Origin of the sequence: Mesobacillus subterraneus, assembly GCF_000934845.1 — a bacterium.
Lineage (GTDB): Bacteria > Bacillota > Bacilli > Bacillales > Cytobacillaceae > Mesobacillus > Mesobacillus stamsii.
On sequence record NZ_JXIQ01000014.1, the window covers coordinates 1 to 48,334 of the forward strand.

The following is a 48,334-nucleotide window of genomic DNA, read 5'->3' on the forward strand; positions in this document are numbered from 1 at the left end:
AATCAGGCGGAAATACATGAAGAAACTCCACAAGAGAAGTCAAATCAAGCGGAAATACTGGAAGAACCTCTGCTCGAGAAGCCAAATCAAGCGGAAATACTGGAAGAAGCTCTGTTCGAGAAGCCGATTCAAGCAGAAATGCAAACAGAACTTCCACTCGAGAAACCAAATCAAGCGGAAATGCAGGAAGAAACTCCGCACGAGAAGCCAAATCAGGTGGAAAAACAGGAAAATCTCTATGATGAGTCAACAAACCAATACATAGAGGAGGAGCTTGCACAAAATACAGCGCCGCCTCTCCAACAGAAAGCGGAAGAACCGAAAAGGCAGCTTCCTTTCAATGTTCTCATGCTTAAGCAGGATAAAAGGAAATGGGAAGAGCGCAAAGCGTCAAACTATCCTTCGTTCATGACGGATGACAGAAAAGCTGATGTACAACAGCAGGCGACTGAGGAAAGAAAGGAAGTCCATGAAAAAGCAGAACGAATCGCGGATGATGGTTCTGAAGCCGAACTCGGAGTGGTTTATGATTTCCCGCCGCTAAATCTGTTGAATCCGCCTGTTTTCAAGGCTCCTGACCCGGAATGGATCGCAGAACAGGAAAATTTGCTAAATGAGACTTTAAAGAATTTCAATGTCGGCGCAAAAGTGGTCAACGTGACGCAAGGACCAGCTGTTACTCGATTTGAGGTACAGCCGGAACCTGGGGTGAAAGTCAATAAAATTACCAATCTGTCTGATGATATCAAACTTAGTCTTGCAGCTAAGGATATCCGGATAGAAGCGCCGATTCCTGGTAAGCACACAATCGGGATTGAAGTACCGAACCATTCGAGCCGGCCGGTATTGGTAAGCGAAATTTTACAATCCTCAGCGTTTATGGATCTCGAATCTCCGCTATCGGTGGCTTTAGGTCTTGATATCGCAGGAAATCCTATTGTCACGGACCTGAAAAAAATGCCGCACGGGTTGATTGCCGGTGCAACCGGTTCAGGTAAGAGTGTCTGCATCAATACCATGCTGGTAAGCTTGCTTTATAAAGCGCATCCTGAGGAAGTGAAGCTGCTGCTGATAGATCCAAAAATGGTGGAATTGGCACCATATAACCGGATTCCCCACCTGGTCAGCCCAGTCATCACTGATGTAAAAGCAGCGACAGCCGCGCTCAAGTGGGCAGTGGAGGAGATGGAACGCCGTTATGAGTTGTTTGCACATACAGGTGTCCGTGATATTAGCAGATTCAATGAACTTGCTGAGAAGCATCGCAAGTTTGCTGATAAGCTTCCGTATATCGTCATTGTCATCGATGAGCTGGCCGATTTGATGATGATGGCACCAGGGGATGTCGAAGAGGCGATTTGCCGGATTGCCCAAAAAGCTCGCGCTTGCGGGATTCACTTAATCATTGCGACACAGCGCCCATCCGTTGATGTCATTACAGGCTTAATTAAAGCGAATGTTCCTACAAGAATCGCGTTTTCTGTCTCTTCACAAGTGGACTCCAGAACGATCATTGATATTAGCGGAGCCGAAAAGCTTCTAGGCCGAGGAGATATGCTGTTTCTGGAAAACGGATCATCCAAACCATTCCGTTTGCAGGGCACATATGTAACGGATCAGGAAATTGATGATATCATTGCCTTTGTCAGGGAGCAAAGGGATCCGGATTACTTGTTTGAACAGGATGAACTGCTAATTAAGGCTCAAGTGACGGAAGATGAAGATGAACTTTTTTATGAGGCCTGTGAATTTGTGATCGATCAAGGAGGAGCTTCTACTTCAAGTGTCCAGCGCCGTTTCAAAATCGGTTATAATCGCGCAGCGAGATTGATCGAGATGATGGAGCAGCAAGGGTTCATTTCTGAAGGCAAGGGAAGCAAGCCAAGGGATGTCCTGATTACGGCAACAGACCTTGATTCCCGTCAGGAATCTAGTACATCGAAATAATAAATGGTATGCTTTCATAGCATGTTCTTCATAATAAGAAAATAACTATCCCGAAGTTTCATACACACTCACAAAGGGAAAAAGTACATTTACCGATGATAAATCATCATTTTTTCATTAAAATTGGAACTGTGTTCAGCTAAAGAATGATGGTATAATGATGCAATACATGAGATCGGGTAGATTTGCTTCCGTAAGCTCACGTGGCAATTCTTAAGAAACAGGCCAAATGAGCAAAACAGGATATCTATCATATACTATGTTACATACAGACGTTGTTGGAGGTTCTTTATATGACTATTTACCATTTTGTAGGTATAAAGGGGTCTGGAATGAGTGCGTTAGCTCAAGTTCTCCATGATATGGATTATCAGGTGCAGGGCTCCGATTATGACAAGCACTTTTTTACCCAGGTAGCCCTAGAAAAATCCGGAATAAAGATCCTTCCGTTTCATAAGGAAAATATAAAGCCTGGGATGACCATTATTGCTGGCAATGCTTTTCCAGATACTCACGAAGAAATCCAGGAGGCAATGAAACTGGGACTTCCAATCATCCGATACCACCGGTTTCTTGGTGATTTCTTGCAAAATTTTACGAGCGTGGCAGTTACAGGGGCTCATGGCAAAACATCCACTACCGGCTTGCTTGCGCACGTGATGAAGGGTGCGAAACCAACGTCCTTCCTGATTGGTGATGGAACCGGAAAAGGTGACAAAGATGCTCAATACTTCGTTTTCGAAGCATGCGAGTATCGCCGCCATTTTCTTTCTTATTTTCCAGATTACGCGATCATGACGAATATTGATTTTGACCATCCGGATTACTTCGCCAATATCGAGGATGTTTTCTTGGCTTTCCAGGAGATGGCATGGCAAGTTAAAAAGGGTATTTTTGCATGTGGCGATGATGAACAGCTGCAAAAAATCCAGGCGAAGGTACCGGTTGTATTTTATGGTTTTGGAGACGAAAATGATTTCCAGGCCCGGAATATCATAAAATCGACAAGTGGGACTACCTTTGATGTTTTTGTGCGGAATACATTCTATGATACATTTTCGATTCCGACGTTTGGAGACCATAATGTGCTAAACTCACTTGGAGTAATTTCCTTGTGTCATTATGAAAATATTGATTCAAAGGTGATTCAGGAGCAGCTCGAAACATTTGAAGGAGTAAAAAGGAGATTCTCTGAAAAGAAAGTAGACGACCAAATCATCATTGATGATTATGCTCATCACCCAACCGAAATCACAGCGACAATCGATGCTGCAAAACAGAAGTATCCGGATCGGGAAATTGTTGCTGTTTTTCAGCCACATACGTTTACAAGGACACAGGCATTCCTGAATGAGTTTGCCGAAAGCCTGAACCAGGCAGATAAAGTGTATCTTTGCGAAATTTTTGGCTCAGCTCGTGAGATTCATGGGAAACTGTCCATTACAGATCTGAAACAAAAAATCGGCGGCGCTGAAATCATTACAGAAGATGATACAACCTTGCTGAAACAACATGCCAGCTCAGTCCTCCTGTTCATGGGTGCAGGCGATATTCAAAAATTTCAGGAAGCCTATGAAAAACAATTGCAAGCATAACGAGATACTTATTCTACTAAAAAGGATGCGGCCAATTTGGTCCGCATCCTTTTTAAATGATCGGATAGAGGGTAGGGGATTCACGAGTTTTCCTCTTGTATAGGTGATGATCTTCTCTGTCCAACTATGAAGGGCAACTTCCTGTTCTTAAAAGTAAATCACCCCACTGGAATTTTATCGTGCAGAAAGATATGCTTAGGAGGAAGGAAAAGGGGCTGTCACTATGGAAATGTTAATGGACTAAGTGGTTTATGCCTACATTTGCTGGGTAAAATGTAAATATGCTAACGGAGGTGTTCAACAGTGGTAATTATTTTGTATTTAAGCGTTGCTGTAATTGCAATTGCTTTCTTAGTTTTGGTAGTTTCCTTATCAAAAACTCTAAAATCCTTGCAAACAACTTTAGACAGTGTGTCAGGAACGCTTGAAGGCCTGGAGAAGCAGTTGGATGGTGTGACTCGTGAAACAGCTGAGCTTTTGCACAAAACAAACAATTTGGCCGATGATCTTTCCAGAAAATCGGAGAGCTTAAACGGCGTTATTGATGCGGTGAGGGATGTAGGAAATTCAGTTCAGCGATTTAACCAATCGATCCATAATGTTCAAACAATGGTTGACGTTCAAATTGACAAGAATAAGGATAAGATTTCACAAATTGTGCAGTGGAGCAACGTATTCCTTGAATTGAAGGAGAAGTGGCAGTCCAAAAAAAACTCAAAACTTGAACATCAACTAGAAGGCGAAGAGATCATTGCAAGGAAAAGAGAACGAGTACGGGTATGAAGGAAAGGTGGAGATAGCATGAATAGGGAACAAAGTCAATATGATGGAAATGATTCGATGAGGGAGAATAACAGCAATAACAGCAGCTCCAGAGATTTTATCACCGGTGCAATTGTAGGCGGCCTTGCCGGGGCACTTACTGCATTATTGCTCGCTCCGAAGTCGGGACAAGAGTTAAGAGGAGCACTTAATGAGCAATCGTCTACACTTAAAACCAAGAGTATTGACATTGCTTCTGTCGCAAAGGAAAAGGCAAGCGATCTGAAAGAGACTGTGACACAGCAATCATCTAGTTTGATAAACAAAATAAAGGATAGGAAAGACCAGAGCGGTCAGGCTTCACCCGATTCCAACGAGGAACAGCTGGAGGATGTGCCAACCTCGATGGCAGAGTCAAGTTCGATGGAAATGACGCATACTGCCACCGGTGAGGAACTACAGAAGAAACTGGAAGAAACCCAAAAGGCTTTTGATGAAACGGAAAGCAAATTGAATCAGTAAGTTTGTTTTGTAAACGGTGAAGTGGTAAGATTACTTCACCGTTTATTTTTATTTAGGATATCAAAATGCGATCAGAGTTAAGAAAAAGGAGAGAGTAGGATGCAAAAAATCAGTTCCATTGAAGAATTCGAAAAACTTATCGATTCCGATGAAGCATTTTTCTTGCTGAAGCACAGCAATACTTGTCCCATCAGCGCAGCGGGCTACGAGGAGTTTGCTAAGTACGAGCAAAACAGCAATGATTCATTATATTATTTAATTGTTCAGGATTCCCGCGAGCTATCAAAACATATTGCCGAGAAATTCCATGTTAAGCATGAATCTCCTCAGGCCATTTTATTCAAAAATTCAAATGTCGCTTGGCACGCTTCTCACTATAAAATAACGGCAAAAGCACTTTCTGAGGCAAAAAACGAGAATGTAAAATAAAAAAACATCCGCTACGGATGTTTTTTTTCCTGATTAAAAAACCGGATTTTCAAAAACAATGGTTAGCTTGTCACCAGGTGCAAGGAGATCGTCAAATGCTGATTTTTCGCCGTTTTTCAACAAGGTGAATCTGCGGGTATCTTTCGGAATGTCAATCTTGGCATAATTAAAAACATCCTGGAATAGGAATGACTGCATTTCTTTTGGTTTTGATGTAATCTTGTCTTCATGATAGATTTGTTCGTCCATTTTGATCTTGATACTCTCCCTGAAAAAGTCGATTACTTCGTGCTCAAGCCGGATTTGCTTTCCGTTGAAGAATATCGGCATCGTTTCTGTCGCCTGGATACCAAGTAGTTCCACAAGCCTTTTGAGTGTAGGTTCTGCTCCCTGTTCAAAACGAATCATATCAAGATGGTTAAATTGGTAATCGAGGCTGGCTGGCATATTATTTACGTATATTTTCCCTGAAAACTCTGTTACCTGTTGTTCCTTCCCATCCATTTTAATAGAAAACGGTCTTATATTCATAAGAATTTCTGCTTGATTGAGCTCCTTCAGTACTTCCTCCAGCGTAGTAGCTATTTCAAATTTGATATCGTCTCTATCTGCTACTTGTTGTGTAATTGGGACACGAAGGCCATTGCAGGTCCATTTCGAACGAATTTCATACTTCTGTTCATCGATGATAATGGTTTTGGCAGGAGGCTCTCCAATCAAATCCTCGAGTGTCCATTCTGTTCTGACTCCGTCCGCACCCTTAACGACCGTCAGCTGATCGCCTCCGTTCACTCGATCATCGAAGCCACAAGGTGCACCATTTTTTAGCAGTACAGGGGGCTGTCCATGCTTTCCTGGTATTGTGACATTCTTGCCATTCAGGCTGACAATCATCGCCAGCCCAGGTTTGCCGTAGAGTTTATTCATTTTAATCCCAGCGGCCAGCAGGCAGTCGCCAACCGTCAATTTATTCACCTCAAAAAGCCTTACAGGTTGTTCATTTACGTATACGGTATGATACTGAACTGGGGATTGTTTTGCGGCAATTGCAATTCCAATTGGCGTAACAAGTTCCGGTCCCTTCGTTATATGGCTCGCAAAGGAAACCGATGTGATTGCATCAAGGCCGCGGATCGCAACTCGGTTATCTGGCAGATTCAGCTTGGTGGCCAGCCTTCTATTTAAATCAGGCGTAAGACTGCCGCCACCGACAAGCATGACTGCTTTTGGCGATTTCCCGTTGTTCAAACGTAATATTTCATCTCCGATCGTGTCTGCCAAGGTGTTTATCGCCGGGGTGATCCTTGCGATTGCCTCCTCCTTGCTGACAACTGTCTCAAAGCCTAGTATGTCGGTAATCGCAATGGTTTCTTTTTCAATCAGCTCCCGCTTTGCTTTTTCAGCAAGAGGGAAGTCGAGTAGGAATTCATCGCTGACAGCTTCCGTAATTTCGTCGCCGGCAACTGGCACCATACCATATGCAATCACCGTTCCTGATTCCGTGAGTGCGATATCGGATGTTCCAGCACCGATATCAACAAGGGCAACGTTCAATCTTCTCATGGAAGTTGGAATCAATACATTGATTGCCGCAATCGGTTCGAGTGTCAAAGCGTCCATTTCCAGACCAGCCCGGTCCAAGGCGGCAAGCAGTGATTCCACGACCACTTTTGGAAGAAAGGTTGCAATGATTTCAGCGGATGCCTCGGAGCCTCGTTGATCAATTAGGCTACCAATGACTTCCCCATCAAGCTGGTAATAAAGTACAGAATATCCGACACAATAATAATGAGGATTCATCGCCTTGCTTTTTTCCCCAGCAACGACAGCTTGTGCAAGCTGGACAGCACTTAGTTCAAGATGAAGGATATCTTGACTGGATAACATCGGATTGCCGGAAATATCTACGGCTGCTTTGGACCGTTCTGTTTTAAGGGCACGTCCAGCTGCAGCTACACAAACCTTTGTTAACGGACCATGTACAGCTTCCAATTCTTCTTTTATTTCAGAAATGATTTCTGATACGGAGAGCACGTCGTGGATCTGGCCATCCAGCATCGCACGATCCTTATGTTCACGAATGATGATTTCGATTGCTTCAAAATGTCCATCGGTTTCTTCGAGGATAATTCCAACAACGGAACGCGTCCCAATATCTAAAGCAAACAGCTTATTTTTACCACTCAAATTTTTGCACCCTCTACCTTAAAGTTTCATATGATGCTTTATCACTTAAAAGCGTTTAATTATTAAAGAAAAACACGTGACAACCATTTCTTTTTCGGATATAATTACCTTTATTAAATTGTACAGCTTAAACGTCAGATAATCGAGGCCTTAAATGTATATGCCTCTTACTATTATCGGATTTTTGATGCCTTTGCTTTAGGGCGTTGAGTAGTAGAAGTCTGGTTTTCTTTGCTTGATGATTCTTATCGTAAGGGCTAAAATGAATTTCGAAAGGACGGGACAGAAAATGACAAAAAATCTTGACCAGCTTAGAAATCGAGTAGATGAATTAAATTTACAGCTTCTCTCATTAATTAATGAAAGAGCCCTGCTCGTCCAAGAAATTGGCCGTGCAAAAGAAACCCAAGGTGTCTACCGCTATGATCCTGTTCGCGAACGAGAAATGCTTGATTTGATGAAGGAAAGCAATAATGGTCCTTTTGAAAATTCAACGATCGAACACATTTTCAAAGAAATTTTCAAAGCGGGCCTAGAACTTCAGGCTGATGATCACCGCAAGGCTCTTCTTGTTTCCAGGAAGAAAAAGCCTGAGGATACAATCATTGATGTGAAAGGTTTGAAAATTGGCGATGGCATCCCGGACTTTGTTTTCGGTCCATGTTCAGTTGAGTCCTACGAACAAGTAGCGATAGTGGCGGAAGCGGTAAAAGCGAAAGGCTTCAAATTGCTGCGCGGCGGCGCTTTTAAACCAAGGACATCTCCTTATGATTTCCAAGGATTAGGTGTCGAAGGGCTGAAGATTTTAAAAAGGGTTGCAGATGAATACGATCTTGCTGTTATCAGTGAAATCGTATCTCCTGCTGATATCGAAATGGCCGTAGACTATCTGGATGTCATTCAGATCGGAGCCCGCAATATGCAAAACTTTGAACTTCTCAAAGCAGCAGGGGCAGTCAATAAGCCTATTTTGTTAAAGCGTGGGCTTTCGGCTACGATTGAGGAATTTATCAATGCGGCGGAATACATCATGGCACAAGGGAACGGCCAGATCATCCTGTGTGAGCGCGGAATCCGGACATATGAAAAAGCTACCCGGAATACGCTTGATATTTCTGCGGTGCCAATTCTGAAAAAGGAAACACATTTGCCGGTTATGGTCGATGTTACTCACTCAACAGGCAGAAGAGATTTATTGCTGCCTGCTGCAAGAGCTGCCCTAGCAATTGGAGCAGATGGCGTCATGGCAGAGGTGCATCCAGATCCAGCAGTCGCTTTATCTGACAATGCTCAACAGATGGATCTTAAACAGTTTGATGAATTTTTAGAGGGATTAAAATCCACTCCATTCGTAAGAATCTAAAGTTAAAAACCTTCCTTTATTCAGGAAGGTTTTTTTTGTGAGAAAAATAGTTAAAAATAAGATATTGAGATTGCGGGATTGTTGTTGATAGCGTATCATTAATAACATGATAAAACTTGTACAAATAATCACAAACTTAAAAGATGATTATTGTTTCAATTTTTGCTGCAAACTAAGTGAAAAGTGCCGTTTATTAGCTGAAGGAGTGAAATAGATGAATATTACAATATATGATGTTGCCCGGGAAGCGAACGTGTCAATGGCAACGGTTTCACGTGTTGTAAATGGAAACCCGAATGTAAAACCAGCAACAAGAAAGAAAGTGGTTGAGGTTATTGACCGTCTCGGTTATCGCCCGAATGCAGTTGCCCGCGGTCTGGCTAGCAAAAAGACGACTACTGTCGGCGTCATCATTCCCGATATTGCAAACCCGTTTTTTGCGGAGTTGGCCAGGGGGATTGAAGATATTGCTACTATGTATAAATACAATATTATCTTGAGCAATTCTGATCAAAATATGGAAAAAGAATTACACCTTTTAAACACGATGCTTGGAAAGCAAGTGGACGGACTTGTTTTTATGGGCGGCAATATTAGAGCTGAACATGTAGCGGAATTCAAAAAGTCCCCTGCCCCAATCGTCCTTGCAGGCTCCATCGAGGAATCAGGAGAAATACCATCTGTTAATATCGATTATGAACAGGCCATATACGATGCAGTTTCTACTTTTGCAAAAAAAAGCCATAAAGCAATTGGATTTGTTATTGGGCCAATGCTGGAGCCAATCAACAAGGAAAAAAAGCTTAAAGGATATAAGCGCGCATTAGAAGATGCAGGAATTCCGTACAACGAAGAGCTTGTTGTTGAAGGAGATTATACGTATGATTCAGGTCTCGAAGCAATTGAAAGAATCCTCGAGCTCGACAATAAGCCAACAGCAATCGTTGTTGGATCAGATGAAATGGCACTTGGAGTGATCCATGGTGCTTTTGACCGTGGCTATAGCGTTCCAGAAGATTTCGAAGTAATTGCTTCTGATAACACAAGATTGACGCTAATGGTACGCCCGCAGCTTACAACAATTGTCCAGCCTTTATACGATATCGGAGCAGTTGCCATGCGTTTATTGACGAAATACATGAATAAAGAAAAAGTGGAGGAGAATATTGTCGTCCTGCCACACCGGATCGAGTACAGAGATTCCACAAAATGATTTATCAGCCCCCTTGCAGCATTGCAAGGGGGCTTTTTATATGGATTAGAACCCCTGGCTATGGTTTAATTTTTATGTATAGAGAAGAATTCTATCCGCTACAAACATATATTCAACAAATGGTTTCGAATAACTTTAAGTTAGAATATCAATTTGAATCTCCGTTTACAGCTTGGGATGAAAATGGTAGGGAGGCCCATTGACGTAACCGTGAGCCAGGTCAACCATTTTTCACTGTGTTCAACCCTATGTTTACACACGAAAGCGGTATGTGGGGAGTATGATTAGAAAAAACTAAATTAATTTTTTAAAGGTAACCATGACAAAACATCTTGTATCATTTTATCCCAATATCCCCATTCGTGTTCACCTGTATTAAACTTTGTAGTCAAATCAAAGTTTGTTTTCTCACAGAACTCTTTAAATCGAATATTATCTTCATATAAAAAATCCTCTGTGCCACACGCCTGATAAAGCATTGGCTTTTGTTCACTTTGATGTAACTTTTCTACAAGTGAAAATAAATCATGTTCTGTTCTCGATACATCCTGATTACCAAAAACTAAACGTAAGGTATCTGTTCTTTCTTGTCTGTTGATGTGTTGTACTATATCCAATACCCCTGATAAACTAGCTGCTGCTCTAAACTGGTTTGGAAGGTTCAATGCCCATTTGAAAGCTCCATATCCACCCATGGACAATCCTGCAACAAAGTTATCGTCTCTTTTATCGGACAATGGGAAAAATGACTTGGCTACAAATGGTAATTCTTCTGTTAGGAACGTCCAATATTTATTTCCATATTGCATATCTGTATAAAAACTTCGATGTACTTGTGGCATTACGACAGCCAATCCAAGAGGAGCAACATACCTTTCAATCGATGTTCTTCTCGTCCAAATGGTATCATCATCGCTCAGGCCGTGAAGAAGATATAGTGTTTGATGCTTATTGGTAGCTGATATTGTATTTTGCATCCCAATTTGCGTATTAGTTTGTTGAGGTAATATCACAGTCATTGAAGTACTTAACTTTAGTACATCTGAATAAAAATCACATTTGATTAGAGCCATTCCTAAACCTCCCTTTTATAAATAATTAGATTTATGATTGACGGGTTTTATTGCTAAACTGTGATCAACCACAAAAATAGGTAAAATCGAAGAAGCCATTGATATCCCCCTCAATATTGTTTTCTTAATAGTACGTTAAATATATGATAATAGGAATAACAAAATGTTATCTTTATTTTGTCATTTTGTTAGGTGTATTGGGATATGTAAACAATAGAGTTTGGAAGTGATTAAGCTATGCGGGAATAGGAAATGGGGTTTTCTAAACGTTATTATTTACCTTCTTCTAATGTATTGACAACGTATTCATATATTGTATAATGAACCCGAATTGAAATCGATTTCATTATTGAGTTGGATTTTTGTCCTGTAGCAGTAATCAAAGTCCTTAGAAAAGCAAATGCATTTACCACTTCCATGCGAAAGACTGTATATTGATCAAAAACTATTAATATATTTTAAAGGAAGGTAAATAGGAGAGGATGATAGGCATGAGCAAGCTTAGAATTGGAATTATTGGTGCAGGTGGTATTGCCACTGGAGCACATATTCCTAATTATAAGAAACAGGGTGACAAAGCAGAAATAGTAGCTATTGCAGATGTTGCATTAGAGCGAGCGAAAGAGGTTGCTGAAAAACATGATATTCCTCAATTCTTCGGTTCGTATCAAGAAATGTTAGATAAGGTAGAATTAGATGCTGTCAGTATTTGTGTCCCAAATAAATTTCACGCTGAAGCAGCAATAACAGCACTAGAAGCAGGATGCCATGTATTGTGCGAAAAGCCACCAGCGATGACAGTAGAAGAAGCGGAACAGATGCAGAATGCTGCTGAAAAAGCCGGGAAATTTTTAACTTATGGATTTCATTATCGATATCAACCGAATGTTTCTGCTGCTAAAAGATTTATAGATGGTGGCGAATTTGGAGATATTTATTCCGCAAGAGTGCAAGCTATTCGTCGAAGAGGGATTCCTGGATGGGGTGTTTTCACTAATAAAGAATTACAAGGTGGAGGACCTTTAATAGATATTGGTATCCATATGCTAGATACTGCATTATTCTTAATGGGCTATCCAGAGCCTGAAGTTGTATTAGGAAAGACACACCAACGTATTGGAAATAGACAAGGCGTGGGACTACTAGGCGAATGGGATTGGGAAAATTACACGGTAGAAGATATGACTGTTGGAATGATTATATTTAAAAATGGTGCATCCTTAGTTTTAGAAACAGCATTCGCTGCAAACGTAGAGAATAGGGATACAATGCAAGTTTCTCTTATGGGAAATAAGGGAGGCGCAGATATTTTTCCATTGAAAATGTATCAAGAAAAACATGATACGTTAATAGATGTTACACCAGTTTTCCTACCGGAAGTTGGAGGACATGAACGTGAAATTCAAATGTTCGTAGATTCCTGTTTGAATGGTGCTCAGCCTTTGAGTACTCCACAACAAGGTACAATCATTCAAAAAATAGTAGAAGCTCTTTATAAATCAGCTGAAACAGGTAAAGCAGTCCAATTTTAATAGCTAGGTGGACACAGAAAAGTAGTCTACCTTTGAAAAGGAGTAACCATGGGAAAAATAGGAATTCAATTGTATTCTGTACGAGATAAAACCAAAGATAATTTTCTTGACACGATTCGTGAATTGGGAAAGATGGGTTATGAGGGAGTTCAGTTTGCTGGCTTTTTTGGAACGCCAGCAAACAAGTTAAAAAAAGTAATGGATGAATCTGGTGTTCGGAACGCAGGAAGCCATATGCAATACATTACATTACTTGGTGAAGAATTAAAAGAAACGCTAGAATATAATCATGTTATTGGAAATGATCTAATCATCTGCCCGGCCTTACCAACTGAATTGAGAGAAAGCGTAGATTCTTATAAGAAAGCTGCAGATACATTAAATGAAGTTGGTCGTAAATGTGTTGAACAAGGTTTTCGATTTGCTTATCATAATCACAATTTTGAATTCTATGATTTGGGTGATGGCCAACGTGGTTTTGATATTCTGTTTGATAACACGGACATAAACCATATGAAAATGGAATTAGACTGTTACTGGGCTACACACGGTGGATTTGACCCAGTTGAAATTATTAAGCACAATAAGGATCGTGTTGTTTCCTTGCATATTAAAGATATGGCAAGAGTAAACGGTGAAAAACGAACAATTGAAATTGGGGAAGGGGAATTAGATTTCCCAGAACTGTTAAGAGTTGGTGAAGATTATGGTGTGGAATGGTTTACTGTGGAGCAAGAGCACTTTGATAGAGACACTCTCGAAAGTTCACGAATTAATGTAAAAAACTTAAAAGAAATAATGGTAAAGATCTAAAGAACATTTGCCTTCCCACACCATATTCAAAAGAGGCGACTACTGGCCTATTAAATTGTTTTTCAACATTTTAAAAAACTAAGAGCCAAAAAATAGAGACCTCTTTAGAGTTAGAGAGTGAATGTAGTGTAGGCCGGAAAGTTAACACCTGCATTCCCGAAATTTGTAACGAGAATTCGTTGTGAAAGCCTTTATTTACAATGTTTATAACGTTTTTTCTTAATAATAACTCGTTATATATAACTGATTTTGTAACGTGGCAATGTCCTTTGTTTTCAAGGGTTTTGAAGGTCCTCGTTATACAATCCGGGAATCTAGGTTAACAGTGAGCGGTCGGTAAGGAAGGCTTTCATCCGCAGAGAAAACCACCAGTTTACACTGGTGGTTTTGATTTTTTTGATTTACTTATACTTCGGCAATCAATCCCCATGTGCTTCTATCAAGTCATCACATAAGGATACAATATCATCAATGGATAATTCAGCAGATGTATGTGGATCAAGCATGGCTGCATGATAAATATGTTCTTTTTTCTTCGTCATGGCTGCTTCAATAGTAAGTAACCGCATATTAATAGTATTTACTTTGTAGCCGATAATAAACAGCAACCAGCAGATCCGAGTCAAGACCGAAGTGAAGTCCTAGATTAATTACCAGGTACAGGGAATTGGTCCATAAAAAATCGTTTACCTGTATTTTTCTTCTTATGTATGTTCCGTAGGAGGAGCGATGACATGATAAAGCACACCCTTAAAACTAAGAGGGTGTGCTTTTGGCATCTATTATCGTGAAGAACAATATCTGTTTTGTTTATTATATAGTTTCCTGTTTCTTATCCGAGCGGATTGGATACAATGCCTTTTCAACTGTCTGGGCGTTTTTTTCGGTAATTTCTGGCTTTCGCGGAATTGGTGGGTATAAATCTTCTGGATCATCCCACTCAATCGGCAATTCAACAGGTGCCTGATCTTTCCACTTATCGATCCATTCCTGGGGTAAACTTCCATAACAGTTTGAGTTTTCAATCATTTCAAGCCAAATCAGGGACCAGGCTCTTGGGACCACGCGCCAGATGTCATAGCCGCCGCCGCCAACCGCTATCCATTTGCCGTCGCAATATTTATGGGCAATTTCATGAGCGAGCTTGGGAATTTCACGATAAGTCTTCATTGTTGCCGACAGATGGGTCAATGGGTCAAGATAGTGGGCATCCACACCATTTTGCGTCAGAATAACATCCGGCTTGAAGAATTCGACTACTTCAATCAGTGATGTTCGATAGGCATCGATCCATGAGTCATCCTCTGTGAAGGCATCGACAGGAATATTGAAAGAATACCCGTAGCCTTTCCCTTGTCCGCGTTCATTTACATTCCCTGTGCCGGGGAAAAGATACCTGCCGGTTTCATGGATCGATAATGTGCAAACATTTGGGTCATCATAGAAGGACCATTGTACACCATCGCCATGATGGGCGTCGGTATCAACATACAATACGCGTGCATGATATTTTTCCTGCAGATATTTGATTGCAACAGAACTGTCATTGTAAATACAGAAGCCGGAAGCCTTGCCGCGAAAACCATGATGCAAGCCTCCGCCTAAATGTAATGCATGGTCCGCTTTCCCCTTCATGACATAATCAACGGCGGTCAACGTGCCACCAACAAGCAAAGCGCTTGCTTCATGCATATTGGCGAAAATTGGGGTGTCCTCCGTTCCAAGCCCATATCCTTGTGCGATTTCCTCTGTAAGCTTTCCCTGGCCAGCTAGCTTAACAGCGTTTACAAAATTCGGGTCATGGACAAGGTGAAGCTCTTCATCCGTGGCCATCCGCGGCGCAACAATCTGACTGTCTACCATAGCGCCAAATTTACGCAATAAATCAAGCGTTAATTTTAACCGCATCTGATTAAACGGATGGTCGCTGCTGAATCGATAGTTCAGCAGCTCATCGGAAAAGATAAACACAGAGCGATCGCTCATGATGAAACACCTGGGAGATTCGGCCAGAGTACTTGATGCCCCGCTTTTTTCAGATCCTCGATTACTGCGATTGGATTCATCGTCTGGATCCTGACAACGAGGATTTTGTACCGCTCATCTTTTGGGTCTGAGTATACTAGGACGCTTTGGATATTTGCCTTCCGGATGCTAATAACAGATGCTACTTCACAAAGCATACCTGCTTTGTTTGGAACCCTTACTTCAATTTGAGAGCCGGGCTGGTTGGCACCGGTCAGCTCCACAAGCGTGTGCAAAAGATCTGTCTCTGTTACGATTCCCACCAGCTTTCGGTCCTTGATGATCGGAAGACAGCTGATATTATGTTCATAAAACACGGCTGCAATTTCTTCGATAAAATCCAAAGGATGTCCAGTGATCACCTTTGTAGTCATAATCGATTTTATGGGATTGTCAAGTTCCCCCTTATGGTCATCCAAATGGAAAATCGAAGGGGCAGCATCCTTGATGTCGCGGTCAGAAACAAGCCCGATCACTCCGTAGTCGTTATTCACAATCGGGATATGCCGAATTTTCTTCTCCGTCATCAGTTTGATCGCGGCCGCGATCGTATCTTCAGGAAACAGTGTCGTAACGTTCTGCTTCATAATTTCCTCGACAATCATACTTTCTCCTCCTTAACCGATGAGGTATTCTTCTAACTGAATGATTAATACATAAAACGATTCATGAAGCGCAGCTGATCGAATTTCTGCACAGATTCAGGCGGAATCCTTTTTCCAATTCGCGCCATCAGGCAGTTAGCTGGGTGGGAGCTGATTTCTGGATCATCTGTCGCATACCAGACAAGCCCGCCGGCACTCATCATTTTCTCCATGACTTTTCGATATTCCCATACGTTGAGTCCCGTTCCTTTCAGGTCCCAGTGCCAATAATATTCAGTCGTGATAATGATATAATCATCCATCGCATCATCCATCATGGATACAATCAGCAAATTCTTGCCAACGGAACTTCCGCGATATTCTGGGATGACTTCGATTGCACCAAGTTCGATTAAATCTTCCATTTTCCCCTCAGACCACCTCTCAAGCGGGTCTGGATAAAGATACGTAACATAGCCGACGATCATATGGTCGGAGCGAGCCACAATGATCCGTCCTTCCGGCAAACCGGCAATTTCAACCAATGCCTTATGCTGCTGGGCTGGAGGACGGAAAGCCACCAAATCTTCATGGAATGCATAGCTTGCCAGTTTTTCAGGAGAAATCGGGCCTTCAATGATTAAACGGCCATGGGGAGTCTTTAATTCTTTCGCATTATAAGTCTTTTTATGTTCCATTCAGTCACCACCCGTCAACAATTAAAACGATAATTCTATTATACATAAAATTTAGTAATTAAAAGCGCTTTCACAAAATTTTCTGGATTTGCTGGGAACTTTTATTCAAGCGCAGCTTAAAAATCTAGCTATAGTTTTTCTAATAATATTTTAAAAATTGAGAAAATCAATTTTTTATACTATAATGGTTTTTAAATACAAAAGCCAAAGGGGATGGATACATGAAAGTGGAAGCGCTACCAGTTGTGCAAGGGAATCATAACTTAAAAAATTATGACGAGCTTCAGGGGCAATTTGATTGGAGTGAAGCTGAAAAAGAGTTTTCCTGGTCTAAGACAGGAAGAGTTAATATTGCATATGAAGCAATTGATCGTCATGCGGAAGGATTCAGAAAAAATAAAATTGCGCTTTATTACCAGGATGGGGTCCGCAAGGAAAAGTATACCTTCAAGGAAATGAAGGAGCTTTCTAATAAAGCGGGTAATGTCTTCAAAACATACGCGGATGTGGAAAAAGGGGACCGCGTATTTATCTTCATGCCTCGTTCTCCTGAACTGTATTTTGCAGTTCTTGGGGCGATAAAACTGGGGGCAATCGTTGGCCCGTTATTTGAAGCGTTCATGGAAGGAGCTGTCCGGGACAGGCTTCAAGACAGTGGCGCAAAGGTTTTGGTGACGACACCTGAGCTGCTGGAGCGCGTACCGGTCGAAGATCTGCCAGATTTAAAGCATATCCTGCTTGTTGGAGATAATGTAGAAGTGAATGATCGGTATATTGATTTTAAACAAAAACTTTCGGAAGCGAGCAAAATACTGGATATTGAATGGGTGGACCGTAAGGATGGACTGATTTTACATTATACTTCCGGCTCAACCGGAAAGCCAAAGGGTGTCCTGCACGTCCATAATGCGATGATCCAGCATTACCAGACAGCGAAATGGGTACTAGACCTAAAAGAAGAGGATGTCTACTGGTGTACAGCGGATCCTGGCTGGGTAACAGGGACTTCATATGGAATCTTCGGACCATGGCTTATGGGAACTTCTAATGTGATCATTGGCGGACGTTTCAATCCGGAAACGTGGTATAAGATGATTGAAGAGTATGGGGTGTCTGTCTGGTATAGTGCTCCGACGGCGTTCAGGATGCTGATGGGTGCGGGTGATGAGATAGTGAAGAAATTCGATCTTAGCAGTCTTCGCCATATCCTCAGTGTCGGCGAACCGCTGAATCCTGAGGTAGTCAGATGGGGAATGAAGGTGTTCAATCTGCGCATCCATGATACTTGGTGGATGACGGAAACTGGTGCACAGCTGATCTGTAACTACCCAAGCATGGAAATCAAGCCTGGGTCAATGGGCAAACCAATCCCGGGTGTGCAGGCGGCAATCGTGGATGATCAGGGAAAGGAATTGCCTCCATACAGAATGGGCAATCTCGCAATCAAAAAAGGCTGGCCATCGATGATGCACACAATCTGGAACAACCCGCAGAAGTATGAATCTTATTTCATGCCGGGTGACTGGTATGTTTCCGGTGACTCAGCGTACATGGATGAAGATGGTTATTTCTGGTTCCAGGGACGGATTGATGATGTCATCATGACATCCGGTGAGCGTGTTGGTCCATTTGAAGTAGAAAGCAAGCTTGTTGAACATCCAGCTGTGGCGGAAGCAGGTGTCATTGGCAAGCCTGACCCAGTGCGCGGAGAAATCATTAAGGCGTTCATCGCATTGCGTGACGGTTATGAGCAATCGGATGAACTGATCGAGGAAATCCGTCTATTTGTAAAAAAAGGGCTTGCAGCACATGCAGCGCCTCGCGAAATCGAATTTCGCGATAAGCTCCCGAAAACACGAAGCAGTAAAATTATGCGCCGCGTGTTGAAGGCATGGGAGCTGGACCTACCAACCGGCGATCTTTCTACTATGGAAGATTAATTGATTGGAAATGAGTAAAAAAAGCAGTCCAATTCACCATCGAATTGGGCTGCTTTTTGTTGCCTACATTCTATTTGTCTTAGCGATTGTTTTCTGTATGGATATCGTGGTGGTTAGTTCCCTGTGCTGTCTCCCGTTCCATTCCCATTGCCGCCTCCATCTCCAGGGGGCTTAGGATCATCTGGTTTAGGATCGGTCGGAGGTGGGTCTTTCGGTTTTGGATCCTTTGGCTTGTCATCCTTTGGAGGATCCTTTGGTACTGGTTTTTTGCCAATTTCAATACTATTCGATGGCGCCGATTCTTTTCCGGCAATGTCGACTGCTGTTACAAAGAAAGAGCCGTCTCCCGCATGGAAACTTAAGGAATCTCCCGCTTTGACACTGCCAACTTTTTTCTTATTGTTGTAGACGCGGTAGCCGACAATATCGTTTTCAGGGTGTTTGCCCCAGGAAATCGTTTTTCCGGAAAGCTGGATTCCAAGTGCAGCTGGAGTTTTGCCATTTTCACTTAGCTTATCATTCGCAACTAATATATTGTTCCAAGCATCCTTTTTAGGGATCAGCTGCTGTGGATTTCCGATCTTATGGCCAATGTAGTTTTCCATATATTCTGGGTTCAAAATGACACCCGTGTCCGTAAATTCTGCTGGTGTGGAATCTAGGGCAATATAGCGCTTGTCCCCGACAGTAACGAATTTATTTTCAACCAGGCTGTCATCCACCTTTGTCGGTGCGTATTTCGCTATGAAATAGTCTGACTCCACAAGGCCTGCTTTCGAACAAGCGCTTGAAGGAAGCAAACCGGAAACGGCGCAATAGGAGCGCTTGACAATACCCCCAGGCATCTTGAAGCGTTCTTCCGGATCGACTAGCTTAGGGTTGACATCATAGGCCGCATTCATCAAGTCAGCCCAAATATATTGAGTACGCACGCCATAAGAAAGTCCTTTATACGTTCTTTCGAGTGCTTTAGGTGTGTCATATCCAAGCCAGACCCCGAAGGAGACATTTGGATTGGTTGCTACGAACCATGAATCAATGTATTCATGTCCAGTACCTGTTTTGCCAGCCCAGTCAGAAGCAAATTTCAATCTTCCTTTTACAGCAGTGGCCGTACCGCGGTTGATGACGTCCCGCATCATATCGATGGTCAAGTATGATGTCTGCGGACTGAAAACATCCACTGGTTCCGCTTTGTGCTGGAAGACGACTTCGCCATTTTTGTCGACGATTTTATCAATCATATAAGCATCGATGAATTTCCCATTATTAGCGAATGTACCGAATGCATTCGTATTTTCTTCGACAGTAACACCGCCTTGAAGGGAACCAATAGCAGTCGATAGGTTGGTATAGTCGTCAGGCTGCAAATTGGAGAAGCCCATCTTATCCAGGAAATTAGCGGGTCTCTGATTAATAATGCTCTTATAGGCTAGGACAGCTGGTACATTGTAAGACTTTGTCAAAGCATGTCTGGCAGAGGTCAAACCGCTGTAGCGCATATCATAGTTATTTGGCCACGGTTTGCCTTTTCCGTTTAAAAACACTTGAACGTCTGGCAAAACCGATCCAGGATGCAATTTCCCGAGCTCCATTGCTGGCGCATACACGAGCAGCGGCTTCATTGTCGATCCGTTCTGTCGTGGAGCTCTTGTAGCATGGTTCGTCTGCTCTCGTTTGAAATTTCGGCCGCCGACAAAGCTGATGATTTTGCCAGTTTTGTTTTCAATCAGTGTAGCGCCGATTTCCACAGGTTCTTTCACGACAATCGTTTTGTCCGGATCGTCAGGATCGGGTACTTCCTGTGGCTTTTCGCTACCATAGTACTTGTAGTTTTGGGCAGTTGCCTGCATTCTTTCATAAATGTCTTTATTGATAGTTGTATGGATCTTATAGCCGTTTTGACGAAGATCACGGTTGGCTAATGCCTTATATTCAGCCAGCAAATTATCATCTTTTTTTAAGTCCTCTGCTTCGTAGCCGTCACGTTCAGCCAATAGATTAGCCAGTATATCAATGGACTGCTTCTCGATTTCAAACGTCAGAAATGGATATTCCTCCACTGTATTATCACTCGGAACCTCTTTTACGAAATCCTTCGTAATATCGTAGTTGATCGCATCTTTAAAATCCGTGTCCGAAATGAAGCCTGCACCATGCATCCTTGTAATGACAGTCTTGTATCTCGACAGGCCAGGTTCGAGTCCTGCAGGATCCTTTAGCTTACCTTGATCGCTGCTGAATGGCGTATAGCCAAAAGGACTTTGGGGCAGTCCAGCGATAAACGCTGCCTGAGGCAGTGTCAGGTCTTTTGCTTCTTTTCCGAAAATCCCCTTAGAAGCTGCTTGGACACCGGCGATGTTGCTGCCATTTGCATTGCGGCCAAATGTAGCAACATTCAGGTACGCTTCAAGAATTTCTTTTTTATCAAAGAATTGTTCGAGTCGAAGAGCGAGAAGAATTTCTTTTGCTTTTCGTTCAAAGGATACTTCATTCGTTAGAATCTGATTTTTGATGAGCTGTTGTGTCAGTGTGCTTCCTCCTGAGGATGTCGACGAGTTTGTGACCTCCTGGAAAAGCGCCCGCATGATTGCTTTCGGAACGACACCATCATGCTCATAAAAATATTCATCTTCCGTTGCGACGACTGCGTCGATCAAATGCTTCGACACATCATCAAGCTTTACTTCCTCGCGGTAGAGGTCGGTTCTAAGCTTGCCAAGGTAAACATCATTATCAAAGTATAAATCTGACGTTTCTTCATAGTTGTAAATATCTCTTTTCATCTTTTCATATGGCCGGATGGGTTCGTCTTTGACAAGGGATGCAAAATACCCAGCCCCTGTTCCTGCAGCGAAGCCCCCGCCGATGACTAGAACTATTATCAATAAAAGCAAAATGTTCCAGATAACCGAGTAAGTAATCCGGGCTCCTTTTACGGTCTTTTTATTCGTAAAAAAAGCACCAAAGGATTTAAGCTTCTCTTTCCAAGCCTGTTTTCCTTCATGCATTCTATCAATCCCCCTAAAATCACATACATTATAGCATAATCAAGCTGTCGAATAGACGGTAATCTTCATTTTTCTGAAAATTTGTGTCGAATTTGACAACATCTATCGCTTTGTGGTAAAAATGCATTATTAACTTTATAGGAAAAGCTTTGAAGGGAATGAGTAGTACTTCTGTCACTGTTCCAGAAAGTCGGCGGTTGCTGTGAGCCGGTACAAACAGAAGGACGAATTACCTCCCCGAGCGCCGTAGTGAACCGAGTTGATAGTAGCCGCGGACGGGTATACCGTTATTTTTTGGAGTGGAAAACTTTTTTATTTTTGTTTTCAAGCCGGGTGGTACCGCGCGTATAGCGCCCCTGCAGTTATTGCAGGGGCGTTTTTTATTTACGCAAAAATTCGGTTGCGAAATATATTTTGAATGGAGGAAATAGAAATGGATGTATTGAAAGACCTCGAGTGGCGCGGAATTATTTACCAACAAACGGATGAAGAAGGAATGAAGGACCTGCTCTCAAACGAGAAAATATCTCTTTACTGTGGCGTTGATCCAACGGCGGACAGCATGCATATTGGCCACCTTCTGCCATTCCTGACTCTGCGCCGGTTCCAGAATGCGGGGCATCGTCCAATTGTATTAGTTGGAGGAGCGACTGGCTTAATTGGCGACCCGAGCGGCAAGAACGAAGAGCGCAAACTACAGACGCTGGAACAAGTACAGATGAATGTTGATGGAATTAAGAAGCAGCTAGGAAAAATTTTTGCCGAGGAAGGCGAAAATGGAGCGCTGATGGTCAACAACTATGACTGGGCAGGTTCCATGGATGTAGTGACATTCCTTCGTGACTTTGGAAAGCATGTTGGGGTGAACTATATGCTGGCAAAAGATACAATCGCTTCAAGACTTGAAACGGGAATCTCTTTTACTGAATTTACTTACACCATTCTGCAAGCGATGGATTTCTACCATTTATACGAGAACCACGGCTGCAAACTGCAAATTGGCGGAAGTGACCAGTGGGGCAATATTACGACAGGTCTAGAACTGATCCGTAAAATGTCTGCTGAAGGTTCAAAGGCCTACGGTATGACGATTCCGCTTGTGACAAAAGCGGACGGCACCAAGTTCGGAAAGTCGGAAAGCGGAGCTGTATGGCTCGATCCTGAGAAAACATCCCCATATGAGTTTTACCAGTTCTGGATCAACACTGCCGATGCGGATGTTGTGAAATACTTGAAATTCTTTACTTTCCTTGAAAAAGAGGAAATTGAAGTCCTAGGAAAAACAGTGGAGGAAGAACCGCATCTGCGCAAAGCACAGAAAGCTCTTGCTGAAGAAATGACTCGCATGATTCATGGCGAAGAAGCCCTTCAACAGGCAATCAGAATTACAGCAGCACTTTTCAGTGGCGACATTAAAACCCTCAGCGCAGATGAAATCAGGCAAGGCTTCAAAGACGTTCCTTCCTTCACAGTAACCTGGGAAGAAGAACAAAGTTTGGTCGACTTGCTGGTGGCTGCTAACATCTCGCCATCTAAGCGCCAGGCACGAGAGGATGTAACAAACGGAGCAGTATCTCTTAATGGAGAACGCGTAACCGATCCCGCATATGTCCTTAGCGATGCAGATAAGATCGATGGTCAGTTCACGATCGTTCGCCGCGGCAAAAAGAAGTACTTTATGATTAAATACTAATGGAAAAACAGCCTTTCCGGTCCGGGAAGGCTGTTTGTTTAACCCACCAGCTAAACTATTCCGCGAAACTACGCCATCATTCCGCGAAATTAGAATCTAATTCCGCGAAAATCCTCAATAATTCCGCGAAATGTACCATTTAACTTAAAAAGAGCAACGAGCATTGTTTCTTATTGGGCTATAACTTTTTTAGCCAAAACAAAAACCCCAGCCAAAACGGCCGGGGTTTTTGTTTTCACTCTATTAACGAGAGTAGAATTCAACGATTAGAGCTTCGTTGATTTCAGCTGGAAGTTCTGAGCGCTCTGGCATGCGAGTGAACGTTCCTTCTAACTTGTCTGCATCAAAAGTCAAGAAGTCAGGTACGAAATTGTTTACTTCGATTGCTTCTTTTACTACATCAAGGTTGCGAGACTTTTCACGAAGTGTGATCGTTTGTCCTGGAGCTACGCGGTAAGATGGGATGTCTACGCGTGCGCCATCCACCATGATGTGACCGTGGTTTACCAGTTGGCGAGCTGCACGACGAGTGCGAGCAAGACCAAGACGGTATACAACGTTGTCAAGGCGAGCTTCAAGAAGAATCATGAAGTTTTCACCGTGCTTACCAGGCAATTTGCCGGCTTTGTCGAACAAGTTACGGAACTGACGCTCCGTAACTCCGTACATGTGGCGAAGCTTTTGCTTCTCTTGCAATTGTAATCCGTATTCGGATAATTTTTTACGCTGGTTAGGACCATGAGGACCTGGTGCGTAAGGGCGTTTTTCTAATTCTTTACCTGTACCGCTTAGGGAAATTCCAAGACGGCGGGATAGTTTCCAGCTTGGGCCGGTATAACGAGCCATGAATGACTCCTCCTTAGTTTTTATTTTGTAAAATAAAAACAGATTGTGACTGGACATTATGTGTATTTTGTTTTCATGTACCTTCGCCCTAGCAGCAGCGGGTTACGAGATACACCATCAAACCATGTTTGAGGAACAAAATACAGCCACAATGCAGACAACATAGGCTGCGATATTTTACACAAAGATCATTATATAATTTCTGAACGCTTAAAGTCAAGGGATATTTCAAGTTATCGTTTTTTTTGAGCGGAAATTCCTGAAAAAATTTAGCTTATTTATCATACTATTTTACTAGGCTATGATATAATAATAAGTAATTGTATTTTTAATTTTTTCTAATATTTGGATATTACATAGCCAGGTGATGAAGTTCCTCTACTCAGGCTGCTGCCTGTTAAACAGCTACTTATAAATCGCTTTCAAGTGATTTTCAAACAGGTGATACATATGGAAGAATTGATCGAACGGGAAATAATAGTGGAACTGAAAAGCAGATTCTTTGATGTAATCAGCATGGGCAAATTATCTTTAGCTGAAAGCCTTGCCCGAATGGTGACGTTGTTAAAGGAATTGTTGCAGGCAACGGAGGTCGATTTTTATAAAAGTGAAGAATGGAAGCAAGGCATGGCTCTTGAGGCGACAACCCGCAGTGATCCCAATGTGAAAATTAGCGGTTGTTCCCCGGAATGTTGCATAGGCAAACTTTCGGAAACACCACAATCCTTTTTAAAAAATCCTGCATTGCTTCCACAATATGATGTAGTGTTTGTTTTAGATGCAAAGGAAAATGTAAAGGGTTTATGTGCGATTCAAATGAATAGTGCTTTAGTTGGCCGTCTGTCAGACAGGCTACTGGAAAGAATTGTGGATGAATGCGGTTTGTTTGTAAAAAAAATCTATACCCTTGCAGAGACGATGGAAGAAGAAAAGCGATATAAGCAATTGTTCAGGGTAACAAAAAAATTCCACTCGACGATGGATATGGATGTTGTCCTCGGTGAAATCATTTCAACACTAAGAGAGGTATACCCCGCGTTCACTTATTTTCTGCTGCTTTCGCATGATCACAAGGGCTACGAGGGATTGCCGGTTAAAGATCTTGAGTATAACAGTGATAACGAGACTGCGATGCAATCTTATGTTAGCGGTGAAATCCAGTTCGAGGACTTAGTCATTGATAAAAACTCCATCATGTACGCGCCTTTAATAGGAAAACAAGGTGTATATGGAGTACTGCAGGTTATTGCACCAAACTCACTTATGTTCCCGCAAAATGAAGTAGAATTCATTAAGCTGCTTGCCAATACCGCCGGCAGCGCCTTAGAAAACGCGAAGCTATACGAGCAATCGCGGAAGCTGGTCGCCGATTTGCAGCTAATTAATGAAACTTCACATCAATTGAATACAAGCCTGCGCCTGACTGATACGATGAAGTTTATCTGCAACAGGATCATCAAGTCTTTCGATGCCAGAGAAGTCGGAATAATCATGCTTAATAAGGACCATCAAGAGTATTCCGTTCTTCAAGGAAGCACCAGTTTTTTCTTTTCCAAAGAGGCAGCCAATTATATTGTGAATGTTGCCAAACGAGTAAAAGAGGAGCTGGATCCCTTGTTCATTGGGGATTTCTCATCTGATATTGAGGGTGCTTCTTCCCATTTTTGCTCAGTAATGTGTGTTCCAATGATACAGAGCGGTGATTTAATGGGATTTGCACTTGTCATGCATGAAAAGCCATATCATTTTGCTTTTGATACATTTAAGTTGCTCCAGTCACTGATCCATCATTCGACTTTAGCTTTCACTAACTCGATGCTTCGAGAAGAATTGGAGAGAATGGTTGTGACGGATCATTTGACAAAGCTTTATACACGAGGTTATTTGGATGATAAAATGAATCTGTCGCTGCTTGAGGATGCGCAGGGGACATTCATCTTAATTGATATTGATAATTTTAAGCGTGTGAATGACCAGTACGGCCACCAAGTGGGAGACGAGGTGCTCATTCAGCTTGCCCAACAGATCGCCAAAAATATCCGCAGTACAGATATTGGGGCCAGATGGGGCGGGGAGGAGCTGGCAATTTACCTGCCTGGGGCTCCATTGGAAACAGGAGTCATGATTGCTAACAGACTCGCCGAAAAAGTCAAAAAACATACGGATCCAAATGTCACGATTTCATGTGGTGTATCCACGTGGATCAGGGGGCAGAATGATACGTCTAAGACCGTATTCAAAAGGGCAGACCAGGCACTTTACCAAGCAAAGGGATCCGGTAAGAACAAAGTAGTCATCCAGAATGAATACCAATTTGATTTTAGCAAAAAAATCTAATGGACAGATACATGTTTTCCCCTCCTTTAGAAATCTTCGGAGGGTTTTTTTCATGAAGGCATTGTGCATCTTCGATGAGTCTATTCGTTGCTTAATTTTCAAGTCATGTTTTCGGTGGCTACCGTGCTATTTTTCGACGTCAAACTTCGTGATTCTCCCTAATTCATGCTAGTTTACTCAAAAATCGGCGAAACTATGGAGACTTTGTCGAGCTTTTTATAAAGGGATTTTAGATGATATCGAGAAAGGTAAACAGTAAGCTAATATAGAAAGCGAGGGGCGGAGCTATGAGAAAAAATTCAAAAGCTGCGATAATGGATGCGGCTATCTACTTATTCAATACAAAGGGGTTCAAGGGAACATCGGTGAGAGATATTGCAGCCAGGGCAAACGTAAATGCAGCGAATATCTCATATTACTTCCAGAACAAGAATGGACTCCTCGAAAATTGTTTTACTGTTTTTTTTGAAGGCTATCTCGATGAGCTGGAAAAAGGGTTTTCATCGCTTGAATACGGCTCGGAATATTGTCTAAATCAAATGCTTGGAAATGTAGTAAGATACCAATGCGAAAACATTCAATTGACAAGATTTATTTTGCGAGAAATGACAATTGACTCTCAAATTGTCAGGGAAATTATGTCGACCTATCATGTAAAAGAACGTTATATGTTCAAGAAGGTTTTAGAAGCAGGGATGGAAAATGGAGAATTCAAAAAACATTCCATCCAGTATACGATTTTGCAGTTGAAAGGCTTGCTGCAAATGCCATTTTTGAACACCCAATATGTCACAGAAGTGCTACATGTACTACCGCACGAAACGTACTTTGCGGACAAATACAGTCATGAACTTTCAAACTGGATCAAAGGAATACTCTGTACAGAACAGCCATCACACCGAAAAATATTGATGACCATTTAGGAAACCGGGAACAACGACGGTTTCCTTTTTTTGTTAATCACCGAAAACATCCCTTATCCATGAATTCCAGTCCCTGTCCAAGCTCCTTTGCCTGATGCGCATCAGAGCCATAGACAAGCCTGATATTGCGCTTATTGGCCTCGCTGATGACCCATTTTGGAGGATAGGGGTCACGGCACAATGGCTTCGCTGTACCGGCACCGTTATAATCCAGTTCATACCCAAGATCCGCTACTTTATCCAAAATTCCCAAAATCTCAATTGAACATTCTTTACTCAGTGGGTATTTAAGCCGGAATTTATTGGCCAAGGTCATATGGCCAATTCTTTTTGGCTTATAAGGGCCCAAATCAGCAAGGATGGATTTCATGACAGTTTGATAGTAATGGCGATGGACTTGTTCTACGGAGCCATAAGAGTTTATCATTTCCCCGAAGTGATCCGGACTATAATCGAGGCAATCATAGGAACCGGCTTTATTTTTCAAAAAATGGACCGATAGAACGGCATCATCGATAAACGATCCGAATTTGTTTAAAAAAGTAGTTGTGCGATCCTCAAACCCTTCAATAAAATCAATCTCAAATCCAGTGTTGATGGTTATTTTTCCTTCATACTTCTTTTTTGCCTCGGCAATTGTTGTAAAATAGGCAGCTAAATCATCCAATTTCATCGCACTGTCTTTTAATGGCGTCGGATCGCTGAATCCTTCCGGCAATGGAGCGTGCTCGGCAAATGTGATTTCGCTGTAACCAAGCTGGAGAGCCCGTAGAATATAATCATCAATCGTATCATTTGTCCCATGGGGGCAAAATGCAGTGTGAACATGTCCATCTTTCATAAGAATACACCTCCGATAATGGTGAGTTTTTCAATAAAACCCCCTAATTCGGACATTTTCAACAAAAAATATCAATTTAATAGTCAAAAAATGTCGGTTACATGGTAATATAATTACATTATACACGCAAATAACAATCGTCTTTACATAGAAGGTTTTCAGACTTGGAATATGAAGCCAGGGGGATAATAATGAAGTACATAATTGGCGGGATCGCGATACTAATCATTCTTTTTTTAATCGGCTATTTTATGAAACGGAAATTTTACAGCGAGGTCGATCGCTATGAATCATGGAAAATCGATATCATGAACCGTCCTGTACTGGATGAAATGTCAAAAGTAAAGCAGTTGAACATGACCGGACAAACAGAGGAGCTATTTGAGCGCTGGCGCCGGGAGTGGGATGAGCTTGTCACCTCCAAGCTCCCGTCTATCGAGGATTATCTGTTTGACGCAGAAGAGTATATTGATAAGTACAGATTCAACAAGGCGAAGGAATCTTTGGCAGTCATTGACAGGAGACTAACGGAAACTGAAGATAAAATCAAAAAAATTCTAGGGGAATTAAACGATCTTGTCGGAAGTGAAGAAAAGAACCGCGAGGAAATCGATGGACTGAAAGAGTATTATCGCGAAAATAAAAGAAATCTTCTCGCGCACCGCCATAGCTTCGGAAATGCCGAGACCAGCCTCGAGGCGATGCTGGCAGAGATCCAGTCGAAATTTATCGAATTTGACGATAAGACCGAAAACGGAAATTATCTTGAAGCAAGGGAAACTGTACTTTCCATTCAGTCCATGCTTGATCAGGTTTCCGCGAAGATGGAATTGATTCCGGTCCTTCTGCATGAATGCCAATCGGTCATCCCTGCTAAACTTGACGAACTGAAAGACGGTGTCAAGCAAATGAAGGAAAATGGTTATATCCTGGAGCATTTAAATGCCGATCGGGAAATCGAGGAATTTAGCAATGAATTGGCGAGTTATCTTGGAATGCTTGAAATGGGTGAGGTTGAGAATGCCGAACGTGGCATCCATGCTTTGAAGGAACAGCTCGAAAAATTGATCGACATGCTCGAAGAAGAAGTTTTGGCGAAACAATATATTGCCAGTACGGAACAAATTGCAAAGGAAGTCCTTGTGAAAGCAATTACAGAAAATAAGACATTACAGGAAGAAACAAAGCATATCCAGGAGAGTTATCATCTGACTGAACGAGAGCTGTCTGCTCAAACTCAGGTTGACCAGCAGATCCAGGGACTGCTGAAGCGCTTTGAACTGATTGACCATAGGATCACCGGAAATGACACGGCACAAAGCGTGATTAAATCGGAGCTTCAGGAAGCGAAAGAACAGCTTGATCAGCTTGTCGAAGAGCAAAAAAGATTGCTGGAAAAGCTTAACGCCTTAAGGGAAGATGAGCTTGCAGCACGTGAGAAAGTAAGCGGACTTACGAAAAAGATTTCCGAATTGATCCGAATTGTCTCCAAAAGCAATATGCCTGGACTTTCACAGGAATACCAATACCTGCTTGAAGATGCACATGAAAGCATTAAGCAGGTGCATGAACAGCTAGAGAAAAAACCGTTGGATATTCCTGCCGTTCAGCAATATCTTGAAATTGCTGTTCTGACAGTCGAAAAGCTTGACAACTCGACTCAGGAAATTGTCGAGACAGTGGTGCTGGCTGAGCGGGTCATCCAGTATGGCAACAGATACCGCAGCCGCTACCCTTCTGTTGAGAGAGGGTTACGTGAAGCAGAAGAGCGTTTTCGAAATTATGATTACCGCGAAGCGCTTGAACAGGCAGCGACCTCGATTGAAGAAGTGGACCCAGGTGCAATGAAGAAAATTGAGATTATGCTCTCCGAAAAATAATTTTAGAACAGGGTCTCCGGTTGGAGACTTGTTTTTTTCTTTCTTACACCTGTTGATCTGGCAGTATGATATGATTTTTAGTTAGCAAGCTTTAAAAGGGAGGGGAAATGATGATCTATTTTGACAACAGCGCTACGACCAAACCTTATAGACAAGTATTGGATTCTTTTATAAAAGTCTCAGAAGAATTTTATGGAAACCCATCCTCTCTTCATAAAATTGGCGGGCAGGCAGAAAAGCTGCTCCAGCAGGCGAGATCTCAAATCGCCAGACTGCTGAAGGTGAAAGAAACCGAAATCCTATTCACCTCAGGAGGAACAGAAAGCAATAATCTTGCGATCAAGGGAATAGCGGCTGCCCATCGTCAGCGGGGCAGGCATATCATTACGACGAGCATGGAGCATGCATCTGTCCATAACGCTATCGTACAGCTCGAATCGCTCGGCTATGATATAACCTATGTAAAACCAAATTCCCATGGTATTATTAGTGCGGAATCCATCCAGAATGAACTTCGCGATGATACAATTCTCGTGTCCGTCATGCATGTAAACAATGAAGTCGGCACAATTCAGCCGATCGAGGAAATCGGGATGGTATTGAAAAGCTTTCCGAAGGCATTTTTTCATGTTGATTTCGTCCAAGGAATTGGGAAGGTGCCATTGAACTTATCCAATTCAGGGGTCCATTTAGCGACGATTTCAGGACATAAATTTCATGGTTTGAAAGGAACAGGTGCCTTATTTGTCAAAGAAGGAGTCCTGCTTTCCCCGCTTTTATCCGGAGGCAATCAGGAGGGGAAACTGCGTAGTGGCACCGAAAATGTTGCCGGTATGGTAGCAATGGCAAAAGCACTCAGGATGACGATGGAATTAAGGGAAGAAAAGCTGAATCAGATGAAGTCAGCAATGGGGAAGTTAAGAAACGGCATCAGTCAAATCAAGGAACTTACCATTCATACTCCCGAGAAAAATAGCGCCCCGCATATTTTGAATTTCTCGATCCGCGGATGGAAGGCAGAAACATTCGTTCACGCCCTCGAAGCGAAGAATATATTTGTTTCGACAACAAGCGCCTGTTCCTCTAGGAAAAAGGCTGCTAGCAGGACCCTGCTCGAAATGGGCGTTCCTGTTGCTGACGCAGAAAGTGCGATTAGAGTCAGCCTTACCTACAGCAATACGGAAGAAGAAGCAGAAATTGTGGTCAAGGCAATTGCCGAGACAGTAAAACAATTAAGTGAGGTTATCAAAAAATGATGTATGACCGTATTTTGGTCCGGTATGGAGAAATATCAACCAAAGGAAGAAACAGAAATAAATTCATTGACCGGTTAAGAAAAAGTGTCAAAAGAGCATTGCGCGACCACCCAAATGCAGCGATCAAGGCAGAACGAGACAGGATGTTCATCCTGCTTAATGGGGAGGATAGCGAAGAGATTAACAGAAAGCTCAAGGACATATTTGGGATTCAGTCCTTCAGTCCGGCAGTGAAAGTCGACAAGGACCTGGAAAAAATGAAGGATGCTGCTCTGGAGCTTTTTAAGAAAATCCACCAGCCAGAACAGACCTTCAAAATATCCGCAAAACGATCGGATAAGACATTTGAATTGGATACGAATGAAATTAATTCAGAATTCGGCAGCCATATCCTAAAGAATATCGACGGTCTAAAAGTTGATGTCAGGAATCCTGATGTCACCCTTCAGATTGAAATAAGGAAAGAAGCTGCTTATATCTCAGCGGAAACAATCAAGGGTGCAGGAGGGCTCCCTGCTGCGTCTGGAGGCAAAGGGATGCTAATGCTTTCCGGAGGGATTGACAGCCCGGTTGCTGGCTATCTGACCATGAAACGTGGCCTTGAAGTGGAAGGGGTCCATTTTTTTAGTCCGCCATTCACAAGTGAACGCGCTAAGCAAAAGGTACTCGACCTTTCAGAGCAGCTTGCGGAAGTAACCGGGCAGTTCGCACTTCATATCGTCCCTTTTACGGAAATTCAACAGGCGATACACAAGCAGATACCCGATAACTATACGATGACCACAACTAGGCGAATGATGCTGCGCATAACAGACGCCCTGAGGGAAAAGGAAGGAGCACTTGCCATCATAACAGGCGAAAGTCTCGGACAGGTTGCCTCCCAGACGCTTGAAAGTATGTTTGCTATCAACGAAGTGACAACGACGCCAATCATTCGGCCGTTAATTACAATGGACAAGCTGGAGATCATGGATATTGCCCATAAAATCAAAACCCACGATATATCCATCCGCCCATACGAAGATTGCTGTACCGTCTTTGTTCCTTCATCGCCGAAGACGAAGCCGAAGCTGGAAAAAGTGCAAAACTTTGAGAGCTACTTCGACTTTGAGGAACTGATTCAGAAAGCTGTTGAAGGAACCGAACGAATCATCATCAAGCCGGCTTCTGAAAGAGAAGAGGACCCAGGAGACGCTCTCTTCTAAAAAGTAGGGCAGCGCTTGTCGGGTCTGTTCGAGGCGCTTGCGCTTTTTGTTTTTGTTAAGGAATTGTGAACAATTACCAACGGGAGTTTTGCATTATCCCATGTGTTTCTACACACTCTAAACTCACAAGGAGGTGAAACACATGGCTAACAGCAACAACTCAAACCAACTTCTAGTTCCTGGTGTACAACAAGCTCTTGATCAAATGAAGTACGAAATTGCAACTGAATTTGGTGTAAACCTTGGTGCAGAAACTACTTCTCGTGCTAACGGTTCTGTAGGAGGAGAAATCACTAAGCGCTTAGTTCAAATGGCTGAGCAACAACTTGGTGGCGGATTCTCTCACTAATCAAAAATAGAATAATTCATGGCTACAAAGAGCGGGGTGAATGCCCTGCTCTTTTTGTCGTAAAGAATATTTGTATTATAATTTATAATTTTTTGTTAATTTAGTATAATGAGTCAGGAGAGCGGAAACCGAAACAGCAAAAAAATGGATGACAGGGGGAAAGAGCATGAACAGGGAACAATTAATAGCACCGCAGAAGTATAATCTTGTATCAGAAATAGAGAAATTCGCTAACGATCCAGCAAGGAAAGCAATCCTTTGGGAAAATGAAGCTGGAAGCACAAAAGAAATTACATACAATGAACTGCTCAAAAACGCGAATAAAATCGGGAATGTTTTCGCTAAGAATGGTTTGGTCAAAGGGGACGTAATTCTTGTTGTCGTGCCAAGACTAATGGAAGCCTATCAGGTTTATATTGCTGCACTAAAAATGGGAATGGTTGTTATCCCAAGTTCAGAAATGCTGAGAAAAAAGGATTTTCAATACCGATTAAACCATGGCGATGTAAAGGCGATTGTTTGCTTTGCTCCTTTTACAGCTGAGTTTGATGGAATCGAAAACATGGAAAAGCTTCCTAAATTTATTATTGGAGCAGAAAAGGAAGATTGGATTCATCTTGATCATGAAATGAAAGCTGCTTCTGAAGAACTGCCGCTTGCCGAAACCGATCGGGAGGACATGGCATTCTTAAGTTATACTTCGGGAACGACCGGCAATCCGAAAGGAGTAGTCCATTCTCATGGATGGGCATACGCACATTTACGGACAGCAGCTACAAACTGGTTAAGCATTGAAGATGGAGACACTGTCTGGGCAACTGCCAGTCCTGGGTGGCAAAAATGGATTTGGAGTCCGTTCCTGTCTGTCATGGGAATGGGAGCTACAGGCCTCGTATATCAAGGGAAATTCGAGCCGCAGAAATATTTATCGCTCTTGCAAAAATATCAAGTGAATGTGCTTTGCTGTACGCCAACTGAATATAGGCTGATGGCGAAAGTTGAAAACATTAGTGATTACAGTTTGCCGGATCTTCACAGCGCCGTGTCTGCCGGAGAACCGCTGAACCGAGAAGTCATCGACATTTTCAGGAGGTATTTTCATATCGATGTACGCGATGGGTATGGCCAGACGGAAAACACTCTGCTTGTTGGCGTAACAAAGGGCATGAAATTAAAGCCAGGGTCTATGGGAAAGCCGACACCTGGAAATCGGGTTGACATTATCGATGACCATGGCAAACCGTGTGCACCGGGTGAAGTTGGCGATATCGCCGTCCATGTGGAAACGCCTGCTTTATTTAAAAATTATTACAAGGACCCAGAGCGCACAGCCATGCAATTCCGCGGTGATTATTACGTAACAGGTGATAAAGCGAGCAAGGATGAAGAAGGATATTTCTGGTTTGAGGGTCGCGGTGATGATATTATCATCAGTTCGGGCTATACGATTGGACCTTTTGAAGTCGAGGATGCACTTGTTAAGCATCCGTTTGTAAAGGAGTGTGCCGTTGTCGCATCACCGGACGAAATCCGCGGCCATATCGTTAAGGCTTTTGTCGTTCTGCGTGACGGTATCAATCCGGAACAGGAAAACTTAGTTGCTAATCTTCAGGAGCACGTCAAGGAATTGACCGCACCATATAAGTATCCAAGAAAAATCGAGTTCATTGAAGAACTTCCAAAAACCACATCTGGTAAAATCCGCCGCATGGAACTGCGCAATAAAGAATTAGAAAGTGCAAAATAAATTCTAAATAGCTTCATAAAAGATTCAAAAATAGATTGTAAGCCTACAGTATTCCCTATATAATTGAAATATTATTTCGAGTCTGGAAAGATTAGGGGGGGTTCGGATGCATAACAAAACCGAGCAACAGGCCGGTGTTTGGTATGCAGCCTTTTCCTATATTATCTGGGGATTTCTACCAGTGTACTGGAAGTTGCTGCAACAGGTAAATGCGGATGAAATCCTGGCAAACCGAGTGTTTTGGTCATTCTTTGTTGTTGTCTTCATTTTGCTGCTGAATAAAAAAGGCCATATATTTATTGGAACGCTCCGCGGCCTTTTACACAATAAAAAACAGCTGGCAGTATTAACCACCGCATCAATCCTGATCAGCATAAACTGGTTCATCTATATTTGGGCAGTCAATAGTGATCAAATGATTGAGGCGAGTCTCGGTTATTACATCAATCCGCTTGTCAGTGTATTGTTAGGAATGGTGTTCCTCAAGGAACGACTGACTCTGGCGCAGTATTTATCCTTTTTTCTGGCAACTATCGGCGTACTGATCATGACCATTTCTTACGGACAATTCCCGTGGATCGCTTTATCTTTGGCCATATCATTTGGTTTATATGGTTTGGCTAAGAAATTGATCAAGGTAGATTCTGAAGTGGGCCTCGCGTTGGAAACATTGGTTGTTATGCCGCTTTCCGCCATTTACATTGGCTATCTAGTTGCCGAGGGGACGAATTCGCTATTCGCAGATTCGTGGCCAACAACGCTACTGCTTGCGGGGGCAGGTGTGGCAACGGCTATTCCATTGCTGTTTTTTGCGAAGGGCGCACAAAGAATTCCACTCGCTACATTGGGGATCCTGCAATATATCACGCCAACATTAATGCTTCTTTTAGGAGTGGTCGTTTACCATGAGGCATTTTCAGCAGTCCATCTGCTTGCCTTTACCTTTATCTGGTCAGCATTGGTTTTGTATACTTTATCTCGGACAAAACTGGTCGCCACTTTATCCCTTAAGTTAAAAAAAGAAAAAGGAATGCATGTTTAAAGAGCTGCGGAAATCGCAGCTCTTTCACTTTGCTTATAAAAATGTGCGCTTTACTTTTTGCCAGAAGGAATTATCCTTGAGCTTGATCGTCTTGATGAATTTATTGCTCAGTTTCACGTCGAATTTTTCCACGTGCTGAATGCTGAGCGCTTCGTTATCCATCCCCATGATTGGATAATCGTTGCCATCCTGGGCAACCTTGAAGGTAAGCTTCCGGTTACCACTGAGGATGAAGGAGGAGCCGAGTGTCCGGTAATGATTATTGTTTACAGAGGCAAGCTCACTAACTTGCATGCACGGCAGCAACGGGTCCACAACTGCTCCGTTCACGGATTTGTTATAGGCGGTGCTCCCTGTCGGTGTTGCGACGATCATTCCATCCCCTCGAAAGGTTTCAAAGTGATTGTCATCGATGAATACATCCATCACGAAAGCTTTAATAATCGCCGAGCGGACGCTGAACTCGTTCAAGCATTCAAACGATGTTTCCTCGTCAATGATTACCTTGATCGTTGGATAGCGTCTAACTTCAATTTCTGAATTGGTAATCGCCTGGATGATTGTATCGGGATCATCAAGATGGAAATCACAGTACATATTGAGGGTGCCAGTGACTGATATGCCTGCGTAAAGGCAGTCATCTCGGAAGCCGGTTTTTCTTACTGCTTGCAAAAAGGTACTATCGTCCCCGATGCTGACAATAATGTTTGCTTTCTTGTGGTCCGTAACGATATGGAAATCAAACTTTGGAGCTAGTTCAATTAACGGCTTTACTTTTTCAAGCATGGCTGTGTCTGGTGAATGGTGAAAATAAATATTGCGGCGATCTGGCATAGTTGTTTCCTCCAAACATTACGTATTTTTATTCGATATTTTCCCCCGTGTAAAAAAACTTTTGCTACAATAAAGATTATCTGACATTAGTTTATCATTTTATCATAAGGTTTTGAAAGTCAGGAAAATTTAAGGAGGATTCAAAATGAATGGAAAAAGGTGGGCAGCATTAGGAATCGCTGCTGGTTTATTTATTGCTTCGACTGTGATCAATCTTCTTTCAGCATTTGCCTTCAGCGATGCGGAAAATACGCTGCAGGATATGTTTACCGCCTCGAATGAACCATTTGCTGAGGAAGTCATTGCAGAAGGGGACATGATGAGCAAAATTGCAATTTTGTCTATTAATGGAGTCATCCAAGATACAGGGGATGCCCAATCGTTCTTTGAAAGCCCGCTTTATAATCATCAGGTATTCATGAAACAGCTTGAGTTTGTGAAAAAAGCGGATGACGTTAAGGCAGTTATTCTCCAGGTAAACTCTCCTGGTGGAGGTGTCGTGGAAAGTGCTCAAATCCACGACAAGATCAAGGAAATCCAGATAGAAACGAAAAAGCCAGTATATGTTTCAATGGGGTCAATGGCAGCGTCAGGCGGTTATTATGTGTCTGCGCCAGCCGATAAAATCTATGCCAGCCCGGAAACACTTACAGGCTCTCTTGGCGTCATCATGCAAGGGGTGAATTATGCAGGGCTTGCAGAAAAATACGGTGTTGAATTCACGACAATCAAGAGTGGACCATACAAGGATATCATGAGTCCAACAAGGCCGATGACAGATGAAGAAAGAGAAATACTGCAATCGATGATTAATAACTCTTATGAAGGGTTTGTGAAAGTGATCGCTGAAGGACGAGGCATTTCTGTTGAGCAAGTTAAAAAAATAGCTGATGGCCGCATCTATGATGGCCGCCAGGCAAAGCAACTCCACTTGATCGATGATTTCGGCTATTTAGAAGATGTCATTGACAACGTCAAGAAAGAGGAAAAGCTTGGAGATGCGACCGTAGTAAAGTATAAGGAAAACAGCATGAGCATTGGTTCGTTTTTCAACATGGGAGCCCAGAGAATCATCGGAAAAGACGCCGAAATGGCAGGCCTGATGAAACTGTTGTCTCAGCCTAATTCTCCACGCTTAATGTACTTATACGCTGAATAAGGGGGAGAGATACAATGAATTCCAATGAAATAGAGAAAGAGGAAACGAGAAACTCTGATGAAATTGGCAGAGAATATCATTTCACAGGAAGATATGCCGGGTTTTGGATGCGCTTTTGGGCTTACTTGCTAGATATGATCGTCATTGGCAGTATCAACAGGTTGATCATCAATCCTGTTTTCCGGGCAATGGATATTCCATTGCTGGAGGAAGGGTTTTTTTCACCGAAGACAATCATGACGGCTGTTGTATTCTATTTGTATTTTGTTCTGATGACAAAATATCTTGGTCAGACGTTAGGGAAAATGGTGTTTGGATTAAAAGTGGTAAAACTGGACGGCAAAAATCTGACATGGGGTACAGTTCTTTTCCGCGAGTGGATCGGCCGTTTTCTTTCAGCAACTATTTTAATTCTTTATGTTGTCGTGGCTTTTACAAAAAAGAAACAGGGCTTGCATGATTTATTCGCTGATACTACTGTCATACATGAACCACGCTAAATAAACCTGCTGCTGCAGGTTTATTTTTTTGCCTTTGGTTGATAATAGTAGGCTGAAAGGTTGTGGATGAGATGAAATGGGTGCTGCTTGCAATCCTTGTGTTCACAGTGCTGGCCTTTATAATCCTTATTACTAGAGTGAAGATAAATTTCGATTATTTTCATGACAATGATGATGATCACTTACTAGTGACAGTAAAAGCCTGGGGAGGATTGCTAAAATACAAAATGGATGTTCCGGTTATAAAAGTGGATGACAATTCCCCGGCCATCGTTGCCAAGAAAAAAACGAAAACAGGTCCTCAGGAAACTCTTAAAAAAGAAGAAACGACTCAAATAGACAACAAGGATATCTTGAATAGCATCCATGATTTTCGGGAAATCCTTACACATATTGTTGGCCTCCATAAAATCATCAGAGAATTTCTAAAGAAAGTAACGATTTGCAATATTACCTGGCATACAATGGTCGGCGTAGGTGATGCAGCAGCTACGGCTGTGATCACAGGAGCTTTGTGGGCAGCCAAGGGAGGTATGATCGGAATGCTGAGCCAATATATGAAACTGACGGAAAGGCCGATCGTGACGATCACGCCAAGCTTTCAGCAACCTATTTCAAGTACTAGTTTTACATGTATACTTCAAATCAGAGTCGGGCATGCTATTTTGGCAGGAATAAAGCTGGTTAAATATTGGAAAGGTGGCTGGCCACATTTTAAATTAAAGCCTAGATCCGCCATTTCTAGCGAGAATTCGAATTCTGTCAAAAAATAAGGAGGAAACAGGAATGTCCGACCATCCAATTCAAGGACTGATGACCACGGCCATGGAAAGTTTAAAAGAAATGATTGATGTCAACACAATCATTGGGGACCCTGTAGAAACACCGGATGGAAGTGTAATCCTGACCGTTTCAAAGGTGGGTTTTGGATTCGCGGCTGGAGGTAGTGAGTTCGTTTTAGAAAGTCAAAAGGGAGGATCCGGCGGCACTGGAGGACAATCAACAGAACCGCAGCATCCATTCGGCGGTGGTAGCGGCGGTGGAGTATCTATCACCCCAATCGCTTTCCTAATTGTGAATTCAAGAGGTGTCAAGATGCTTCATCTTGATGAAAGCACACATCTATACGAAAAAATCCTTGATCTGGCACCACAAGCAGTAGAAAAAATCCAGCAAATGATGTCGATGAAAGACCAAGGCAGTCAGGAAAAACAAACTCATAACCAGAATGAATACAACGGACCAAAAACGGATCTTGAATTTTAAGCCAGTGCTGCCTTTTCACCGTGAAAAGGCAGCTTGCTTTTGGCGCGAATTTGCTGGGATCCTCTTGGCTCATTTTAAAATAATTGCAAAACAATTCTGTAAAAGATATAGTAACACTGTACATAAAATGGACAAGGAGGATGAAGAGAGATGGCATCTGTTACATTTAAAGGGAATCCAGTAACATTATTAGGAAACGAAGTAAAGGTGGGAGACCAGGCACCAGATTTTACCGTGCTGGCAAATGATCTATCTGAAGTGACGCTTAACGATTCCAAAGGACAAGTTCGACTGATCAGTGTCGTTCCATCACTTGACACAGGTGTTTGTGATGCACAGACACGCCGTTTCAACGAAGAAGCTGCAAATCTTGGAAATGTGAAAATCCTTACAGTAAGCGTTGACCTGCCATTCGCACAAAAACGCTGGTGCGGAGCGGCTGGAATTGAGAACGTTCAGACGCTATCTGACCACCGTGAACTTTCATTCGGACAAGCTTACGGGGTAGCGATCAAGGAACTTCGTTTACTGACTCGCGCTGTATTTGTAGTTGACTCAAACGACAAAGTAACTTATACAGAATACGTAAGCGAGGCAACAAACCACCCGAACTACGAAGCAGCAGTTGAAGCTGCAAAGCAAGCAAACTAACACAAACAGCGTTCAAGAAACAAGCCGCAGATAAGCATCTCTGCGGCTTGTTTCTCTATTTAAAGAAAGTATAAAATTCACTTCGAGAATTGTCCAGCTTGTACATCACTCGAAACATCGCTAAAATAGATAAATATCTATTCATATCGGGAGGAAGTAAAGTGAGTATGACTCCGGTCGAGCAATTATTTACCGCATTTAATAATACTGCGGACATGTTAAAAGAAGAACTTTCCTGTACCTATTTGGAGGCGCTGGCTGAGACAGGAGAAAATATTTTCCAGGAAACGGTGCTTCAGGACGAATTAGATGAAGTCACAAAGAAAAGACTGGAAAAAGCATACAAAGATATCCATCTTGATGCTTTTAGCAAAGAGGAAATCCGCAAAGGCTTCCAACTGGCGATCCTGAAGGGAATGAAAGAGCATATCCAGCCGAATCACCAGATGACGCCTGATTCTGTTGGCATTTTCATCGGATACCTTGTCAGCAAATTTGTGGATCAGCAATCATTTAGGCTGCTTGATCCGGCTGTTGGCACGGGGAATCTTCTAGCAACAGTGTTAAATCAGCAGACGAATAAAATGATCGAATCGGTCGGTGTGGAGATTGATGATCTCCTTATTCGCCTTGCGTTCGTCCATGCCAATCTCCAAAAGCATTCAGTTGAATTTTTTAATCAGGACAGTCTTGAACCTTTGTTTGTCGATCCGGCGGATGTGGTTGTCTGCGATCTTCCCGTAGGTTATTATCCGAATGATCTCAGGTCAGCGGATTATGAAGTCAAAGCAGCAGAAGGACATACGTATTCACATCATCTGTTCATTGAGCAGAGCACTAAGCATTTAAAAGATGGCGGCTATTCGTTCTTCCTCATCCCTAATGGACTGTTTGAAAGTGACCAAGCACCAATCTTGATGGAATTCATTAAGAATCATCTGATAGTCCAAGGAATTTTACAGCTTCCAGTCTCTTTGTTTAAAACCAAGCAGGCTGCTAAAAGCATCCTCATCCTGCAGAAAAATGGGGAAGAAGTAAAGCCTCCAAAACAGGCTCTTTTAGCTGAGTTGCCGAAGTTATCTGATGGACCGGCAGTTAAACGGATTCTAGATAAAATCGACATATGGCATCAAGAGAATAAGAGTACTGTTAAATAAAGCAAGGACCGGTATTTGCCGGTTCTTTTGTTATTCAAAAGTGTAATAACACTGTGGAAATATTTTTTTCTAATCATTAGAAGTATCTGAATAAAAACTCATTTGGTGATTATGCAAGCTTTTCTTGAAATGTGAAAAAGACAGTGTTTAAATGAGGAATTGAGAGATATATTTATGGCCTGTGGCACACAATAATAGGTGTCCTAATTCACTGGGTTTTTAATCAGGTTGTTCTATAAAAGGAGCGGTACAAAATGGCAAAAATTATTGCAATCAATGCCGGCAGTTCTTCACTTAAGTTTCAACTGTTTGAAATGCCGAGCGAGGAAGTTATCACTAAGGGAATCGTTGAGAGGATTGGATTGAAGGATTCTATTTTTACAATCAGTGTGGCTGGAGAAAAAATCAAAGAAATTGTTGATATTCCAAACCATGAGGTTGCAGTTAATATCCTGCTTGATAAGCTGACAACACTTGGCATCATCCAGTCATTAGATGAAATCGAAGGAATCGGCCATCGTGTCGTTCACGGCGGGGAAGAATTCAATGAATCAGTCATGATCACAGAAGAAGTTTTACAAAAAATCGACCAGCTTTCTGAGCTGGCACCGCTGCATAATCCGGCAAACTTAACGGGTATCCGTGCTTTTCAGCAAGTATTGCCAAATGTTCCGGCAGTAGCTGTTTTTGATACAGCTTTTCATCAGACTATGCCTGAAAACTCATACCTATACAGCCTTCCGTATGATTACTATAAAAAATACGGAATCCGCAAATACGGTTTCCATGGAACATCACACAAGTATGTTTCCCAACGGGCCGCGGATATGCTTGGACGTCCTGTCGAGCATCTCCGCCTGATTTCCTGCCATCTTGGCAATGGTGCAAGTATCGCTGCCATCGAAGGCGGCAAATCCATTGATACATCAATGGGATTCACACCGCTTGCAGGTGTAACAATGGGGACACGTTCAGGAAATATTGACCCGGCACTAATTCCATACATCATGGAAAAAACCAATAAAAGTGCTGATGAAGTATTGAATGTCCTAAATAAAGAGAGCGGCATGCTCGGTGTATCCGGATTCTCTAGTGACTTGCGCGACATTGAAGAAGAAGCTGAAAAAGGAAATGATCGGGCTGAGCTTGCGCTGAAGGTGTTTGCTGACAGAATCCATAAATACATTGGCTCGTATGCAGCACGTATGTGCGGTGTGGACGCCATCATCTTTACAGCTGGAATTGGGGAAAATAGCTCAGCAATCCGCGCCCGCGTGTTGCAAGGGCTAGAGTTTATGGGAATCTACTGGGACCCTGCTTTGAATAGAGTGCGCGGGGAAGAAGCGTTCATCAGCTATCCTCACTCCCCTGTAAAAGTAATGATCATTCCGACAGATGAAGAAGTCATGATTGCCCGCGATGTTATGCATTTGGCAAAATAACTTGATCTCAGGCAGGAGCTGAATGCTCCTGCCATTTAATTTGGAATAAAAATTATGCTATACTGGAAGAAAATTCACATTAGCTGGAGGGTTTTCGATGCGCCTGACTCAACGGGAACAAAGGGTGCTGGATGAATTGTATGCTTGGGAAAACAAGCTGTATGACTATGAGCCAAATGATTTGCAACTGGCGTATGACCGATATTTGGAACGAACTTTTTCCTCATTGCCAGTGGAGATTCAAGAGCGCTTCTTTGCTTTACTCGATAGTTGGCTTTTCCACCTGCATTCTTTCATCCAGGGTTCACAACTGCAAAATGATGCCAAGGAACGGATTCTTTCTGCAGGCCGGGTTTACAATCCGGACTTAGAGACAATGGAGGAATTGAAAAAGCTGCCTATTGAACAGCTTGAATTCATCGCCAGGCAACAAATTGCCCGCCACAGACTGTACTCCTTTGTACAGGGCGGAATATCAGGCAGCGGCGGAAATCTTGTGCTCGGAGTCGATATGCCAGCGATGGCTGTAATCAACCTGCGAATTGTTCAGTTAATTGCGATGACATACGGTTATGAGGTGAATACACCTTTTGAGATGATGATCGCGCTGAAGGTCTTTCATACATCCACTATGCCTTCTAGGATGCAAAGTGCTGGCTGGGAAGAATTGGAAAATGATCTTGACCAGGCAGAAGATTTCTATTTTTATCAAGGTAGTGATGATTTTACAAACAGTACTTGGCTTGAACAGCCAATCAAGCAAATATTTAAGGGAATGGCAATCTTGATGTTCCGCAAAAAACATGTTCAGGGCATGCCGATCCTCTCGATGGCAATCGGTGCAGGGGCAAACTATCAGTTGACAAGGCGAGTCACTGATTTTTCTGATAAATTTTACCAAATGAGATATTTTAAAGAAAAAGGAGCATGGTGAGAAAATGAGCATTCAAGAGCATAAACAGGCTGCACCTAACCAGGTACGCTGTAAAGTTATTACTGTAAGCGACACAAGGACAGCAGAGACCGACAAAAGCGGGAAGTTGATGATAGAGTCCCTCGAAACAGCCGGCCACCAAATTGTCGATTATGTGATTGTCAAAGATGAAGCAGAACCAATTAGGTCTGAAGTCTTGAAAGGCTCCGCTAATCCAGAGGTAGATGTCATCCTCACAAACGGCGGTACTGGTATCGCGAGACGAGATGTTACGATTGAAACAGTCCAGAGCCTTTTTGAAAAAGAAATCCCGGGGTTTGGCGAGATTTTTCGGATCGTAAGCTATCAGGAGGATATTGGCTCAGCAGCATTGCTGTCACGGGCTGCAGCAGGAGTCGTAAATGATCGAGCGGTCTTTTCAACACCAGGTTCAACAGGAGCAGTCCGCCTGGCTATGGAAAAACTGATCCTCCCAGAGATTGGACATGTAGTAAGAGAGTTGAAGAAGGATATATAAACAAGAAAAAAGATGAAATCCTGCTGATTTCATCTTTTTTTGTGGGGAAAAAGGCTTAGGTTCGCGTGAAACATAATAAATAGCCTCAGAGTATGAGGCCATCTTTAAGAAATAGTATCTATTATCCATGCATCTTCTCTAATGAAAGATCCTGATGTGTCCGGTACCACAGCCACAAGTCGTTGATGATGGATGCAAGCTCGGCAATTTCGTTGTTTAATTTACAGGAAACTCCAAAGTCATTTTCATTAAAAAGCTGAACTTGCTTTTGATTGATTGTTTCTTCGAGCTCGGCAATCCGGTCTGGAATGCTTCCGCGAATTTTTTCCCAGTGAAGCAGGATGGCGTGCTGTGTATCAAGATCAAATTCTTCCCAATTATTCTTAAACTTAGGCAAAGGAATGCCTAGTCGGCTGTTATAAAGAAAATAATCATCCATTCGAGAGCCCCCCCATTCCGGTAAACATGTTTCCATTCTACTATACTTGCAGTGCCTCTTCTACATTAGCGAAACAGAAGTTTTTTCAGAAAATCAAAATTTAATCTTGAAAAATAACGCGAAACCTGTTACTTTTATAAATGTGAATAAAAATTTATAAAAATGTATAAATATCCGTACCGAAAAAAGGAGAGAAAGCAAATGACTGAAAACAAAGTGGTGCTCGCATATTCTGGCGGGCTTGATACATCTGTAGCAATTAAATGGCTAAAGGATCAAGGATACTCGGTAGTAGCATGCTGCCTTGATGTCGGGGAAGGAAAAGACCTCGATTTTATTAAAGAAAAAGCTTTGAAGATTGGCGCTGTCCAATCCTATGTATTGGATGTAAAAGAAGAATTCGCTAATGAATATGCACTGTTTGCCCTCCAGGCACATGCATTATACGAAGGGAAATATCCGCTTATTTCCGCACTTTCACGCCCGCTTATTTCTAAGAAACTAGTAGAAATTGCCGAGATGGAAGGTGCGATGGCAGTAGCGCATGGATGCACTGGGAAAGGCAATGACCAGGTTCGCTTCGAAGTATCGATTAAAGCTTTGAACCCTGAACTAAAGGTAATTGCTCCAGTCCGTGACTGGAAATGGTCACGCGAAGAAGAAATAGCATATGCAGCAAACAATGGCATACCGATTCCAATCAATTTGGACAGTCCATTTTCCATCGACCAGAACTTGTGGGGACGCAGCAATGAATGCGGAATTTTGGAAGATCCATGGCAGGCACCTCCAATCGACGCATACGATTTAACTGCCGAGCTGGAAAATACACCAGATATCCCTGATACCATTGAGATTGAGTTTGTGGAAGGAGTACCGACTGGCATGAATGGAAAAGCGTATTCCCTTTCAGAATTGATTCTTGAATTAAATGCGATTGCAGGCAAGCATGGTGTCGGAAGAATCGACCATGTAGAAAATCGTCTTGTCGGCATTAAGTCGCGCGAGGTGTATGAAGCGCCTGCTGCGATGACCTTGATCAAAGCACACAAAGAACTGGAAGATATCACGCTTGTAAAAGAAGTGGCTCACTTCAAACCAGTAATCGAGAAAAAAATGACAGAACTAATTTATGAAGGCTTATGGTTCTCTCCGCTTCAGGAAGCGCTGGCAGCCTTTCTAAAATCCACACAGAAGCATGTTACTGGCACGGTCCGAGTCAAGTTGTTTAAAGGCCATGCCATAATCGAGGGTCGAAAATCGCCTTATTCTTTATATAATGAGAAATTGGCAACATACACTGCAGACGACGAATTTGATCATAATGCAGCTGTTGGTTTCATCAACCTATGGGGATTGCCAACAGTAGTCCACAGTATGGTCCAGGGCAAGAAGGTGACAGTGTGAAAAAATTATGGGGCGGCAGATTCACCGGTTCTGCAGAAGAATGGGTAGATGAGTTCGGTGCATCGATCAGCTTTGACCAGGAATTGGCGAAGCAGGACATTGAAGGAAGCGTCGCCCATGCTACCATGCTTGCTGCCTGTGGCATCATCACGGAAGCAGAAGCAAACGAAATCGTACAAGGTTTAAAAAAACTTGCATATCAAGCAGAGCAAGGGGAACTGGATTATTCCGTTAAACTGGAAGATATCCATTTGAATCTTGAGCACCATTTGACAGAATTAATTGGTCCGACTGGCGGGAAGCTCCACACAGCGAGAAGCAGGAATGACCAGGTTGCCACAGACATGCATTTGTACTTGAAAGAGCAGGTGTCAGACATCATAATACTGATCACCGATTTCCAACAGGCGCTTATCCAACAGGCCGAGCAAAATATTGAGACGATTTTGCCAGGGTATACTCATTTGCAACGGGCGCAGCCTATCTCATTTGCCCACCATCTCATGGCCTATTTTTGGATGCTGGACAGAGACAAACAGCGTTTTAGTGAAAGCCTGAAAAGGATTAATCTCTCGCCTCTTGGTGCCGGGGCACTCGCAGGAACTACTTTTCCGATCGACCGTCATAAAACGGCATCGATGCTTGGATTTGCCGGGATTTATGAAAATAGTCTTGATGCAGTCAGCGATCGCGATTTCATTCTTGAATTCCTGTCAGACAGTTCTCTATTGATGATGCATCTTTCCCGGTTATGTGAAGAAATCATTCTCTGGACTAGCCAGGAATTTCAATTCATTGAACTGTCCGATGCTTTCACGACTGGGAGCAGTATCATGCCGCAAAAGAAAAATCCCGATATGGCCGAATTGATCCGGGGAAAAACGGGCCGGGTATATGGCAGCCTGATAGGACTGTTGACGATATTGAAAGGCTTGCCATTAGCTTATAACAAAGATATGCAGGAAGATAAAGAGGGAATGTTTGATACAGTCAAGACAGTAAGGGGCTCTCTGAAGATAATTACTGGAATGGTCGGTACTATGAAGGTAAGAAAAGACAAAATGGAAAGCTCGGTCAAAAATGACTTCTCTAACGCCACAGAGCTGGCTGATTATTTAGCATCAAAAGGACTTCCTTTCCGCCAAGCCCATGAAATCGTCGGCAAGCTTGTGCTCACCTGCATTGAAAAAGGCTGTTATCTTGGCGAATTGCCGTTAACTGTTTATAAAGACATGAACTCTTTATTTGAGGAAGACATTTATGAGGTCTTAAACCCATACAACGCTATTGATAGAAGGAATAGTGCTGGGGGCACTGGCTTTTCGCAGGTTCGGGCACAACTTGAAAAAGCGAAAAACTTGTTGTAAAAGGAATAAAGCCCGCAGCATCTGCAGCGGGCTTTATTCCTGAGAATTATTTTTATTCTGCTCGAACTACTAGGACATCGCAGGATGCATAGCGGGTAATATGTTCAGACACACTTCCAATAAAGAAACGTTCAACTGCGTTCATTCCAGTTGCTCCGCAAATAATCAGGTCGGCGTTGTATTTTTTTGCAACATCTTTCGCAATCTTGACCTTTGGTGAACCATAATCGATTTCATAGCTTACATCTTTAATTCCGGCATCGGTCGCCTGTTGTTTGTAGCTTTCCATCAGCTCAGTAGCAAACTGATTCGCGCGCTCAGAGATTGAACGGTCATATGCCTCAACCGTGGCAAATGTCCGCAAATCGATGATATGGGTCATGACCAGTTTAGCATCGTTCCTTTTTGCGATTTCAATGGCTTTGTTAAAAGCCCGTGCTGCTTCTTTAGAACCATCAACGGCAACTAAAATATTCTTATAATATAGCGCCATAGTTCTCGCCTCCTTTTCCTTTATTATACAACAGTTTCGTTTGCATAGCTGTGACAATCCAACGAAAACTATAAATGTAAGCATTATATACGAGGAGGAAGGAACAATGGATAAAAAGCAGAGACAAGGGCGGGCACCCTATCATTACGATGACCAAGGCGTCATGCAAGTCAGCCAGCAGATCATGGATTCATACAACAGCGGAATAATCCCCGAGGAACAAATGAAAACAGCTTCCAAAAAAGAATAGAAATGAACGAAACCGTGACCTCGCTCGCATAAGGGCATTCCGCATGAAAGATACCCTTATGGAGGCGGAACTGCTCGCATAAGGGTATCATTCCGCATGAAAGAT

General features: G+C 42.6%; 42 protein-coding genes, 1 pseudogene and 1 other annotated feature. Of the genes and pseudogenes, 31 read left to right on the forward strand and 12 right to left on the reverse strand.

Translation table 11 applies throughout. From position 1 onward, the window contains the following. Nucleotides 1-348: 348 nt before the first annotated feature. The 5 genes from UB32_RS01735 (at nt 349) to ytxJ (ending at nt 5,255) form a co-directional block, all read left to right on the forward strand. Complete coding sequence (locus UB32_RS01735; RefSeq protein WP_084221684.1) at nt 349-1,947, forward strand: DNA translocase FtsK; 1,599 nt, start codon at nt 349-351, stop codon at nt 1,945-1,947. 293 nt (nt 1,948-2,240) lie between these two features. After that, entirely contained in the window at nt 2,241-3,542 is a 1,302-nt protein-coding gene (gene murC / locus UB32_RS01740) for a UDP-N-acetylmuramate--L-alanine ligase (protein WP_044390709.1), read from the forward strand. A gap of 303 nt (nt 3,543-3,845) precedes the next feature. Then, nucleotides 3,846-4,325: a DUF948 domain-containing protein gene (locus UB32_RS01745; RefSeq protein WP_044390710.1), complete on the forward strand. Its 480-nt coding sequence runs from the start codon at nt 3,846-3,848 to the stop codon at nt 4,323-4,325. A gap of 18 nt (nt 4,326-4,343) precedes the next feature. Next, nucleotides 4,344-4,826: a YtxH domain-containing protein gene (locus UB32_RS01750; RefSeq protein WP_044390711.1), complete on the forward strand. Its 483-nt coding sequence runs from the start codon at nt 4,344-4,346 to the stop codon at nt 4,824-4,826. A gap of 99 nt (nt 4,827-4,925) precedes the next feature. Beyond that, nucleotides 4,926-5,255: a bacillithiol system redox-active protein YtxJ gene (ytxJ, locus tag UB32_RS01755; RefSeq protein ID WP_044390712.1), complete on the forward strand. Its 330-nt coding sequence runs from the start codon at nt 4,926-4,928 to the stop codon at nt 5,253-5,255. Nucleotides 5,256-5,288: 33 nt separating this feature from the next. Here ytxJ and UB32_RS01760 read toward each other — a convergent pair whose 3' ends face one another. Continuing rightward, nucleotides 5,289-7,442 carry a cell division protein FtsA gene (locus tag UB32_RS01760; protein WP_044390713.1) on the reverse strand — a complete coding sequence of 718 codons (2,154 nt, stop codon included), beginning with the start codon at nt 7,440-7,442 and terminating at the stop codon, nt 5,289-5,291. 289 nt (nt 7,443-7,731) lie between these two features. Between UB32_RS01760 and UB32_RS01765 the strand changes: the two genes are divergently transcribed. Together UB32_RS01765 and ccpA are read left to right on the forward strand one after the other, a co-directional pair. Beyond that, nucleotides 7,732-8,805, forward strand: coding sequence for a bifunctional 3-deoxy-7-phosphoheptulonate synthase/chorismate mutase (locus UB32_RS01765; protein WP_241768404.1), 1,074 nt, complete (start codon nt 7,732-7,734; stop codon nt 8,803-8,805). A gap of 214 nt (nt 8,806-9,019) precedes the next feature. Then, the gene (ccpA, locus tag UB32_RS01770) at nt 9,020-10,018 is read left to right on the forward strand and encodes a catabolite control protein A (RefSeq protein WP_044390714.1); all 999 of its coding nucleotides are present in this window, start codon (nt 9,020-9,022) and stop codon (nt 10,016-10,018) included. A 299-nt stretch (nt 10,019-10,317) separates the two neighbouring features. Here ccpA and UB32_RS01780 read toward each other — a convergent pair whose 3' ends face one another. After that, on the reverse strand, nt 10,318-11,091 hold the full coding sequence (locus tag UB32_RS01780; protein WP_044390716.1) for an alpha/beta hydrolase: 774 nt from the start codon (nt 11,089-11,091) through the stop codon (nt 10,318-10,320). 491 nt (nt 11,092-11,582) lie between these two features. Here UB32_RS01780 and UB32_RS01785 point away from each other — a divergent pair, with 491 nt between their 5' ends. Beyond that, nucleotides 11,583-12,623: a Gfo/Idh/MocA family protein gene (locus UB32_RS01785; RefSeq protein WP_044390717.1), complete on the forward strand. Its 1,041-nt coding sequence runs from the start codon at nt 11,583-11,585 to the stop codon at nt 12,621-12,623. 48 nt (nt 12,624-12,671) lie between these two features. Next, on the forward strand, nt 12,672-13,436 hold the full coding sequence (locus UB32_RS01790) for a sugar phosphate isomerase/epimerase family protein (protein WP_044390718.1): 765 nt from the start codon (nt 12,672-12,674) through the stop codon (nt 13,434-13,436). A 419-nt stretch (nt 13,437-13,855) separates the two neighbouring features. On the opposite strand, the pseudogene UB32_RS01795 reads toward UB32_RS01790, so the two are convergent. From UB32_RS01795 to UB32_RS01810, 4 genes and pseudogenes are all read right to left on the reverse strand, one after another. Further along, nucleotides 13,856-14,011 (reverse strand): annotated as a pseudogene (locus tag UB32_RS01795) (alpha-glucosidase/alpha-galactosidase); the annotation flags it as partial. Nucleotides 14,012-14,249: 238 nt separating this feature from the next. Further along, nucleotides 14,250-15,422 (reverse strand): acetoin utilization protein AcuC, encoded by a 1,173-nt coding sequence (locus tag UB32_RS01800; protein ID WP_044390720.1) that lies wholly within the window; start codon nt 15,420-15,422, stop codon nt 14,250-14,252. Continuing rightward, nucleotides 15,419-16,066: an acetoin utilization AcuB family protein gene (locus UB32_RS01805; protein ID WP_044390722.1), complete on the reverse strand. Its 648-nt coding sequence runs from the start codon at nt 16,064-16,066 to the stop codon at nt 15,419-15,421. The genes UB32_RS01800 and UB32_RS01805 overlap by 4 nt, the downstream gene beginning before the upstream one ends. Nucleotides 16,067-16,110: 44 nt before the next feature. After that, the gene (locus UB32_RS01810; RefSeq protein ID WP_044390723.1) at nt 16,111-16,743 is read right to left on the reverse strand and encodes a GNAT family N-acetyltransferase; all 633 of its coding nucleotides are present in this window, start codon (nt 16,741-16,743) and stop codon (nt 16,111-16,113) included. A gap of 221 nt (nt 16,744-16,964) precedes the next feature. On the opposite strand from UB32_RS01810, the gene acsA reads away from it, so the two are divergent. Next, nucleotides 16,965-18,683, forward strand: a complete 1,719-nt coding sequence (acsA, locus tag UB32_RS01815; protein ID WP_044390725.1) for an acetate--CoA ligase — start codon at nt 16,965-16,967, stop codon at nt 18,681-18,683. Nucleotides 18,684-18,796: 113 nt separating this feature from the next. Here acsA and UB32_RS01820 read toward each other — a convergent pair whose 3' ends face one another. Then, a complete protein-coding gene (locus tag UB32_RS01820) occupies nt 18,797-21,694 on the reverse strand; it encodes a transglycosylase domain-containing protein (RefSeq protein ID WP_044390727.1) in 2,898 nt (965 codons plus the stop codon). Nucleotides 21,695-21,834: 140 nt separating this feature from the next. After that, nucleotides 21,835-22,055 (forward strand) — a binding site (T-box leader). Nucleotides 22,056-22,127: 72 nt separating this feature from the next. On the opposite strand from UB32_RS01820, the gene tyrS reads away from it, so the two are divergent. Beyond that, the gene (gene tyrS / locus UB32_RS01825) at nt 22,128-23,387 is read left to right on the forward strand and encodes a tyrosine--tRNA ligase (RefSeq protein WP_044390729.1); all 1,260 of its coding nucleotides are present in this window, start codon (nt 22,128-22,130) and stop codon (nt 23,385-23,387) included. A 243-nt stretch (nt 23,388-23,630) separates the two neighbouring features. Here tyrS and rpsD read toward each other — a convergent pair whose 3' ends face one another. Then, nucleotides 23,631-24,233 carry a 30S ribosomal protein S4 gene (gene rpsD, locus UB32_RS01830; protein WP_044390730.1) on the reverse strand — a complete coding sequence of 201 codons (603 nt, stop codon included), beginning with the start codon at nt 24,231-24,233 and terminating at the stop codon, nt 23,631-23,633. Nucleotides 24,234-24,683: 450 nt separating this feature from the next. On the opposite strand from rpsD, the gene UB32_RS01835 reads away from it, so the two are divergent. Then, entirely contained in the window at nt 24,684-26,570 is a 1,887-nt protein-coding gene (locus UB32_RS01835; RefSeq protein WP_044390731.1) for a sensor domain-containing diguanylate cyclase, read from the forward strand. Between the two features lie 287 nt (nt 26,571-26,857). Continuing rightward, nucleotides 26,858-27,493: a forespore capture DNA-binding protein RefZ gene (refZ, locus tag UB32_RS01840; RefSeq protein ID WP_044390732.1), complete on the forward strand. Its 636-nt coding sequence runs from the start codon at nt 26,858-26,860 to the stop codon at nt 27,491-27,493. A gap of 37 nt (nt 27,494-27,530) precedes the next feature. Here refZ and hisJ read toward each other — a convergent pair whose 3' ends face one another. Continuing rightward, on the reverse strand, nt 27,531-28,334 hold the full coding sequence (gene hisJ, locus UB32_RS01845) for a histidinol-phosphatase HisJ (RefSeq protein WP_044390733.1): 804 nt from the start codon (nt 28,332-28,334) through the stop codon (nt 27,531-27,533). A gap of 191 nt (nt 28,335-28,525) precedes the next feature. Here hisJ and ezrA point away from each other — a divergent pair, with 191 nt between their 5' ends. The 6 genes from ezrA (at nt 28,526) to rarD (ending at nt 35,813) form a co-directional block, all read left to right on the forward strand. Further along, nucleotides 28,526-30,214, forward strand: coding sequence for a septation ring formation regulator EzrA (gene ezrA / locus UB32_RS01850; RefSeq protein ID WP_044390735.1), 1,689 nt, complete (start codon nt 28,526-28,528; stop codon nt 30,212-30,214). Between the two features lie 110 nt (nt 30,215-30,324). Then, entirely contained in the window at nt 30,325-31,470 is a 1,146-nt protein-coding gene (locus UB32_RS01855) for a cysteine desulfurase family protein (RefSeq protein ID WP_044390736.1), read from the forward strand. After that, on the forward strand, nt 31,467-32,675 hold the full coding sequence (gene thiI / locus UB32_RS01860; RefSeq protein ID WP_044390737.1) for a tRNA uracil 4-sulfurtransferase ThiI: 1,209 nt from the start codon (nt 31,467-31,469) through the stop codon (nt 32,673-32,675). Before UB32_RS01855 ends, thiI begins: the two co-directional genes overlap by 4 nt. 142 nt (nt 32,676-32,817) lie before the next feature. Next, a complete protein-coding gene (locus tag UB32_RS01865) occupies nt 32,818-33,024 on the forward strand; it encodes an alpha/beta-type small acid-soluble spore protein (RefSeq protein ID WP_044390738.1) in 207 nt (68 codons plus the stop codon). A gap of 166 nt (nt 33,025-33,190) precedes the next feature. Beyond that, entirely contained in the window at nt 33,191-34,771 is a 1,581-nt protein-coding gene (gene mbcS / locus UB32_RS01870; RefSeq protein ID WP_044390739.1) for an acyl-CoA synthetase MbcS, read from the forward strand. A gap of 106 nt (nt 34,772-34,877) precedes the next feature. After that, nucleotides 34,878-35,813 carry an EamA family transporter RarD gene (gene rarD / locus UB32_RS01875; protein ID WP_044390741.1) on the forward strand — a complete coding sequence of 312 codons (936 nt, stop codon included), beginning with the start codon at nt 34,878-34,880 and terminating at the stop codon, nt 35,811-35,813. 33 nt (nt 35,814-35,846) lie between these two features. On the opposite strand, the gene UB32_RS01880 is transcribed toward rarD, so the two are convergent. After that, entirely contained in the window at nt 35,847-36,647 is an 801-nt protein-coding gene (locus UB32_RS01880; protein ID WP_044390742.1) for an NAD kinase, read from the reverse strand. Nucleotides 36,648-36,792: 145 nt separating this feature from the next. On the opposite strand from UB32_RS01880, the gene sppA reads away from it, so the two are divergent. The 9 genes from sppA (at nt 36,793) to UB32_RS01925 (ending at nt 44,273) form a co-directional block, all read left to right on the forward strand. Continuing rightward, nucleotides 36,793-37,806 (forward strand): signal peptide peptidase SppA, encoded by a 1,014-nt coding sequence (gene sppA, locus UB32_RS01885; protein WP_044390743.1) that lies wholly within the window; start codon nt 36,793-36,795, stop codon nt 37,804-37,806. 14 nt (nt 37,807-37,820) lie between these two features. Then, on the forward strand, nt 37,821-38,306 hold the full coding sequence (locus UB32_RS01890; RefSeq protein ID WP_044390744.1) for an RDD family protein: 486 nt from the start codon (nt 37,821-37,823) through the stop codon (nt 38,304-38,306). A gap of 71 nt (nt 38,307-38,377) precedes the next feature. Next, nucleotides 38,378-39,079: a DUF2953 domain-containing protein gene (locus UB32_RS01895; protein ID WP_044390745.1), complete on the forward strand. Its 702-nt coding sequence runs from the start codon at nt 38,378-38,380 to the stop codon at nt 39,077-39,079. A 13-nt stretch (nt 39,080-39,092) separates the two neighbouring features. After that, a complete protein-coding gene (gene ytfJ / locus UB32_RS01900; protein WP_044390746.1) occupies nt 39,093-39,572 on the forward strand; it encodes a GerW family sporulation protein in 480 nt (159 codons plus the stop codon). Between the two features lie 150 nt (nt 39,573-39,722). Beyond that, nucleotides 39,723-40,223, forward strand: a complete 501-nt coding sequence (gene tpx / locus UB32_RS01905; protein WP_044390748.1) for a thiol peroxidase — start codon at nt 39,723-39,725, stop codon at nt 40,221-40,223. Nucleotides 40,224-40,384: 161 nt separating this feature from the next. Further along, nucleotides 40,385-41,380 carry a class I SAM-dependent methyltransferase gene (locus UB32_RS01910; protein WP_044390749.1) on the forward strand — a complete coding sequence of 332 codons (996 nt, stop codon included), beginning with the start codon at nt 40,385-40,387 and terminating at the stop codon, nt 41,378-41,380. Between the two features lie 254 nt (nt 41,381-41,634). Next, entirely contained in the window at nt 41,635-42,822 is a 1,188-nt protein-coding gene (locus UB32_RS01915) for an acetate kinase (RefSeq protein ID WP_044390750.1), read from the forward strand. Nucleotides 42,823-42,919: 97 nt separating this feature from the next. Then, the gene (locus UB32_RS01920; protein WP_044390751.1) at nt 42,920-43,756 is read left to right on the forward strand and encodes an EcsC family protein; all 837 of its coding nucleotides are present in this window, start codon (nt 42,920-42,922) and stop codon (nt 43,754-43,756) included. A gap of 4 nt (nt 43,757-43,760) precedes the next feature. After that, nucleotides 43,761-44,273 carry a MogA/MoaB family molybdenum cofactor biosynthesis protein gene (locus UB32_RS01925; protein ID WP_044390752.1) on the forward strand — a complete coding sequence of 171 codons (513 nt, stop codon included), beginning with the start codon at nt 43,761-43,763 and terminating at the stop codon, nt 44,271-44,273. Between the two features lie 121 nt (nt 44,274-44,394). Here UB32_RS01925 and UB32_RS01930 read toward each other — a convergent pair whose 3' ends face one another. Then, a complete protein-coding gene (locus UB32_RS01930; RefSeq protein WP_044390754.1) occupies nt 44,395-44,712 on the reverse strand; it encodes a hypothetical protein in 318 nt (105 codons plus the stop codon). A gap of 201 nt (nt 44,713-44,913) precedes the next feature. Here UB32_RS01930 and UB32_RS01935 point away from each other — a divergent pair, with 201 nt between their 5' ends. Both UB32_RS01935 and argH read left to right on the forward strand, forming a co-directional pair. After that, complete coding sequence (locus UB32_RS01935) at nt 44,914-46,119, forward strand: argininosuccinate synthase (RefSeq protein WP_044390755.1); 1,206 nt, start codon at nt 44,914-44,916, stop codon at nt 46,117-46,119. Beyond that, nucleotides 46,116-47,486: an argininosuccinate lyase gene (argH, locus tag UB32_RS01940; protein WP_044390756.1), complete on the forward strand. Its 1,371-nt coding sequence runs from the start codon at nt 46,116-46,118 to the stop codon at nt 47,484-47,486. Before UB32_RS01935 ends, argH begins: the two co-directional genes overlap by 4 nt. A gap of 52 nt (nt 47,487-47,538) precedes the next feature. Here argH and UB32_RS01945 read toward each other — a convergent pair whose 3' ends face one another. Beyond that, on the reverse strand, nt 47,539-47,979 hold the full coding sequence (locus UB32_RS01945) for a universal stress protein (protein WP_044390757.1): 441 nt from the start codon (nt 47,977-47,979) through the stop codon (nt 47,539-47,541). A gap of 106 nt (nt 47,980-48,085) precedes the next feature. Between UB32_RS01945 and UB32_RS19725 the strand changes: the two genes are divergently transcribed. Further along, nucleotides 48,086-48,229, forward strand: a complete 144-nt coding sequence (locus UB32_RS19725; protein ID WP_198528145.1) for a hypothetical protein — start codon at nt 48,086-48,088, stop codon at nt 48,227-48,229. Nucleotides 48,230-48,334: the final 105 nt, after the last annotated feature.

Bases quoted from the DNA above. Each gene is read 5' to 3' on its own strand.
- UB32_RS19725 (WP_198528145.1), top strand. From the start codon at position 48,086: ATGGATAAAAAGCAGAGACAAGGGCGGGCACCCTATCATTACGATGAC.
- UB32_RS01835 (WP_044390731.1), top strand. From the start codon at position 24,684: ATGGAAGAATTGATCGAACGGGAAATAATAGTGGAACTGAAAAGCAGA.
- UB32_RS01800 (WP_044390720.1), bottom strand. From the start codon at position 15,422: ATGAGCGATCGCTCTGTGTTTATCTTTTCCGATGAGCTGCTGAACTAT.
- UB32_RS01920 (WP_044390751.1), top strand. From the start codon at position 42,920: ATGCGCCTGACTCAACGGGAACAAAGGGTGCTGGATGAATTGTATGCT.
- UB32_RS01925 (WP_044390752.1), top strand. From the start codon at position 43,761: ATGAGCATTCAAGAGCATAAACAGGCTGCACCTAACCAGGTACGCTGT.
- ccpA (WP_044390714.1), top strand. From the start codon at position 9,020: ATGAATATTACAATATATGATGTTGCCCGGGAAGCGAACGTGTCAATG.
- UB32_RS01915 (WP_044390750.1), top strand. From the start codon at position 41,635: ATGGCAAAAATTATTGCAATCAATGCCGGCAGTTCTTCACTTAAGTTT.
- ezrA (WP_044390735.1), top strand. From the start codon at position 28,526: ATGAAGTACATAATTGGCGGGATCGCGATACTAATCATTCTTTTTTTA.
- UB32_RS01735 (WP_084221684.1), top strand. From the start codon at position 349: ATGCTTAAGCAGGATAAAAGGAAATGGGAAGAGCGCAAAGCGTCAAAC.
- murC (WP_044390709.1), top strand. From the start codon at position 2,241: ATGACTATTTACCATTTTGTAGGTATAAAGGGGTCTGGAATGAGTGCG.
- thiI (WP_044390737.1), top strand. From the start codon at position 31,467: ATGATGTATGACCGTATTTTGGTCCGGTATGGAGAAATATCAACCAAA.
- tpx (WP_044390748.1), top strand. From the start codon at position 39,723: ATGGCATCTGTTACATTTAAAGGGAATCCAGTAACATTATTAGGAAAC.
- UB32_RS01945 (WP_044390757.1), bottom strand. From the start codon at position 47,979: ATGGCGCTATATTATAAGAATATTTTAGTTGCCGTTGATGGTTCTAAA.
- UB32_RS01790 (WP_044390718.1), top strand. From the start codon at position 12,672: ATGGGAAAAATAGGAATTCAATTGTATTCTGTACGAGATAAAACCAAA.
- UB32_RS01930 (WP_044390754.1), bottom strand. From the start codon at position 44,712: ATGGATGATTATTTTCTTTATAACAGCCGACTAGGCATTCCTTTGCCT.
- UB32_RS01935 (WP_044390755.1), top strand. From the start codon at position 44,914: ATGACTGAAAACAAAGTGGTGCTCGCATATTCTGGCGGGCTTGATACA.
- UB32_RS01880 (WP_044390742.1), bottom strand. From the start codon at position 36,647: ATGCCAGATCGCCGCAATATTTATTTTCACCATTCACCAGACACAGCC.
- UB32_RS01810 (WP_044390723.1), bottom strand. From the start codon at position 16,743: ATGGAACATAAAAAGACTTATAATGCGAAAGAATTAAAGACTCCCCAT.
- UB32_RS01765 (WP_241768404.1), top strand. From the start codon at position 7,732: ATGACAAAAAATCTTGACCAGCTTAGAAATCGAGTAGATGAATTAAAT.
- UB32_RS01895 (WP_044390745.1), top strand. From the start codon at position 38,378: ATGAAATGGGTGCTGCTTGCAATCCTTGTGTTCACAGTGCTGGCCTTT.
- UB32_RS01780 (WP_044390716.1), bottom strand. From the start codon at position 11,091: ATGGCTCTAATCAAATGTGATTTTTATTCAGATGTACTAAAGTTAAGT.
- UB32_RS01865 (WP_044390738.1), top strand. From the start codon at position 32,818: ATGGCTAACAGCAACAACTCAAACCAACTTCTAGTTCCTGGTGTACAA.
- ytxJ (WP_044390712.1), top strand. From the start codon at position 4,926: ATGCAAAAAATCAGTTCCATTGAAGAATTCGAAAAACTTATCGATTCC.
- sppA (WP_044390743.1), top strand. From the start codon at position 36,793: ATGAATGGAAAAAGGTGGGCAGCATTAGGAATCGCTGCTGGTTTATTT.
- UB32_RS01855 (WP_044390736.1), top strand. From the start codon at position 30,325: ATGATCTATTTTGACAACAGCGCTACGACCAAACCTTATAGACAAGTA.
- hisJ (WP_044390733.1), bottom strand. From the start codon at position 28,334: ATGAAAGATGGACATGTTCACACTGCATTTTGCCCCCATGGGACAAAT.
- mbcS (WP_044390739.1), top strand. From the start codon at position 33,191: ATGAACAGGGAACAATTAATAGCACCGCAGAAGTATAATCTTGTATCA.
- rarD (WP_044390741.1), top strand. From the start codon at position 34,878: ATGCATAACAAAACCGAGCAACAGGCCGGTGTTTGGTATGCAGCCTTT.
- UB32_RS01820 (WP_044390727.1), bottom strand. From the start codon at position 21,694: ATGCATGAAGGAAAACAGGCTTGGAAAGAGAAGCTTAAATCCTTTGGT.
- UB32_RS01805 (WP_044390722.1), bottom strand. From the start codon at position 16,066: ATGATTGTCGAGGAAATTATGAAGCAGAACGTTACGACACTGTTTCCT.
- tyrS (WP_044390729.1), top strand. From the start codon at position 22,128: ATGGATGTATTGAAAGACCTCGAGTGGCGCGGAATTATTTACCAACAA.
- refZ (WP_044390732.1), top strand. From the start codon at position 26,858: ATGAGAAAAAATTCAAAAGCTGCGATAATGGATGCGGCTATCTACTTA.
- rpsD (WP_044390730.1), bottom strand. From the start codon at position 24,233: ATGGCTCGTTATACCGGCCCAAGCTGGAAACTATCCCGCCGTCTTGGA.
- UB32_RS01890 (WP_044390744.1), top strand. From the start codon at position 37,821: ATGAATTCCAATGAAATAGAGAAAGAGGAAACGAGAAACTCTGATGAA.
- acsA (WP_044390725.1), top strand. From the start codon at position 16,965: ATGAAAGTGGAAGCGCTACCAGTTGTGCAAGGGAATCATAACTTAAAA.
- UB32_RS01785 (WP_044390717.1), top strand. From the start codon at position 11,583: ATGAGCAAGCTTAGAATTGGAATTATTGGTGCAGGTGGTATTGCCACT.
- UB32_RS01750 (WP_044390711.1), top strand. From the start codon at position 4,344: ATGAATAGGGAACAAAGTCAATATGATGGAAATGATTCGATGAGGGAG.
- ytfJ (WP_044390746.1), top strand. From the start codon at position 39,093: ATGTCCGACCATCCAATTCAAGGACTGATGACCACGGCCATGGAAAGT.